Origin of the sequence: Lentzea sp. NPDC060358 (genome assembly GCF_042725365.1) — a bacterium.
Taxonomy (GTDB): domain Bacteria; phylum Actinomycetota; class Actinomycetes; order Mycobacteriales; family Pseudonocardiaceae; genus Lentzea.
In genome coordinates this window covers 1-46,397 of record NZ_JBHXCW010000039.1, presented here as the reverse complement: position 1 = coordinate 46,397, position 46,397 = coordinate 1, and the positions used below count along the sequence as shown (strand labels likewise).

The window sequence follows — 46,397 nt, the reverse complement described above, 5'->3', positions numbered from 1 at the left end:
CGTCACGGGGACGGCCGGGGGTGGCCAGGGCGTGCTGTCAGGACCGGGCGGACGCCTCCGCGAGCACGACGTCGAACCGGGTGCGGGCCCACGCCCGGCCGCCGAGCTCGCGCCCGTCCGGCGCCGGTGTCCCCGGCGGTTGCCCGGCGAACCGCTTCACCAGCGAGTCCTTCACGCCGAACACGGAGTCACCGACCGCCAGCTGCGGGTCGCCCTCCACGAAGATGTGCGTCACGAGGGTGCGGAACTGCGCCGCGGTCACCATGAAGTGCAGGTGCGCGGCGCGCATGGGGGAGCGCCGCACCGCCGCGAGGAGCGCGCCGACGGGTCCGTCGTGCGGGATCGGGTACGGCGTGGGCAGCACGCACCAGAACCGGAAGCCGCCGTCGTCCTCGGTGAACAGGTGACCACGGCCCGTCACGCGCGAGTCGGTGTACTGGACGTCGTAGAACCCGTCCTCGTCGGCCTCCCACACCTCGACGCGCGCACCGGGCACGGGGTTGCCGTCGGTGTCCCGGACCGTGCCCTCGACCCAGCACGGCGTGCCGGGGGCGCCGAAGGCGATGTCGCCGCCGTTGCCGACCTCGGGGGAGTCCTCGACGAAGAACGGCCCGAACACGGTGGCCTCGGTGGCGTCGCGGTAGGCCTCGTTGTTGACCGCCACGGTCTGCATGGACGCGCCGAGCACGTCGGAGAGCAGGATGAACTCCTGCCGGCGGTCGTCGGTGAGGTGGCCCGCCGCGGTGAGGAAGTCGATGGCGTGCCGCCACTCGCCCTCGGTCAGCCGCACCTCGCGGACGAACGCGTGCAGGTGCCGCGTGAGCGCGCCCATCAGTTCGCGCAGCCGCGGGTCGGGTGCCCCGGCGAACGACGCCACGACCTCGTCGGTGAGCTGCTGTTCGATGCGCTGCTGGGCGTCGGTCATGCGAGGCTCCACTCGGGACGGTCGCCGTTCCAGGCGGCGGTGAGCAACGTGAGCAGGTCGGACTCGCCGGCCGGGCGCGGGTTCGACGGCGGCACCGCCGGCAGCACCAGCCGCGCCGCCTCGGCGAGCGACTCCCGCGCGAGGCCGGTGTCGCGCAACGAGTGCGCCGCCCCGAGCTCGTCGTAGAGCGAGAACAGGTCGCCGCCGAGCGCGGCGGTGATCCGGCGAGCGGCCTCCGGTGCGGCGGGGGCGTTGAACGCCAGGACGTACGGCAGCACGGCCGTGTGCGTGGCTGCGTGCGGCAGCCCGTACGCCCCACCCAGGACGTGGCAGATCTTGTGGTGCAGCCCCGATCCGGCGGACGAGAACGCCACCGCGGCGAGGTAGGCGCCGTACAGCGTCCTCTCCCGCCCTTCGAGGCCACCCGGATCGGCGCGCACGAGCCGCAGACCCCCGCTCAACGCGCGAATCCCCTCCGCGGCAAGGGCCTGGTCGATCGGATCGGTCCGCGGCGCCCACATCGAGTCGACGCAGTGCGCCAGCGCGTTGCACCCGGAGGCGATCGCGAGCTCCGTCGGCAACGACAGCGTCAGCGCCGCGTCGTACACGACGGTCACCGGCAGCACCCGGTCGTCGGCCCCGGTGGTCTTGCGCGAGGCCTCGGTCAGCCCCCACACGTTCGTCGCCTCGGACCCGGCGAACGTCGTCGGCACGGCCACGACCGGCACCCCGGTGGTCAGCGCGACGGCCTTGGCGAGCCCGGTCGTGGACCCGCCGCCCACGCTCACCAGCAGGTCGGCACGCGACTCCGCCGCCATCGCACGGGCCCGTTCGGCGTCGGCCACCGGCACGTGCTGCCGCACGTCGGCCACCCGTGCCACCACGTCGAGCCCGGCGGTCACCTCGGGGAACGCCGCCCCGACCACCAGCACCCGGCGCGCACCGAGGCGGTCGACCTCGGCCGCCACGTGCGCGGCGGCCCTGCCGGTCCCGAACAGCACCCGCTGGCCCAGCGTGACGTGCTCCCAGCTCTCGCCGGTCACGTCGTCCTGACTCACGACGGTCATGGGCTCGACGTTAAGGCGGCGGGTTCATATCTGGGAAATACCCGTTTCGCCACCACTGAGACGCTGTGCATATCAACGTGCGGTCATCCGATCGCGTCCCGGACGGCTCGGGCCTCCTCGTCGAGCAACGCTCGCGAGCGTTGCGACGACTCGGCTTCGAGGGTCCAGCCGTCTCCCGGGTAGCGGGGGATCACGTGGAGGTGGAAGTGGAAGACGGTCTGGAACGCCGCCTCGCCGTCGCAGACGAGGACGTTGATCCCCGCCGCGCGCAGGCGTGAGCGGCGCAGGGCGCGCGCCATGTCCTGGCCCACCGACCAGATGTGCGCGCTCGTGACCCTGTCCAGGTCCTCCAGGCCTGCCGCGTGCCGGCGCGGCACGACCAGGAGATGTCCGGGCGTGACGGGGTTCAGGTCCATGAAGACCACCGCGGTCTCGTCCTCGTGCACCACGCTCGCCTCGGCCCGCCGGTCCGCGATGGCGCAGAAGACGCACTCCTGCGTCATGTCCTCGATGCTTCCCCCTGTGCCGGGCCGGGCGCAACCGTCAGCTCTCGATGATCACCGCGAGCGCCTCGGCGAACGGCCCCGGATCGACGTCGCCGCGCACGGCCAGTTGCTGCGCGTACCCCTGGCACAGCGCCACGAACGCCTCGGCGATCCGCTCCGCCGCGCCGGGCGGGCGGCCGGGCAGCAGTGCCGCGACCGCCTCGCGCAGGTCGTCGAGCTGGTGCTGGACGACGGCGGCGAGCGCGGGGGAGACGGCGGCCTCGGCGTAGATCTGGGCGACCAGCCGGGCGTGGCCGTGCTCGCGGGCCGCCGCGCGGACGTGCTCGAGGAACTCGCGGGCGGTCGCGGCCGTCAGTTCGGCGGGCAGCGTGTGGCTCGTCTGCTCGCAGATGGCGACCACGATCTGGTCCTTGCTCTTGAAGTACCGGTAGATCGCGCCCGTGGACAGGCCAGAGGCCTCGACGAGGTCGGGCATCGACGTCCGCGCGAACCCGTGGCTCGCGAAGCGCGCGCGGGCCGCGTCGATGATCTGCTGACGGCGGGCGTCGAGGTGGGCCTGGGTGACCTTCGGCATAAAGAACGACCATTCGTTTTTGTAGTAACGTCTCGAAGGTACCCCACTGCCGAGTCCCCAGGGAGACTTTCGTGCGCTATCAGATCTTCGGACGGCACACCGGGCTGCGGATCTCGGAGCTCGTGCTGGGCACGGCCAACTTCGGGTCCGCGCCGGCCGCCGCCGGGGTGGCCGGGGCGAAAGCGGTCTTCGACGCGTTCGTCGCCGCCGGCGGCACGACCTTCGACGTCTCGAACATCTACCAGGGCGGCGAGGCCGAGACGCTGCTCGGCGACTTCCTCGGCCGCGACCGCGACGACTTCGTCGTGATCACCAAGTACAGCGGCTCCCGCGGCGCCGCGGTCCGCCAGGGCACCACCGGCAACAGCCGCAAGACCATGGTCCGCTCGCTGGAGGAGAGCCTGCGGCGGCTCAAGACCGACCACGTCGACGTCCTCATGCCCCATTTCCCCGACGGTGTCACGCCGGTGGCGGAGATCCTGGCGGGCTTCGAGGAGCTGATCCGCGCGGGCAAGATCCGCTACGGGGGCCTGTCGAACTTCCCGGCCTGGCGGACCGCGGGCGCGGCGACCAGGGCGGAGCTCGGCGGCACCTCGCCGCTCGCGGGCATCCAGACCGAGTACAGCCTGGCCGAGCGCTCCGCCGAGCGGGAGCTGATCCCGATGGCGGACGCGCACGGCCTGGGCGTCGTCGTGTACTCGCCGCTGGCGGGAGGCCTGCTGACCGGGAAGTACCGCCGCGGCGAGGAGGGCAGGCTGACGGCCGGGGGCGTCCGGGACACCGGCCGGCGCACCGCCGTGCTCGACGCCGTCCTGGCCGTCGCCGACGAGCTGGGCACGGGACCGGTCCAGGTGTCCCTGGCGTGGCTGCGCGGGCGCGCCGCACGGGCGCGGACGTCGATGGCGCCCATCGTCGGTCCCCGCACCACGGCCCACCTGCGGGGCTACCTCGACGCGCTGACCGTCGAGCTCGGCGACGAGCACTACCGGATGCTGGACGAGGTCAGCGCGGTCCAGCTGGGCACGCCGCACGAGGACGTGGCCGGGGCGCTCGCGCACGGCGCCGACGGAGACCGGAGCCTGCTCGACGTCCCGCTCGTGCCCGTCGTCTGACCGCAGGCGAGATGCGTTGGGGCGCAGCGCATCAGGCCGGGGCGGCCGCCGGTTCAGCGTGATCGCTGGTCATCGGACGATCGCGGGCACGTGAAGGAAGTACGCCAGGTGTCAGGGACGGGCGAGCACGACAACGCCGAACCGGTGCTTCCCGAGCTGGACCCGACCACGCTGGCGGTCCAGCAGCTCGTCAACGCCTCGCGGGAGCTGACCAACCGCACGGCGCGCAAGATGAACGTCCACCCCACCGACATGAGCGCGCTGGCCCTGCTGGAGCAGTTCGGTCCGATGGGTGCTGCGGGTGATGTGCGCGGCACCGGGGGACGCGTCTCCGTCCGAAGAGGACCGAACGTGGGTCAGCCGAGGAACTCCGCCAGGACGCGGGCCGTCTCGGCGGGAGCCTCGGCCACCATCCCGTGCGAGGCGTCGATCCCGTGCAGCCGCAGGTGCGGCTGCACGGGGAACGCCCGAGCGCGCTCGGCCTGACCGGCGCCGCGATCGCCGCGTGCACGGTGTGGGACGCCCACTCGATCAACGTCATCGGGATGCCCCCGGTCCTGTACTTCGCGGCCGGGTGCGTGGTGCAGAGCGCGCTCCTCACGCCGTACGCGCTGGCCTACCTGCTGGTGCTGTTCACGATGCGCACCACCCCGGTCGGCGTGGTCGCGCCGGTCCGCGAGCTGAGCATCGTGCCCGGCGAGCCGCACCCGGTGCGCCGCCTGGTAGGCGCCACGATCGTCCTGTGCGGGATCGCGGCCATCGCACTGGGATGAGCCGCGTCAGGGGCGGACCGCCCCACGCTCGCGGTCGCGCCCGTGATCAGAACGGCCTCTTCGCCGCATTTCAGACCTGTGCCATTCCGCCGTCGACGCACAGTTCCGCGCCGGTCATGAAACTGCTGTCGTCCGAGGCCAGGAAAAGCGCCGCGCCGGCGAGTTCCTCCGGCCGGCCGAGGCGGCCCAGGGGGACGTGCGTCGCCATCTGGGCGCGCAGCGCCGCCGGGTCCTGCCCGAAGTACTCGGCCTGCCCGTCGATGATGGCCGTGTCGAACGGGCCCGGCGTCAGCACGTTGACCCGCGGGCCGCGCCCGCCGAACTCGGCCGCCCACACGCGGGCGTAGGAGCGCACGGCCGCCTTCGCCGCGCTGTAGGTCGTCGACCCGGTGAGTCCCTTGAATCCCTGGACCGAGCCGACCAGGATGATCGAGCCGGTGGCCGGCACCAGCGGCAACAGTGCCTGGACGGTGAACATCGTGCCGCGGGCGTTGATGCCGAACGTGCGGTCGAAGTGGTCCTCGGACACCTCGCCGAAGTCGGCCCGCTCGATCATGCCCGCGTTGGCGACGAGGACGTCGAGGCGCCCGCCGCCGGTCCGGATGGTCTCGGCCAGGGCGGCGAGCTCCTCCGTCGACGTCGAGTCCGCGACGACCGGCGTGACCCGTCCGGTGATCGAGGCCGCCGCGTCGTCGAGAACGTCCTTCCGGCGGCCCGTGATGTAGACGTGGGCACCCTCGGCCGCGAACCTCTCGGCAATCGCGAGACCGAGGCCCGCTCCGCCGCCCGTGACCAGGGCGACCTTGTCGGCGAGACGCATTGTTTCTCCGTTTTCCCGCAGTGACCGTCGCTTTCGCAGCCGAAGGTACACAGGACGCCGATATAGAAGCAAAGAGTTGATTGCTATGATTTGCATAGACGATTTCTATGTGGCGAGGCGGGCCCCGGATGAACCTGAGGCAGTACGAGTACGCGCTGACCGTCGCCGAGGAGGGCAGCATCACGGCGGCGGCCGAGCGGCTGGGCCTGGCGCAGCCGTCGCTGTCGCAGCAGATCGGCACCCTGGAGAAGCAGGTGGGCGTCCGCCTGTTCACGCGGACCCCGCAGGGCATGCTGCCGACGGCGGCGGGCCGGGCCTTCCTCGTGGAGGCGGAGATCGCCACCACCGCCTCCCGCCGCGCGCTCACCGCCGCCCGCTCCGCCGACGCCGACCTGACCGGCGAGCTCGTCATCGCCGTCTACCTGGGACTCGGCACCCGCGTGCTGCCCCGTGCGCTGGGGGAGCTGCGCCGCCGCCACCCCCACCTGGAGGTGACGCTGCACGAGGAGCCCGACCCCGCGGACATGGAACGGCTCTCCCGCCAGGGCACGCTCGACCTGGTCCTGGTGCACGAGGTCCCGCCCGGCTGCACCTTCGACGTCCACCCGCTGGGCAGGGAGTCCTACGTCGCCGTGCTGCCCGAGGGCCACCCGCTGCTGAGCCGCGACGAGCCGCTGCTCCTCGACCACCTCGCGTCCGACGGCTGGGTGCGCTACCGCCGCACCAGCAAGCTCGACGAGTACCTGGCGCGCGTGCTCGCCGAGCGCGGCCTCGCCCCGCGCACGGTGGGCCGGGCGTCCCAGATCTCCACCGCCGTCCGGCTGGTCGCGGAGGGCCTCGGCGTCACCATCGCGCCGTCGTCCGCGATCCCCGACCGTGCCGGGCACCTGACCCGGCCGCTGCGCCCCGGTCTCTCGGAGCCGGTGGTCGCGGGCGTGCGCCGCTCACCGGGCCGGGCCGAACTGGCCCTGCTGGAGGAGCTGGGCCGGCAGGACTGGTCGGACGGTCAGCCCTCGCCGTCCGCCAGGGGATCGGCGAGCAGTGCGACGAGCTCCTCGCCGCGTTCGGTGAGCCGGTAGACGACGGTGCGCCCCAGCTTCGCCCGCGCGACGACGCCCGACCGGCGCAGCACCGCCAGGTGCGCGCTCACGGTGCCCAGCGACACGCCCAGCACCCGGGCGAGCTGGCTGGAGGTGGCGGGCGTGCCGAGCTCGCGCACCACCGTCGCGCGTCCCGGACCGAGCAGAGTGGACAGTGCGTCGCCGGGCTGGTCCCCGGCCGAGGCGCCCGCCCCGCGCGCCGGGTAGACCAGCGCGCAGTGCGGACCGCGCTCGCACAGCCACCGCCCTCCTCCGGCCGTGTGGGGCACGAACACCAGGCCCTCGTCGCCCACCTCGCGGTCCGGCCAGTGCTGGTCGCTGAAGCGGATGGCGTTCTCCCCGACCCAGGTCGGCTTCCGGGTCATCGTCTCGACGGCGTGCTTCCAGCCGTACGCGGCCAGCAGACCCGCGCGGTACATGATGTCGCGTTCGAGCACGGCCCGGCGCCGGGGCCAGTCCGGCGCCACGAACAGCTCCCAGCCCTCCTCGAGCACGGCGGCCGCGCGCGCCGCGAGCCCGGTGAGCGCGAGCCAGCCCGTGTCCTGCGGCTTCCAGCTCGCGGCGACGGACTGGGTGATCGTGTCCCGCACCTGGTCGTCGGTGAACCGCTCCACCTCGCGGAGCTCGTCCGCCATCGTCGTCCGCATCCCGTCGGCGGGCGGCAGCGCCACCAGGTCGGGCAGCCACTTCGTCGCGGCCACCAGCGGGACGAGTCCCGCGGCGACCTCGTTGCGCCGCAACCACTTCCGGTAGGCGTCCTGGTGCCGGGCGTGCCAGCGGGCGAGCTGCGGACCGGGACCGGCGCGATCGAGGGCCATGAGCGAGCCGAGCGTCTCGGTGAGCGGCGAGACCGCGAACCGGCTCCGGGACAGCGCCGCCGGGCTGAGCCGGACGAGGGTCATGGCCGTTCTCCCCACGGCTGCTCGTCCGCCGGTGGCGGACGTTGCGAGAATCGGCGCAAGGTTAGCGCCGGGCCCGCACGGCCCACCACGCTCACCGCGTGCTCTTCACGCCCCCGTTCCGCGGGTTCTTCCTCGGCCGCACCGTGTCCCTGCTCGGCAGCTCCATGGCTCCGGTCGCCCTCGCCTTCGCGGTGCTGGACGCGTCCGGCCGCCTCACCGACCTCGGGGTGGTGCTGGCCGCGCAGATGGTGCCCCAGCTCGCGCTGCTGCTCGTGGGCGGCGCCGTCGCCGACCGGATGTCGCGCCGCGTGGTGCTGGTCGTGACCAACCTCGGCGCCGGCGTCGTGCAGGGGCTCGTCGCCGCGGTGCTGCTCACCGGGCAGTACCGGCCGGCGGTCGTCGCGGGTCTCGCGTTCGTGCTGGGCGCGATCGAGGCGTTCGCCTCGCCCGCGTTGCGCGGCATCGTCCCCGAACTCGTGCGCGAGGACGACCTGCAGAAGGCGACCGCGGTGCTGGCCTCCGCCCGCAACGCCGTGAAGATCGCCGGACCGGCCGCGGCGGGACTGCTGGTGGCCGGGGCCGGCCCCGGCTGGGCGATCGCCGCCGACGCGCTCAGCTTCCTCGTCGCCGCGGCGTTCCTCGCGCGGCTCCCGCCGAGGACGGTCGTGCCGGCCGCGCGGCGCCGGTTGCTCGCCGACGTGCGTGCCGGCTGGGTGGAGTTCCGCCGGATTCCCTGGGTGTGGCCGATGGCGCTCTCGTACTGCGCGATCAACCTCGTCAACACCGGGCCGTGGCTGGTGCTCGGCCCTTCGCTGACGAAGGAGCGCGACGGGGAGGCGGCCTGGGGACTCGTGCTCGGCGTGCGCGCGGTCGGGCTGCTGGTGATGAGCGTGGTCGTCGTGCGGCTGGTCGTGCGCCACCCGCTGCGCGTCGGCACCGTGGCGGGAGCCGCCGGTGCGGCGGGCCTGCTCGCCCTCGGCCTCGGGTTCGGCACGACCTGGTCGGCGGTGTGCGCCTTCGTGGCCGGCCTCGGGTTCGCCGTTTCGGGCATCTTGTGGGAGACGTCGCTGCAGCGGCACGTGCCGCGCGAGGCGTTGTCCAGGGTCGCCTCCCACGACGATCTCCTGTCCTACGCGGCCATCCCGCTCAGCCAGCTGCTGGTCGGGCCCGCCGCGGCGGTGTGGGGAGGCGCGACCGTGGCCCTGTGGGCCGGTGTGCTCTTCGTCGTGGCGGCGCTCGCACCGCTCGCGGTGAAGCCGGTGCGAAACCTGGGCGTGCACGCCGCCGGGGGCTCTCGTGAATCGAATTCACTCAATGGTGCGAACGATTGTCGGTGATCGCTTTCCGGATTGCCGACGGGCATCGGGCCGATGACACTGCGACCATGGAAGATTCCGGGGTTTTCCACGTCGAACCGGCCGGCGGGCAGGACAGGTTCGCCGTCGTCTTTCGCGGGTACGACCGCCAGCAGGTCGACGAGTACGTCCAAGCGCTCCAGGAACGCGCCGCGCGGCTGGAGAAGGCGGTGCGCGACGGGGTGGCAGACCTCCCCGAGCACGCCGACCTGGACGTCCCGGGCGCGGCCGCGGGCATCGGCTCCCGGATCGAGCGGGTGCTCAAGCTCGCCGAGGCCGAGGCCGCGGAACTGCGCGACGACGCCCTGCGCGAGTGCTCCGAACTGTGCGACGAGGCGAAGCGCTTCAAGGAGGACACGGAGCGGTCCGCGCGCACGGAGGCGTTGCGGATCGTCGCGAACGCGGAGGGGGAGGCGGCCGAGCTGCGCGCCGCCACGCGGGCGATCTTCACCGACCTGGCGCGGGTGGAGGCCACCATCCGGAGCCTGCGGGAGTCCGGGTCCCACCTGCGCGAGCAGAACGTCGTCTCGCTGGCGCCCCACCTGGACGCCGCCGCCGGGGCCGAGCCGGGCGAGTCTCCGGTCGACGACATCGCGCCGCCGAGCCCGCGCCGTGCCGGGGTGGCGGGCAAACCGCGCTCGCCCGGGCCCGCGTCGATGCCGCAGCGGCGCAAGAGCGAGTCCAAGGCCTAGTCCCTGTCCCGTGAGTCCTGCCGAACGGACTCACGGGACAGGTCTGTGCGGCGCACGGCACCGGTGAGCGGAGGGAATACGAGTGGGGCCTGTCGACTACCTTCGCGTTCTGCGCCGGCGGTGGAGGCTGATCGCGACGGGCCTGGCCCTCGGTCTCCTCGGCGCGGCCGTCTTCCTCGGCGTCACGACACCGCTGTACCAGGCGAACAGCCAGCTCTTCGTGTCCACGACACAGGGGCAGGGGACCGCGGAGCTGTTCTCCGGCAGCAGTTTCGGCCAGCAGCGGGTCAAGACCTACGCCCAGGTGGTCACGACGCCGAGCGTGCTCGACCCGGTGATCGAGAAGCTCGGGCTCGGCGAGAGCGCGGACCAGCTGGCGGCGCGCGTGGTCGTGTCGGCGCCGCTGGACACCGTGCTCCTCGACATCGCCGTGCGCGACGAGGACGCGGGCCGGGCGGCGGCGATCGCGACGGCCGTGGGCGACTCGCTCATCCAGGTCATCACCCGGCTGGAGACGGCGACCTCGGACACCTCACCGGTCGCGGTGAGCTTCGTGCGGCGGGCGACGGTCCCCGTGACCCCGGTGTTCCCGTCGGTGCCGCTCGCGCTGGGGGCGGGGGTGCTGGGCGGGCTCGTGCTCGGGGTCGCGGCCGCCCTCGTGCGCAACGCGGCCGACACCCGCGTGCGCGGTGAGGCAGACCTGCCGCGCAGCATCAACGGCGCGGTGCTGGGCGAGATCCCGTTCGACCGGCAGGCCTCGCAGAACCCGACGTTGTTGCGCAGCCAGCAGAGTTCGCGCGCGGAGGCGTTCCGCAAGCTGCGCACCAACCTGCAGTTCGTGTCGGCCGTCGGCGAGCTCCGCTCCGTCGTGGTCACCTCGTCGATGCCGGAGGAGGGCAAGAGCACGACCGCGGTGAACCTGGCGCTGACGCTCGTCGACAGCGGCATGAAGGTCGTCGTCGTGGACGCCGACCTCCGCCAGCCGCGCATCGCGCACTACCTCGGCCTGGTCGACACGGTCGGCCTCACGACGGTGCTGCTGGAGCGGATCGGGCTGGACGAGGCCCTGCAGTGCTGGGACGGCGGGCTGCACGTGCTCACCGCGGGCGAGCTGCCGCCCAACCCCAGCGAGCTGCTCGGGTCGCCCGCCACCGGCAAGCTGATCGGGGAGCTCGAGTCCCGGTTCGACCTCGTGATCATCGACTCGCCCCCGCTGCTGCCGGTGACCGACGCCGCGCTGCTCGCCCGGTGCGCCACCGGTGTCCTGCTCATCACGGCGATCGGCCGGACGACGCGCGACCAGCTGGAGCGGTCGGTGCGCGCCCTGGAGACCGTCTGCGCGCGGGTCGTCGGCACCGTGCTGAACCTGACGCCCGCGCCGTCCGGCCAGGAACCCGGCTACTACCGCTACGTCGGCACGACCGGCCGCGGCCGGTTCGCCGGGTGGCGGCGCGGCCGGCGCGTTCTTCCCCGTGCCTCCAGCCGTCAGTAGGCGCCGCGGCAGCTGAGCACCGCCCGCGCGGTCTTCCACAGCACGATGAGGTCCAGGGTGAACGACCAGTTCTCCACGTAGTACAGGTCGAGCTCCACGCCCGCGTGCCAGGTGAGGTCCGAGCGGCCGCTGATCTGCCACAGCCCGGTCATGCCCGGCTTCACCAGCAACCGCCGCCGCACGTCGCGGTCGTAGCGCCGCAGCTCGCTCGGCAGCGGCGGGCGCGGGCCGACGAGGCTCATCTGTCCCATCAGGACGTTGACGAGCTGCGGCAGCTCGTCGAGCGACCAGCGGCGCAGGTGCCGGCCCAGCCGGGTGACCCGCGGATCGGCGCGCATCTTGAACAGCGGGCCGCCGGCCTCGTTGGTCGCGGCCAGCTCGTGCTGGAGCCGGTCGGCTCCCGGCGTCATGGTCCGGAACTTCCACACCTGGAACTCCCTGCCGTGGCGGCCGGACCGGGTCTGGCGGTAGAGCACCGGTCCCGCACTGTCCACTTTGATCGCCACGGCGAGGGCCAGCACCACCGGGCTCAGCAGGACGAGCGCGGTCGCCGAGGCGCTCACGTCGACGACCCGTTTGACGAACCGGGCGATGCCGGTGAACCGCGGCGCCTCGATCACCAGCACCGGAAGTCCCGCGACGGGCCGGGCGTGGATGCGCGGCTCCGCCACCGCCATCGCCGCGGGCACCACGACGAGCTGGGTCCCCGTCCCCTCGAGCAGCCAGCTCAGGTGCCGCAGGAGATCGGTCCCGGCGGCCTGGTCGCCGGTCACCGCGATGGTGTCGGCGCCCAGCCGCCGCGCCGAGCGCAGGGCCGACCGCGCGGAGTCCGCCGCCGGTCCGCCGTCCTCACCGGACCACGTGCCCACCACGCGGAAACCCGCGCAGGGAACGGTGTCCAGCTGGTCCGCGAGCTGCGGGAAGCGGTCCGGGTCGCCCACCAGCAGCACCCGCGACGACATCCGGCCGGACCAGCGGTGGGCGTGCACCCACTGGCGCCACAACCACCTCGACAGGACCAGCGCGGCCAGGCCCGTGGGGAACGCGGCCAGCAGGTACCCGCGCACTTCCGCGTCGCGCAGCACGTACGCGGCGATCGCGGCGAGTCCCCAGAACGTCGTGGACGCCGCCAGCACCCGCCGGTACTCCTCGTGACCGTCGCCCAGCACGGCCGGTGCGCGGGAGCCGAACGCGGTGAGGGCCGCGAACCACGCCGACGCGAACACCGCCGCGGTCGTGGCCTCCCGCCAGGGCGCCTGACCCGACGTGGTGACCGGGACGAGCACCACCGCCCACAGCACCACGAACGCGTCCGAGCCGAGCAGGAGCTGCCGGTACGTTGTCCACCAAGGACGTTCGCTCATCGCCGGTTCCTCGTTCTCGCCGGGACGTCCGGCGTCACCTGATGGGGTGGTCCGGTTGACAGCCGCGCGGACCGCTGGTCAAGGTCAACTCATGAGTGGCTTCACCGGACGCCGTCGTCTTGTCCTGGCGGGAAGAGTGCTGGTCGTGGCGGCCACCGTCGCCACCTTCGTGACGAACGGGTACGGCTGGTTCCTGCGCCAGGAGGTGGCGGCGAGCGTCACGCACATCCCGGGCGACGTGTTCGCCGATCTGGGGCAGCGGCCCGAGGCCGTGCACATCACCGTGGCCGCCCCGCCCCCGAAAACGGTGCTGCTGCTGGGAAGCGACGTCCGGCTCGGCCCGGACGCCGGCGGCGGGGTGACCGGGCAGCGGGCGGACACGATCCTGATCGCCCACCTGCCGCAGGGCCGCGACCGGGCCGAGGTCCTGTCCGTTCCCCGCGACTCCTGGGTGGACGTCGCGGGGTTCGGCATGGCGAAGGTGAACGCCTCGCTGGCGTACGGCGGTGTGCCGCTCGCGATCCGGACCGTCGAGGAGGTGACCGGGATCCGGATCGACCACGTCGTCGTGGTCGACTTCGCCGCGGTGCGCGACCTCACGACCGCGCTCGGCGGCGTCGTCGTCGACAACCCCGCCGAGTCGACGGACCCGTTGACCCGCACCACCTTCGCGGCGGGCCGGCTGGTGCTGCAGGGCGACCGCGCGCTCACCTTCGTGCGGCAGCGGTACGGGCTGCCCGGCGGGGACATCGACCGGATCACCCGGCAGCACGTCCTGCTGTCCGCCGTGGTCAGGCAGATCGCCGCGCGGGCGCTGACGGACGGCGCCTTGCGGGAGAAGGTGCTCTCGGTGGTGCGCCGGGACGTGAGCACCGACTCCGGCCTCGACGACGACACGATTCTCGACCTGTTCTTCGACATCGCCACCCTGCCGTCCGGTTCGGTCTCGTTCCACACCGCGCCCGTCGCGGGTTCCGGCACCTCGGCCGACGGTCAGGCGTACCTCGAGCTCGACCGCGGCCGCCTCGCCGCGGTGGCCGAGGCGGTGCGCTCGGGCAAGCCGATGCCGTTGCCGCCGACCATCTCCCCGTCCTGATCACCGGCCGCCCTCGGCAGCGGCGTCGTCGGCAGGACGAGGTCGGCGACCCGGCCCGGCACGCTGCGCCGCGCCCGCACGACCGCGACGATCCCGCTGCCCAGCGCGAGGCCGCCGAGCCCCGACCACCACCACAGGGGGTGGTGCACCAGGCCGAGGGCCACGGCGAACAGCAGCGAGCAGGTGCCGGCCAGCAGCAGCACCGCGACCACCACGGCGGCGGGCTTCACGGCCGCTCCCCGACGAGTCCGGCCGCGGCACTGCTGCCGACGGACTCCGCGAGCTCGACGATCCGGGCGGCGACGTCCGCGGCGGCCTTCTGCCCGGCCGCGCTGGGGTCGAGCACGTCCTCGACCTGCGTCGTGCCGCGGCGTTCGATCGCCGTGGCCACCAGGACGCGCCACGGCGCAGGTCCCCGGTGCTGCGCCGCGGCCGCGAGCTCGCCCAGGGTGACCGCGTACGACAGGGCGCGCGGGCAGAGCCGCAACGCGTCGGACAGCTCGGCCCGCGTCATCGCGATCACCGTGCCCGCGCCGGCGAGCAGCTCGGCCGTCACCCGGCGGGACCGGAAGCCGGACACGTCGATCCCCTTCTCCGCCAGCAGGTCCCGCACCGCCTCGGCGGCCGGGTCGCCGTCGCGCGCCCGCAAGCCGGCGCTGGAGAACTCCAGTCCGCCGCCCGCGGCGGCGGCGAGCAGGTGGGAGGCGAGCGGCGAGCGGAACACGTTGGCGGTGCACAGGACCAGCACGGACTGCGACGCGCTCATCGGCCGCCCCGCCCGGCCAGCTCGGCGACCCAGGCGCGGTACCGGTCACCGGCCTGCTGCTTGCACAGCGCCGTCAGGGCGTAGTCGCGGCCGTTGCGCCCCAGGCGTTCGCACAGCGACGAGTCGTCGCCCAGCCGCAGCGCCGCGTCCAGGAGCGCGGCGGGATCGCCCGGTGGCACGCGGACCCCGGCGCCCGCGGCGGAGAGCTCCGCACTGGCGGGGCTGTCCTCCTCGGTCGCGGCGAGCACCGGCCGGCCCGCCGCGAAGTACGACGTCAGCTTGCTCGGCACGCAGACCGAGCGCAGGCCGGGCCGTTCGTTCACCAGGAGCACGTCGGCCGCGGCCAGCACCCCGGCGAACTCGGCGTCGGGCACCGGGGGCAGCACGCTGATCCGGCGCACGCCCTCGGCCTGGCGGCGCAGTTCCGCGCACCGGGCGCCGTCGCCCACCAGCACGAACCGCACGTCGTCACCGCGGCGGTCGGCGAGGCGGGCGGCGTCGACGACCGTGCCGAGCTCCTGCTTCGCGCCCATGTTCCCGGCGTGCAGCACGACGGTGCCCGTGCCGGACGGCCAGGGCGCCGGCACCGGGGCCCAGGACAACGGGATGTGCGTCCAGTTCCGGATGATCGTGATCCGGTCGGGGGAGACCCCGTGCCTGCGGCGCAGCACCTCCCCGAACCTCTCGTGGATCGTGACGACCCCGTCCGCCGACCGCAGCAGGCCGGCCTCCAGCCGGGCGATCTGGGAACCGCCGCGGCCGCCCAGCGCCCCCACCTCGTCGCTGGCCGAGGCGTAGAGGTCCTGCACGACCACGCCGAACGCGGCGCGCGTGCGGGTGGCGAGGGCGCGGGCGGCCACGAGCGAGAGCAGCGACGGGCTCACGCCGATCACCACGTCGGCGTCGCGGAACTCGCGGCCGCGGGTGCGCAGCCAGGCGTGCACGGCGAACGAGGCCTCGTGCGCGATCCGGCCGATCCCGGTCGAGCTGGACGGGACGTAGTGCCGCAACCGGGTGAGGCGGACGTCGCCGTCCCTGAGTCTGCGCGCCAGACCGGCCCTCACCCCGCGATAGTCGTCCGCGGTGCGCCACTGCGGGTAGTACGGGAACCCGGTGACCACGTGCACGTCGTGCCCGGCCTCGGCCAGCGCCCGCGCGGTGCCGGTGGTGTACGGGGCGATCCCGGCGTGTTCGGGTTCGTAGTTGAGTCCCACCACGACGACCTTCATCAGACCCGCACCTCCTGGGCCGTGCGGTACCAGTCGTAGGTGGTGCGCAGCCCCTCGGCGAGGGTGGTCCGGGGCGACCAGCCGAGCGAGCGGATCGTGCCGGTGTCGAGGACCTTGCGCGGCGTCCCGTCCGGCCTGCCCGGGTCGAACCGGATGCGGCCCTGGAAGCCGACGGTGGTGGCGACCAGCTCCGCGAGCTCGGCGATGGTCAGGTCCACGCCGGTGCCGATGTTGACCGGGGCGTCGCCGTCGTAGCGCTCGAGCAGGACCAGGCAGGCCTCGGCGAGGTCGTCGACGTGGAGGAACTCCCGGCGGGGCGTGCCGGTGCCCCAGACCGTCACGCTGCCCGCGCCCTCGCGCACGGCCTCGTCGAATCGGCGCAGCAGCGCGGCCAGCACGTGCGAGCGCTCCGGGTCGAAGCCGTCGCCGGGCCCGTAGAGGTTGGTGGGCATGGCCGAGATCCACGGCAGCCCGTCCTGCGTGCGGACAGAGCGCACCTGCGTGACGCCCGCGATCTTGGCGATCGCGTAGGCCTCGTTGGTCTTCTCGAGCGGGCCGGTCAGCAGCGCGGACTCGTGGATCGGTTGTGGACAGTCGCGCGGGTAGATGCACGAGGAACCCAGGAACAGCAGTCGTGGCACGCGCAGCGCGCGGGCCGCGTCCATGATGGACAGCTGGATCCGGAGGTTGTCGCTGAGGAAGTCGGCCGGCGCGGCGCTGTTGGCCGCGATGCCGCCGACCCTGGCGGCCGCGACGACCACCACCTCGGGCCGGTGCCGGCGCAGGAACCGCTCCGCGGCGTCGTGGTCGCGCAGGTCGAGCTCCGCCGACGAGGCCGTGACCAACCGGGTGAACCCCCTGCGCCGCAACAGACGCACGCAGGCCGACCCCACCAGTCCGGTGTGGCCGGCGACGTAGACGGGGGCGTCGGTGTTCAACGGTCCGTGCATTCGGCTTCCTCTCCGGCATTCGAAAAATAAGTCTTTGGTGTGAACTTGTCGGCGCCTGGTCGCCGGGTGTCGAGGAGTCTGTCGATGATGTCGGGGCGACTGAGCAAGTGATCACCACGCGTCCGCCGAACATTCCGGGAGACCGCGATGAAAACAGCCCTGATCACCGGAATCTCCGGGCAGGACGGAAGCTACCTCACCGAACTGCTGCTCGCCAAAGGATACGAAGTCCACGGAATCATCCGCAGGTCGAGCTCGTTCGGGACGCAGCGGATCGACCACCTCTACCGCGATCCGGTGGCCGAGCCCGGGCAGCTCACGCTGCACTACGGGGACCTCACGGACGGGTGCCGGCTCGCCAACCTGCTGTCGAGCATCGCGCCCGACGAGCTGTACCACCTGGCGGCGCAGAGCCACGTCCGGGTCAGCTTCGACGAACCGGTGTTCACCGGCGACACGACGGGCCTCGGCACGGTGCGGTTGCTGGAAACCATCCGAATGGTTGACTTGCCTTGCCGTTTCTACCAGGCGTCGAGTTCGGAAATGTTCGGCGGCACCCCGCCGCCGCAGAACGAGGAATCTCCGTTTCGCCCGCAGTCGCCCTATGCCGCGGCCAAGACGTATGCCTACTGGGTGACCCGCAACTACCGCGAGGGTTACGGGATGTTCGCGGTCAACGGAATCCTGTTCAACCACGAAAGCCCCCGGCGGGGTGAGACCTTCGTGACCCGCAAGATCACCAGGGCCGCCGCGCGGATCAGGGCGGGCGAGCAGCAGCACCTGTACCTCGGCAACCTCGACGCCGTGCGGGACTGGGGCTACGCCCCCGAGTACGTCGAGGCGATGTGGCTGATGATGCAGCAGGACGAACCCGAGGACTTCGTCGTGGCGACCGGAACCTCCTGCAGCGTCAGGGACTTCCTGGGTTACGCCTTCGAGGCGGTCGGGCTCGACTGGCGCGACCACGTGCGCTTCGACGACCGGTACCTGCGCCCGGTCGAGGTGAACGCGCTGATCGGCGACAGCCGCAAGGCGGCGGCGAAGCTCGGCTGGAAGGCGCGCACGCACGGCGAGGAGCTCGCCCGCATCATGATCGAGGCGGACCTGCGCGACGTCGGCCGGCACGGCCGCGCCGGCACCCGCACGCCCCAGCCGCGGTCGGGCGCGCAGGCCGACGCGCAGATCGTGCGGCACTGATGCTGCGGGTGCTGCACGCGGTCGCGAGCGTCGGCGACCGCTACGGAGGCGTGTCCGCCGCGGTCGGGGCTCTCGGCCACCTCGAGAGCAGGCTGGGCCACGACGCCACGCTGGTCAGCCTGCGCCGGCCGGAGGAGGGCGACCGGCTGCTGGGTGAGCTGTCGTCGTGCTTCGACGTCGAGCTGCTGCCGCCGGGCCGGTTCTCCGGGCGCTTCCACGGTTCTGGCCGGCTCCGGTCGACGCTGGCCCGTCTCGTGCCCCAGCACGACCTCGTCGTCGTGCACGGCGTCTTCGACCTCACAGCTCACCTGTGCGGCCGGACCGCGCGCCGCTACGCCGTGCCGTACGTGCTCTGGCCGCACGGCAGCCTCGACCCCTACGACCTCCGCGAGCACGGGTGGGCCAAGCGCCGGCTCGCTCCACTGTGGAGGGAGAGCATCGCCGGCGCCTCCGCGGTCGTGTGCACCACCCAGCGGGAGGCGGACCGCTTGGAGGACTTCGGCGCGGGCACCCGGCGGGAGGTGCTGCCGCTGCCCCTGCCGGCGCCGGTCCCGGCCGCGGGCAGCGGGTCGCGGGAGCGGGCGAGACGTGCGTGCGGCCTTCCCCAGGCGGGACGGGTGGTCCTGTTCGTGGGCCGCATCGACCGCAAGAAGGGGCTGCCGCTGCTGATGGAGGCGTTCGACCTCGCCGCGGGGCCGGACGACACGCTGGTCGTGGCGGGCGTCGGCGATCCCCGGCTGGACCGGGCGCTGCGCGCGGTGGCCTCGGCGCGCACGGGCCCGGGCCGGGTGGTCTTCACCGGCTGGGTCGAGCCGAGGCGGCGGCGGGACCTGCTCGCGGCGGCCGACGTGTTCGCCCTCCTGAGCGACAACGAGAACTTCAGCGTCGCCACCGCGGAGGCGCTCTCCGCCGGCTGCGCGGTGCTGCTGAGCGACGAGGTCTACCTCGGCGACGAGCTCGAGGCCGCGGGAGGCGCGGTGGTCACCCGCCGGCAACCGGCGGTCGCGGCCATGGCGCTGCGCGCGTTGCTCACCGACGAACGGCTGCGGGAGAAGATCGCGCAGGCGGGCCAGGACTGGGCGAGGCACGCGCTCGACGCCGAGCGCATCAGCAGCACCTACCAGCGGCTCGTCGAGGGGGTGTTCGCGCAGTGGTAGGGGTGAGCGTGCTGATGCCCTGCCTCGACGCGGGGCCGTACCTGCGTCCCTGCCTGGACAGCCTGGTGGGCCAGCTCGGGCCGCAGGACGAGCTGATCGTGCAGGACGCGTTGTCCACCGACGGCTCGGCCGAGGTCCTCGACTCCTACGCCGCGCGGACGCCGAACATGCTGGTGGTGCACGAGAAGGACGGCGGGCAGTCCGATGCGCTCAACCGCGCGCTGAAACGCGCTCGCGGCGACTACGTGTGGTGGGTCAACGCCGACGACCTCGTGCTGCCCGGCGCGTTCGACCTCGCGCGCGCGGAGATAGGACGCGGGCCGCGGCCACCCGACGTCGTCGTCGGAGGCTGGCGGCTGGTCGACGGCGGGGGAGAGGTCGTCCGCGAGAGCCCGGCCAGGGCACTGGACCGCGGCCGCCTGCTGGTGCAGGGCTGCTACGCGTTCTCCGGCGCGATGCTCGTGCGCCGCGACCTCATGCTGCTCCTGCGCGGCTACTCGCGGGACCTGCACTACGTGATGGACTTCGACCTGATGCTCAGGCTCGCGGACACGGCGCAGGCCGTCGTCCACCGCCCGCTCGGGGCGCTGCGCTACCACGACGCCAGCAAGTCCGGCGGTCTCGGCCGCCGGTTCTTCACCGAGGGCGCCGTCGTGCGGTGGCGCGGCCGCCGCACCGAGCTCGACGTCGTCCGCGCCGTCGCCGGGACCGCGTGGCACGCCGCCGGCGTCGCGACGGCCCGGCTGCGCTTCGGCGCCACGTACACCCGTTTTCGCGAAAGGTGGACCGCCCGTGCCGAACCGAGTGCGTGACCTGGTGCGGACCGCGTGCTGGCTGTTGCCGCCGGGACGCCTCAAGAACCGGGTGCTCCGGTTGCTGGGCCACGACATCGCGCCGACGGCCCGGATCGGCCTGTGCCTCGTCGTCGGCGGCACCGCCGTGCGCGTCGGTGCGGGTTCCGTGGTGGGGCACGGCAACGTGTTCCGGGGACTGCGGTCGCTGGAGATCGGCGCGGACGTCATCATCGGCCAGTTCAACTGGTTCTCCACCGCTCCCTCGCTGCGCGACGGCGGCGGTCTCGACGGCGTGGTGCGCCTGGACGACCACGCCGTGATGACCAGCAGGCACTACGTCGACGCGTCCGGCGGGCTCCGGCTGGGCCGCTTCGCCTCGATCGCCGGGGTGCGCTGCACGGTGCTGACGCACACCGTCGACCTCGAGACCGGCAAGCAGACGACGGCACCGGCGGTCCTGGCCGAGCACGCGTTCCTCAGCACCAACTGCCTGCTGATGGCGGGGTGCGTGCTCGAGCCGCGGGCCGTGCTCGCCGCCGGCAGCGTCACCGCGATCGGGCAGTCCTACCGCCGCAACACGTTGTTCGGCGGCGTCCCGGCGAAACCGATCCGGGAGATCGACGGGGCGTACTTCCACCGCACGAAGACGTGGATCGGCCGGTGAGCGATGCCCGGAGCGGGCTGCTCGGCGCTCTCGGGGCCGGTGCGGGGCTCTGGGTGTTCCTGCCGCTGGGCGGGCGCGTCTCGCTGACGGAGGCCGCCGCCGTGCTGCTGGCGCCGCCCTGCCTGCTCGCGCTGGCGCGCTGCCGCCGGGGGACGGCGCTGGCCGTCACGGCGGGGTGCTGGTTCGCGGGGCTGGCGGTCAGCCAGGTCCTGCACCCCGGCCCGCTCCCGTCGGCGGTGCGCGCCTTCGCCGCGGTGATCGCGCTGGTGGTCACCGCCGGGCTGCTCTGCTCGGTGCTCACGCGCGGCCAGGCGGACCGGGCCCGGCCGCGGCGCGCGGTGCTCGTGGGGTTCGCGTGGGGCCAGCTGGTGGGGCTGTTCGTCACGCCGCCGTCCGCGGCGGGGCTCGACCTGTGGAAGTTCGGCGGGGGACAGGCGGTCACGCTGCTGGTCCTGCTGGCGGCGGAGCGCTTCTCCCCGCACACGCGCCGCCACGCGCTTCCCCTGCTGCTGCTCGTGCTCACGGCCGGGCACCTCGCGGTCGGCTCGCGCGTCCTCGCCCTGGTCACGTTCGTCGCGTTGCTGGGCACCCTGTTCGCGCCGCTGTCGTGGCGGCGGCCCGGCCGGGTGCGGGCCGCGCTGCTGGCCGCGGCGGTGGTGGCCGGCGCGCTCGTGCTCCAGCACGCCTACACGTCCCTCGCGACCAGCGGGGCGCTCGGCGCGGACCAGCAGATCAAGATCGGGTTCCAGGACGGCGACCTCGGGCTGATCGTCGGCGGCCGCAAGGACTTCGTGTTCCTGCTCGCCGCCGTGGCCGAACGGCCCGTGGTCGGCTGGGGGCCCGGCGCCGTCGTCCCCGCGGAGACGAAGGCGGAGGCGGTGACCTGGCTGCGGGAGCACGACTACCCGCTGGAGGTGTACGACTTCCTCACGTTCGTCCGCCCCGCGACGCTGTACCTGCACTCGGTCGTGCTGGGCTCCTGGGCGACGGCCGGGCTGGCGGCGCTCCCGTTCTGGCTGCTGGCGATGGCGCTGCTCGGCGGCGGGATCGTCCGGGCGTGGCGCCGCGGCGGCATCGCGGAGCTGTTCGTGCTCGTGATGGCGGGGTGGCACGTGCTGTTCTCACCGCTGGGCGACACCACGCGCGGGCACATCGCGCTCGCCCTCGCGCTGGCGCTGACCGCGGTAGCGGGCGGCGATGGCCGCGGTGACGAGGACGCACGCGACCGCGTGGCCCTGGGCCGCGCCGACGGCGCCGCCGAGCCAGCCGCCGATCCCGAGTCCGCACAGGCCCAGCGCCGCCCCGGCGGGCAGCAGCACGCTCATCGCGGTCTCGTCACCGCGTGCCTGAGCGGCCAGCACCAGCAGCTGGGCCACCACGACGACGAGCGTCGCGACCAGGTACCACCGGAGGGCGGGGACCGCGCCGGTGAAGCGTGACCCGGCGACCAGCGGCACGAACCACGGCGCGCACACGGCCAGGAGCGCCACCAGTGCCGCGGAGACCGTGCCCGCCAGCACCAGCAACCGGGTCGCGCCCCGCGCGCCCGCCGCGAGCGCGGGCAGGACCGCCGTGCCCGCCGCGGAGACCAGGACCAGCAGCGGGCCGAGCAACCGCGCGCCGAGCGAGTACAGCCCGGCCTGCTCCACCCCCGCCACCACCGTCACGACCGCGGTGTCCAGCAGCACGAGGTTGCCCGCCACCGCGGCACCCGCGAACCGGATCCCGTACCCCAGCGGGGCGCGCGCCGGCGGCTGGCGGAGCTCGGCGTCGCCGAGGGTTCCGGAACAGGCCAGCGCCACCGCGCTCCCGCACACCAGCCCGCCCAGCAGGGCGGCGGCCGCGGGCAGCCCGGGAACGAGGAGCAGACCGGTTCCCGCGAGCAGGGCGGCGAGACGTTCGCACACCACCAGCACCGCCGCGAACCCCGCCCGGCCCCGCAGCTGCCAGCGGGCCTGCACGACCAGCAGGGCCGCGCGCAGCAGGCCGTACGCGCCGGCGAGCGCGAGCAGCAGCGGTGGCAGCCCGGCCAGCGCCAGCGCAGTCCCCGCCACGAGGAACACCCCGGCGAGCAGCGCGGTCTTGCGCAGCAACAACATCCGGACCACACCGGCCGGTGCGGCGCCCCGCCGGCCGCCGTCGCGCAGCAGGCGCGTGCAGGCGCCGAGGTCGACCAGCGGCACGAGCATCGAGGCCAACCCGTACCACAGGGCGGCGGCGCCGAAGCCGGCCGCGGAGGCGGTGCGGGCCAGCAGGACGAGCTGCACACCGGTGAGGGCCTGCGCGCAGAGCTGCCCGCCGCCCAGCCGTACCACAGCGCCGAGCAACCCCGCGTGGTTTCCACCTGAACGGGTCTGCGACGGGGCTCCGGAGTGCGGCACGCCGTCCATTGTGTCCACACTCGACACCGCAGTCCCTGCCGCAGAACGTTTTTCGCCGCATCGAAGGACGTGGAGCCGTAATGCCGATATCCACGGGCCAGCTCTTGCCCGGCTTCGTCCGCACCGCCGTCAAGAGGACCGCCGCACGGGCGGGCTTCGAGGTCACCCGCGACCCGTTCGCCCACCGGCTCGCCCGGCTGTGCGAGCGGGCGGGCGTGCAGACGGTGCTGGACGTCGGGGCGAACTCCGGCCAGTACGCGAGGCTGATCCGCTCCGGTGGCTACCGGGGCCGGATCATCTCGTGCGAACCGCTCGCCGAGCCGTGCGGGAGGTTGCGCGCGGCGGCCAGGACGGACCCGCGCTGGCACGTCGTGCGCGCGGCATTGGGCCGCCAGCGCGGCACGATCACCGTGCACGTCGCGGGGAACTCGTACTCGTCGTCGGTGCTGGACATGCTGCCCAGCCACGCCGAGGCGGCGCCCGAGTCCGTGTACGTCGGCGCGGAGGAGGCGCCGATGACGACCGTGGACGACCTGCTCGACGACGTGACGGCGCCCTCGACGCTGCTCAAGATCGACGTGCAGGGCTACGAGGGCGAGGTGCTGGCCGGCGCGAGCCGCTCGCTCGGCCGCATCGCCGCGGTGCAGCTCGAACTGTCGCTGATCCCGCTCTACACCGGCCAGCTGCTGATGGGCGAGCTGGTGGAGATGCTGTCCGGCAGGGGCTTCGACCTGTGGTCGATCGAACCCGGTTTCCGCGACGGGCGCACCGGCCAGATGCTGCAGTGCGACGGGATCTTCGTGCGGCGGGGCCGGGTGGAGCCGTGAGCGCACTGCCGAGGCCGCGCCTGCACCTCGGGGACGGCGCGCCCGCGCCGCGGTGGCGGTCGCGCGCCACGCTGGCGCTGGCCTCCCTGCACGTGTCGGTGACCCGCGGGAACCTGCGGATGCCCGTGCTGAAGGCGCTCGACGTGCTGCTGCCCGCCCGGTCGCTGCCCGCCGTCACGGCCGAGCTGGCGCCGGGGGTGGCGATCGAGCTCGACCCCGGCGGCGCGATGGCCAGGGCGTCGCTGATCGCGGCCGGGTACGAGCACCGCGAGGTCGAGGTCCTGGCCCGCGCCACCGGTCCCGGCGGGGTGTTCCTCGACGTCGGGGCCAACATCGGCTGGTTCACGCTGATGCTGGCCGTCCACCGGCCGCGCGCGCAGGTGTGGGCCTTCGAACCGCTGCCCGGCACCGCGGACCGCCTCGCGGACAACGTGCGCCGGGCCCGGTGCGCGAACGTGCGGGTCATCAGGGCGGCGGCCGGGCGGGCGACCGGCTCCGCCCGGTTCGTGCTCACCGGCGACGACGCGTTCGCCCACCGGCTGCACGGGCCGGAGAGCGCGCCGGGCCGCGCACCGGTGCACACCTGCGAGGTGACGACGGTCGACGAGCAGTGGCACCGGGCGGGAGCGCCCCGGGTCGACGCGATGAAGGTCGACGTGGAGGGCGCCGAGACCGACGTGCTCGCGGGCGCGGAGGAGGTGCTGCGGCGCGACCGCCCGCTGCTGATGGTGGAGACGCCGACCGCCGAGTCCGCGGCCGCCGTGCGGGAAGCCGTGGCGCCGCACGGGTACCGCGGTCTCGCCGTCCCGGGAGTGCTGCCCTACAACACGTTCTTCGCCGCCGCCGGGGGAGCCGCGTGATCGACCTGCGCGACCGGGGACGTCGTGCGCGCGGGGATGCCGACCGCCGTCGCACCGGCGGGGACGTCGCCCGTCACCACGGCTCCGGCACCGATCGTGGCGTGGTCGCCGATCGTCACTCCACCGAGGACGGTCGCCCCGGCGCCGATGAACACGCCGTCGCCGACCACCGGGTAGTCGTGGCCGTCCCGGCGGCCGAGGCGTTCGCCGAGCGTGACGCGCTGGCAGACGAACCCGTCCCGGCCGAGCACCGCGCCCGCCCCGAAGACGACCCCGCCGGGGTGCTCCAGCCGCAGGCCGGGACCGACCCGGCAACCGGGGACGAAGTCGGCCCCGGTCGCGAAGTGCGCGAACGAGCGCACCAGGTGGGCGGCGGGCCGCAGCGCGGGGCGCGCGTGCAGCACCTGCTGCAGCCGCAGCAGCAGCACGGCGAGCACCCCGGGACGGCTCAGCAGCAACCAGAGGACGCGGACGGGCGAGCGGGTGGGAGCGCCGTTCGCCGCGGTGACGTCGGCGGCCCACGTGGTGCGGAAGGTCGATGACATCTGTCCCTTTCGGACTTCACTCTCGGACGACCGCACAGGAGGAAGGAAACCCATGACGATCATCGCCGAACAGGTCGCACGTCACCAGAGTGTGGCCTACCGGAACGGATTCGACTACACGGCCGGATCGCCGCACCTGCGGCACCGCGCGCTGAACCACCGGGTCGTGGAGGTCTGCCGCGACGTCGTGCGCGAGGTGCTCGACCGCTGGGGGCACTGCCGCGTCCTGGAGGTCGGGGCCGGGCACGGCGCGTTCACCGACCACGTGGCCGCCCTCGGCGCGGAGGTGTGGATCACCGAGATGAGCCAGGACAGCGCCATCGAGCTCACCGACCGGTTCCGGCACAACGACTCCGTCCACGTGCGGCACGACCCGGACGGCGCGGTCGCGACCTCGCTCGGCACGTTCGACGTGGTGCTGTGCCTGTCGGTGCTGCACCACATCCCCGACTACCTGGGCACGGTGCGCCAGTACACGTCGCAGATCGCCCCCGGTGGCGCGTTCGTGAGCTACCAGGACCCGTTGTGGTACCCGCGCCGCACCCGCGCCTCCGTGCTGGTGGACCGCGGCGCGTACTTCACCTGGCGGCTGGGCCGGCCGGGGCTGGGTCGCGGGCTCGCGTCGTTCGTGCGCCGCGTCCGGGGCGCCTACGACGAGACGAAACCGGGGGACATGGTGGAGTACCACGTCGTGCGCGACGGCGTGGACGAACGGGCGCTGGAGGCGTTGCTGATCCCGCGGTTCTCCTCGGTGCGCGTCGACCGCTACTGGTCGACGCAGGCCGGTCCGCTGCAGTGGATCGGCGAACGGGTCGGGCCGAGCACGACCTTCGGCCTGGTGGCGACCAACGCGCTGCCGCGCCGGCACTGACCGGTCCGGTCACGCGTGGTCGATGCCCAGCCTGGCGAAGCCGTGGGACCGGAAGCGCGCCCTGTCGTCCGCGCCGAACGGGTTGCCGCAGTCGACGACCACTAGGTCTGTCAGGCTCGGGCAGTCGAGCAGCGCGCCGACGTTCGTGATCCGCTTCGAGTTGAGGACGGTCAGCTGGGCCAGGCCGGGCAGCGCCGTGAACACCGTGCAGTCGATCTCGGCGCGAATTCCGTTGAGGCGCAAGGAGTGCAGTGTGGGGATCGCGGCGATCCGGGCGAGGGGGAAGTCGCGCCCGGTGCCGCTGATCTCCAGCACCCGCAGCGGTGCCGCCAGGTGGTCCACGACGTCGGCGTTGCGCAGGTGTTCCAGTTCCAGGTGCCGCAGCGACGGCAGTTCCTCCAGCCGGCGCAGCACCGCCGCGTCCCCGGACACCGGGGTGCGGAGGAACTCGAGCGGCGGGAGCGGATCGACCACTTGGGACAGTCGCGGCGTGGTGTACGACGTGACCCACATCAGCGCCCGCAGGGCGGGAACCGCGGTGCCGGCGAGCGGGGCGGCCGGGACCTCCCCGCCGGCGTTGCCGATCACGAGCGACCGCAGCGCCGGCGACGTCAGGTGCGTGACGAGCGGCGCGGGCAGCGTCAGCGACTCCAGGTTCACGAGGTCCGGCAGGTAGGCGGGCAGCACCGCCTTGCGCAACTGGGCCTCCGTCGGGCACAGGGCGAGGCTGCGCACGCGCGCCAGGTCCTCGGGCCGCGGCTTGCGCCCCCACGGGACGCGGACGGCGCCGTCCTCGGTGTAGTGGTCGCACTCGGCGGCGTTGCCGACGCAGAGGACCCCGTCCCCGTCCAGCGGCCCGAGGTACCGCGCGCGGCTCGTGCCGAAGAGGTCGGCGTGCGTCATGCCGGGCATCATCCCGCCACCGCCCGCCGGGGCCGCGTCCGGGCCGTCAGGCGAGGAGCTTGCGGATGATGTCGGTGGCGGCGTCGATGTCCGGCGGGGCGCCGGTGATGACGTCGGAGTAGCAGAACGACTCGGCGAGCCGCACGACGGCGTAGGCCAGCTTGGCCGCCGGGATGTCGTCCGGGCCACCGGCTTTCGCGGCGCCGATGAGGTCCGCCAGCCCGGAGACGAGGCGGTGCTGCACGACGCCCTGCCGGGAGGTCAGCACCCGCAGCGCGGTCTCGGGGTCGCGTTCGAGCAGGGCGCGCAGGGCCGGTGAGGCGACGGTGTCGCGCATCGCCTGGTCCAGCACCGCGACCACGCGGTCCACGCCGCGGCGCCGGCTGGCCCGCCACAGGCGCGCCCACGCCCGGTGCGTGATGGCCCACAGCACCTCGCCGAGCACGCGGTCGCGGTCGCCGAAGCGCCGGTAGAGGGTGGCCCGGCCGATCCCGGCCGCGGCGGCGAGCTCGCCCATGTCGACGCGGCTCTCGCGCAGGAACTGGCGCAGGGCGTGGGCGACGACCGGGTCCACCTCGGGCTCGGTGGTCAGGTCCACCTTCGTCGCGGCGTGAGACAACATGTATAAAGTGTCTCACTGAGACATCTTGATGGAATGTCTCACCCTGGTGTGAGGAGAGAGCATGCGGCGGGTGTGGACGTTGCTGCCGTTCGTCGTGGTCGCGGTCGCGTTGCTGGCCGACCCGGCCACGGCGGGGGCCGCCCGGTGGAACCTGGCGGTGCAGGCCGTGGTGTTCGCGCTGGCGGCGGCGGTGCCGGGGTACCTGACGCGGCACGTGTCGTACGTCGACGTGGCGTGGCCGTGGGGGCTGGTCGGCATCGGCGTGGTCACCGTGTGCACGGCCGCCGAGCTGACCGCCGTCACGGTCGCGGTGGCCGTGGCCTACGTGGTCATGGGCGCGCGGATGGGGCTGTGGAGCCTGGTGCTGACGGCGAGGCACGGCTGGTGGAAGCCCGGCGCGCCCAAGGTCGAGCTGCCCCGGTACCAGTACCAGCGGCGGCGCTGGGAGCGGCAGGGGTTCCGCAGCGAGACGTGGTCGGTGCAGTACGAGATCTGGACGCAGGGCTTCGCGAACATGTCGGTGCTCGCTGTTCCCGCGTTCCTCGTCGCCGCCGACCCGGGACGGTCGCTGTCGGCCTGGTCGGTCGCCGCGCTCGTGCTCTGGGCCGCGTCGTACGTGCTGGAGTCCGTGGCGGACGGCCAGAAGCAGCGGTTCGCGGCCAGGGGCGGCCGCGGCACGTGCGACCGGGGGCTGTGGCGCTACAGCAGGCACCCCAACTACTTCTTCCAGTGGATGCAGTGGAACGCGCTGCTGCTGGTCGCCCTGCCGTCGCTGCCCGCCCGGTTCCACGGCACGACGCCCGTGGTGTGGGTGCCGCTGACCGCGGGACTGCTCCTGGTCTCGTGGACGCTGTACGTCACGCTGACCAAGCACACCGGCGCGCGCCCGGCCGAGTACTACAGCCTGCGCAAGCGACCGGACTACGCGGATTACCAGGCCAGGACGAACATGTTCTTCCCCGGTCCCGTGAAGGCCGTGCGCGAGACGGAGGCCCGCCCTCAGGCGGCGCCGTGACGGGCCAGCGCCTCCCGGCGCAGGGGCGGGACCCGGAGCTTCGGCGGTAGCGCGACGCGGACCACCAGCCTGGTGGTCCGCACGGACAGGCCCGCGACCGCGTCCACGGCCGGATGGGCGCTGCGCCCGTACAGCTCGCGCGCCCACGGCGGCAGCAGCCCGAACGCGGTCACGGCGAGACCGCGGTAGACCAGCCGCGCCGGTGCCGTGCCGACGGCGAACCGGAGCGTCCGGCTGCCCCAGTCCTGCGGCAACGCGGGCAGCTTCGTCAGGAACGCCGCGGTCTCGGCCGCGTCCGGCGTGAGGCGGAGCTGCGGGCGGATCGCGTCGTAGTAGGCCTCCACCTCCGCGCACGTGCCGGGAACCGCGTCCGGGTCGAGGCCGATGAGGGCGGCGCCGCGGCGTTGCTCGGCGTGGAAGCGGTCGGCCTCGGCGGCGGTGAGGCGCAGCCCGGCGCGCCGGACCGTCGTCAGGAACGACTCCACCTCGGCCACGTGCACCCAGCGCAGCAGGTCCGGTTCGTCGAGGCGGAACGTCTCCCCGGTGCGGGGATCGGTCGCGCGCATCCGTGCGTGCATCCGGCGCAGCCGGCCGGCCGCCTCCTGGGCGTCGGCGGTGGTGCCGTAGAGGACGGTGCGCAGGTAGCCCCAGGTGTGGACCAACCGGCGCCAGGGCTCCGTGCGGAACGACGAGTTCTGCGCGACTCCCGCCATCGCGAGGGGGTGCAACGCCTGGAGGTACAGGCTGCGCAGGCCGCCCAGCGCGACGGTGTGCTCGCCGAACACCCGCCAGCTCACCGAGTCCGGGGCGAACATCCCCGCTTCCGCGTCCATATGGGCAATTGTCGCCGATGCGGCCGATCTTGCCGATGGATCATCATCGACGTGGTGAACACGTGTGAGGCCACCAAGGTGAGCGCCTACGCCCGACTCGTCCGGCTGGACCGCCCGATCGGCATCTGGCTGCTCCTGTGGCCCGTCCTGTGGGCGCTCTGGTTGTCCTCGGACGGCCGGCCCGACCCGCACGTCGTCCTCGTCTTCGTGGCCGGGACGGTGCTGACCCGGTCGGCGGGCTGCGCGGTCAACGACTACGCGGACCGCGGGTTCGACGGGCACGTCCGGCGCACCCGGGACCGTCCGCTGGTGACCGGCGAGGTCCGGCCGGCCGAAGCGCTGGCGGTGGCCGGTGTGCTCGCCGCTGCCGCGTTGGCACTGGTGTCCACATTGGATGGACGAACCGTGGTGCTGGCGCTGGTGGGCGGCCTGCTGTTGCTCACCTACCCGCTGATGAAGCGGTTCTTCCCTTTGCCGCAGCTGTACCTGGGCGTCGCGTTCACGTGGTCGGTGCCGATGGCGTTCTCCGCGCACGGGGCGGGGATGCCGCGGGCGGCCTGGCTGCTGTTCACCGCGGGCCTGCTGTGGACCACGGCCTACGACACGATGTACGCGATGGCCGACCGCGACGACGACCTGCGGATCGGGCTGCGGTCCACGGCGATCCTGTTCGGCTCGGCGGACCGCGCCGTGATCGGGGTGGTGCAAGCCGCGATGGCAGGCGTGCTGGCGTTGGTGGGACTCGAGCTCGGCCTCGGGCCGTGGTACGCGGCGGGCCTGGTGGGCGCGGTGGCCTGCGCCGTGCACCAGCAGCGCCTCATCCGCCACCGCGAGCCGGCGCAGTGCCTGCGGGCGTTCCGGAACAACACCTTCTCGGGACTGGCGGTGTTCGCGGGCATCGCGCTCGACGCGGGCCTGCCCTGGTAGTCCGCGCCGATCCACCGGGACCCGGGCCGGGCTCAGCGGTTGCACGGTCACCCGGATCGCCGTGCCCACCGTCGAGCCCGGTCGCCGGCGACAGCTCCGGCCACCCGCGCCGCAGCTCGGACGCTACGCGCGCGGGTGCAGCAGGCCGCGCGCGGCGAGGTTCTCCATCAGCGCGCTGATGCCGAACGTCCAGTCCGGCGCGTCCTCGGCTGTGTTCACGACGTTCGTCAGCGCGCCCAGCCGCGGCGAGGAGATGCGGACCACGTCCCCGGTCTTGTGCGTGAAACCCTCGCCGGGCTGGTCCCGGTCCTCGGTCGGGGCGAACATCGTGCCGGTGAACAACGCGAAGCCGTCGGGGTAGCGGTGGTGGGAGCCGAAGGCGTGGGACACGAGGTCCTCGAGCTCCCGGCTGATCTCGGACACCGGGTTCACGCCGTGCAGCTCGAACCCGTCCGGCCCGGTGATGTCGAGGGCGATCTCGGCGGCCTTGGCGTCGGCGAGGGTGAACCCCTCGTCGAAGAGCCGCAGGAACGGCCCGATGGCGCAGGAGGCGTTGTTGTCCTTGGCCTCGGTGAGCAGCAGGGCGCTGCGGCCCTCGAAGTCGCGCAGGTTGACGTCGTTGCCGAGCGTCGCGCCGACCGGGGTGCCGCGCGAGTCGACCACCAGGACGAGCTCGGGTTCGGGGTTGTTCCAGGCGGAGCGGGCGAGGACGCCGATGTCGGCGCCCAGCCCCACCGCCGAGAGCACCGGTGCCTTGGTGAAGATCTCCGGGTCCGGCCCGATGCCGACCTCGAGGTACTGCGACCACAGGCCTTCCGCCTGCAGCACCCGCTTCACCTCGGCGGCCTCGGGAGACCCCGGCCTCAGGTTCGAGATGTGGCCCTGGACGATCGCGCCGACCTTGGCGCGCACCTCCTCGGCCCGTGCGGGATCACCGTCGGCCCGTTCCTCGATGACCCGCTCCAGCATGCTGCGCACGAACGTCACGCCGGCGGCTTTGAGCACCTGCAGGTCGACCGGTGCCAGGAACCCGGGGACGGCGCTGCCCGGGTTCGCCGTGGCGGCCAGCACGTCCGCGAGCGGCCACACCGCGCCGCCGGGGTGGTTCCGCACGACCTCGGCCGCGTCCGGCCGCTCCAGCAGGGACGACGTGGTCGGGGTCAGCGGTGACAGGTCGACCACCTCCTCGCCGCGGATCGCCACGACCGAGGGGCCGCCCGCGGAGGGGTCGAAGACCCTCGCGACCAGGGTGGCGTCCGCCGCGTCCCGCGGGAGGACGTCGGCTGCACCGAGTGAGATCCCCATGGATGTCCTTCCTGCTCCTGCCTGCGCTGGAGGACGACGTTGCTGCATGAGCCGGCGCGGGGCAAGGGTGCGTCCTTCGACGACCGGCCGGTGCACGCCGGTTCCGCGCGCCCGGTCTCCGGCGGGGGAGGATTCCTCTAAGCTCCGGGAATGAGTCAGCCGATTTCGTTCACCGACGCCAATTTCAAGCTCGCCGTCGTCCAGGAGCTGATGTACAACCAGGACCTCCTGCCGAGGTTCGAGCTGAGCGCGTACGCCGAAGAGCAGGGCTTCACCTACGACCGCTGGACATTCGAGGCGGTGCCCGAGGCGCTGGCGTACTTCGCGGCGCTCGAGGTCCCCGCCGAGCTCGCGGAGAAGGTCACCGAGATCTACATGGACGGCGGGAACCAGATCTACCTGGAGATCGCGCCGGGCTGGGACGGCGAGGACGGGCTGTTCGACGTGCACGAGTTCGCCGACGTCCGGCACTTCCCCCACCTGAAGTCGATGACGCTGCTCTACACGGGCGACGAGACGGCGCTCGAGGGACTGCGGGCTCGGGGAATCGACGCGAACTGGCTCTGACCGGGCGGACGCGCGTGCTCCCGTCAAGGCGCTAATACTATTTCCCGCCTTCGCGTGTTGACGCCTCGCGTCGATCTGTTGATATCGCGTGGAAAAATAAAAATTATCGTCTGGACGCACTTCTCGGTGACGAGCACTCTGTTCTTCCGCAGTCAGGCGCGCCGCCCCGCCTCGCGCCACGGAACAGCCGAGGAGAACCAATGCGTCGCACCGCCACTCTCGTGGCCGCCGCGCCGGCGGCCGGTCTCGCGCTGAGCGCGCCGGCCGCCCACGCCGAGCCGGGGCGGCTCGCCGAGGTGCTGCGAGCACGGCTCGGTGCCGCGAGTGCCGGGTCCTACGTCGACGAGAGCGGGCGGCTCGTCGTCACGGTGACCGGTGCGGCCGCCGCGAAGACCATCACCGCGGCCGGGGCGCGCGCGAAGGTCGTCCGGCACAGCGCCGCGACCCTCGCCGCCGGCGACGTCAGCCGGCCCGGCGAGGTCGACCCCCACGACGGCACGCGCCGCGACATCGCCCGCGCCGGCACGCCGGTGGCCGGGCAGATCGTCGGCCGCGGCGGCAGCACCACCGGGTTCCACCGGGGCGAGGTCACCGGCCTGGACGTCACCGTGAACCACGTCGACGGCACCACCGCGACCGGCATGATCGGCACGACGGCACGCGTGCAGGGCGGCGACAGCGGCGGGCCGCTCTTCGCCGGCGACACCGCGCTCGGCCTGACCTGCGGCGGCAGCGGTGACCGCACCAGCGGCGGCCGGTCCTTCCACCAGCCCGTCACCGAGGCCCTGCGGGCCTGCGGCATGACGATCCACTGACCGTCCACAGAGGAATTCCCCAGCGCTGAGGAGCATTCCCATGACAGTGAACCGTCGCCGGCTGCTGCTCGGCGGTGCCGCCCTGCTGGCCGGAACGTCCGCGACGGCGGGAGCGGCCGGCACCGCCACCGCCGCTCCGGCCGGGTTCCCGGACTACCGGTACACGAGGCTCGCCCTGGTGAAGAGCAAGCTGCGCTACAACCCGACCGGTGAGCTGATCTTCCCGACCATCCGCGGCACCAGGGACCGGATCGCGGGTGCGCGGGCCGCCTACTACCTCTACTACGCGCCGCACGACGCGCCCGGCGGGATCTGCCTGGCGTACGCGAACTCGCTCGACGAGGAGTTCACGGAGTACCCGGGCAACCCGATCATCTCGCGGAGCTGGCCCGGCGAGTACAGCGTCTCGCACGTGTCCTCGCCGCACGCGATGTGGAACGACGACGTGAAGCGCATGTACCTGTACTTCCACGGCGAGAACACGGTGACCCGGCTGGCGAGCTCCGCCAACGGCATCGACTTCACCTACGAGAAGGAGGTCCTGTCCACCCGGCTGCAACCGGCGGGGACCACGGAGACCTCGTACGCCAGGGTGTTCCGGCACGACCTGACCTCGCGCGGCGCCCGGTACGTGATGGTGTTCATGCTCAACAACCAGAGCAACCGGCGCGACATCGGCTGGGGCTGGTCGGCGAACGCCCGCGACTGGACGTTCTCGCAGACGCCGCTGATCCGGCACCAGGACGTCGGCGCGGTCAACGTCGGCGGGCCGCACCTGTTGTTCCGCAATGACAGCGTCTACGTCGTCTACAACACCGACATCGGCAGCGGTGGCAACATCCTCGTCACCGAGGTGGGGCGTGACTTCTCACTGCGCCGGCACCTGGGCGTCTTCCACGACTCGCTGTCCGGCTCACCGGACAACGGCAGGTCGGCGGCCCCGTCGTTCGGCACCTACCAGGGCCGCGAGTACATGATCTACGAGGCGGGGGACCGGCTGGCGGGCAACATCGCCATCGCCCGAGCGGTCTGACCGCCCGCGGTGCCCCGCCGTCCGATGTGGACGGCGGAGCACCCGCGCGTCAGGACTGAACGGGTCCGACGGAGAGAAGCGACCTGTCGGCGGCCGAGCAGGCCTGCTGCTCCTTCGGCAGGAACATGGCCGCGGTCTCACCCGGCGGGTAGATCCGCAGGCCGCGGACGTCGGCCGGGGCGCACTGGGCCGGGTCGTAGACGCCCGCGTTCGTGATCGTCAGGTGGCTCGAGGCGCTCGCACCAGGCGCCAGCGTCACCGAGGCCGGGGTGCCGTCCTCCTTGGTCGCGGGCGCGCCGACCTGCGTGCCGCTGTCGCCGGTCACGAAGGAGACGCCGGGGAACCCGAACAGCGTGCACGGCGCCGCGCCCTTGTTCGTGAACGCGAGCAGGTACCGGGACTTGTTCATGCCGCCCCCGCCCTCCTCCGGGGTGAGGCCGAGGCCGAGGTCGGCCGACTTGCAGGCGGCGGGACCACTCGCGGTGTTCTGCGGTGTCTGCTGCGCGGCCTGGGTGTCCGGCGCGACCGGGGAGGGGGCGGTCGAGGCGGACGACGAGGCGGAGGGGGCGGGCGAGGCGGTGCCCCCGCTCTGGCCCGCGCAGCCGCCGAGCAGGGCGGCGGCGGCCACGGCGGCGGCGACTGCGGTGGTGCGGGTGGTCTGCATGGGTGAGCTCCTTGCCTGTTCTCCTCGGCCGGGACCGGCACCGCGCTCACCGGGGTGACGGCCGCGGCACCTGCTCCTCGCGTCTCGCGCCACCGATCCCGCTCCACCAGGAGGTGCCCCGGCTGCCATTCGCCGCACACCTTTCTTGAAAATCGTCACAACCGGCCAACTCCCGCCCGCAAAAGTGGCCGGAAACCGTCGCGGGTCATCTCATTTGGCGCGCATTGCGGTCAGCAACCGTTGAACATCGCGGTGCTCGCCCCGGACCTGCACGACGAGAACGGGGGCGTCCGGGCCCGTGCCGGTCAGGACGGCCTCGCCGAGACCGGGACCGGAGCACCGCTGCCAGTACCGGAGCTCCCCGGAGAAGTCCGGCGAGGTGAAGCGGGTCTGCTCGGGACTCCCGCAGCCGGTCGGAGGGGACTGCCACCGCCACTGTCCGGCCTGGTCCCGGCCGATGCGGCCGACGAACACCCCTGGCGCGGCCACGGCGAGGTCGTGGAAGCGGCCGAGGTCCGGCGCCGCCTCGACCGCGGGCTCCCGGTCCGCGCCCCCGGGGTCCCAGCCGCCGAGCCGGACCTGCCTGCTCCAGGACGCGGGCACGGTGACGCTCAGCGCGCCGTCGGCCGACGTGACGGTCTTCTCGGCGGCGCCCGGCACGCCGTCGGCGGCCGCGAGGGCCAGCACGAGGGCCACCGGCGGCAGCACCAGTGCCGCTCGGGCCCTGCGGGACCGGCCGCGGCCTGCCGCGGACCGGTCGACGGCCGCCCCGAACGCCTCGGCGCTCGGCCACCGGTCCGCCGCCAGGGGTGCCATCGCGCGGCCGACCACCGCACCCAGCCCGGCGGGCAGGGACCGCAGGCTCCGCGGGCCGGGTGGCTGCTCCGGCGGGTTCGCGCCGGTCAGCAGCCGGTAGGCGAGGGCGCCGAGGGCGTAGACGTCGGACCGGGGGCCGATGCCGCCCCCGAGGCGGCGCTGCTCGGGGGCGGCGTACCCGGACGATCCGGCCGCCACGGTGAAACCGGAGCCGTCGGCCAGCGACTTCCCGAGGCCCAGGTCGGCGACCACCGCGACCTCGCGCCGCGCCTCGGTGTCCCAGCGCAGCAGCACGTTCGACGGCTTGAGGTCGCGATGGACGACCCCGGTCCGGTGCAGCGCCGCCACACCGGCGGTGACCTGGCGCAGCACGTCGAGTGCCTCGGCGAGGGGCATCGGCGTGCCCGCGGCGCGGTCCTCCAGGGTGCCGCGGTCGGCCAGCTCCATGGCGAAGTACGGGCGTCCGGCGTCCGAGACCGCCAGGTCGTAGACGCGCACGACGTGCGGGGACGAGACCCGGCGCAGCATCCGGACCTCGTCGAGGAACCGCGCGCGGATCTCGGGGACCGCGGTCCAGTTGTCGGCGAGCACCTTGACCGCGACCGCGGTGTCCAGCACGGTGTCGCGAGCCGTCCACACCGAGGCGAACCCGCCGACGCCCAGCAGCCCCTCCAGGTGGAAGCGGTCGTGCACGGAAGGCCGGGCGGTGCTCATGCCGCCAGCATCGCAGCACCGCGCACGCCGTGCTTTTCCGCGTGCGCCGCGCAATTCCGATGCGGCGGAAACAGGCTGGTACGGTCGAAGTGCGGAGTGCGGCCGACAATCGCGAGGACGGGAAATGCGCGTGTCCGGAATGCGGTTCTGGGCGCCGCTCGCCGGAGTCGCCGCGGTGGTCGTCGCGGTGGTCGCTCTGGCGCTGGTGGCGGTGCCGCCCGCGCAACCCTCCACCGTGCTGGCCGGCGACCCGTCACCGCTGGCCCTGGCGCCCGCCCCGGCCTCGCCGACGCCGGCCTCGCCGGTCCCGGCGCCCTCGTCGTCCACTGTCGCGCCGTCCTCCTCGCCGGTGCCGCCGACCTCCGGTGCGGTCCCGCCGAGTTCCCCCTCGGCCACCGCGCCGCCGGTCGCCTCTGTGTTGCCGTGCCGCACGCGGGAGCTCAGCGGGCGGCTCGAGTTCCCGCCGGGGCGGTTCAACGCCGCGGGCCACCACGGCTTCCTCGTCCTGCTCACCAACTCCGGCACGGCACCGTGCTCGGTGCTCGGGTTCGGCACCTACGCGCTGCTCGACGGCACCGGCCGGACGATGAGCGCGGTGCAGCACAACACCGTCTGGTCCACCATGGACACCGCGGTGCTGGCGCCGGGGAAACCGGCCTACGCCAGGGTGTCCTACACCTCCGTCGCGACCGGGGACGAACCGGAGACCGGACCGTGCCGGCCTCCGTCGGGCGGGCTGCGCGTCAGTCCGCCGGGCGACGTGGACCACCTCGACCTGCCCCTGCAACTGACCGTGTGCGACCACGGCCGCCTCGACGTCACGCAGTTCGCGGCGTCCGACGTCTTCTGAACGGGGAGCACGTGCTCGCACCGGAGAAGGACCTCGACGCGCTCGCCGCCGCGGCGGGCCGGGGTGACGCGGCCGCGCTGAACGACCTGCTGACACGGGTGCGCCCCGGGGTGCTGCGGACCTGCGGGCGGTTCCTCGACCGGCCGGAGGACGTGGAGGACGCCGCGCAGGAGGCGCTGCTGCGCGTGGCCGCGACGCTGGAAGCGAAGCCCGCCGGGGACACCTTCCGCGGCTGGAGCTACGGCGTGGTCGTGACCGTGGCGCGGCAGCGGTTCCGGCAGGTGCGCAGGGACGAGGCCGCGGTACCGCCGCGGGAGCCCGGCGACCTCGTGGACCCCCGGCGCACCAGCGTGATCGCCGGGTCGCGCCTGGACCTGCTGGACGCGCTGGAACGGCTGCACCTGCGCCACCCGCACCTGGCGGAGGCCCTGGTCCACCGGGACGTCTGCAAGCTCGCCCACGCCGAGATCGCCGAGGTGCTGGGCGTGCCGGTGAGCACGGTGAAGTCGCGCATCCACGACGCGCGCAGGCTGATGAGGGCGGAACTGGGCGACGCGCCGCTCGCGTGAGCCGCCACCGCGGAAATCATCGATCGGCTATGAGTTTGACCAGGGCGGCCGGACGGGTAGCCGGGTGGGTCACGACTCGCAACCGAGGTCGTGCACGCGGCGAAGGGGAACGTTGTGCGGATCCGGGATCGGAAGCAGACGGTCGTGTCCCTGCGAGCCGGCGAGCAGGAAGGCCTCGACGACCTGCTGCTGCGGGTCGCCGGCCGCGACGAGGAGGCCTTCGGGCGCCTGTACGACTCCGTCGGGGCCTCGGTGTTCGGCCTGGTCCGCCGGGTGGTGTCCGACCAGGCGCGCACGGAGGCGGTGTTCCAGGAGGTCATGCTCGAGGTCTGGCGGACCGCCGGCGGGTTCGACCCCAGGCGCGCGCGGGCCGCGACCTGGATCCTCGCGACGACCCACCGGTACGCGGTCGAGAGGGCACGGCCCCTGCCGCTGGGCGGCGCGCTCGCCTCCTGAGGCTGGTCCCGCCGCGCAGCGCTGCTGTCCCAGCGCGCAACGCCGATGTCGCGGCGACCGGCGACCGGTCAGGCTGACCTCATGAGCAGGTTGAGCCCCGAGCAGATCGCCCAGCACGCCCGCGCCGCCGGGTTCGAAGGCCAGGGCCTCACGATCGCGGTCGCCGTCGCCCTCGCCGAGTCCGGCGGGGACCCGCGAGCGCACAACGCCAGGCCGCCGGACGACTCCTACGGCCTCTGGCAGATCAACATGCTCGGCGCGATGGGTCCCGAGCGGCGCCGGCAGCACGGACTCGACTCCAACCGCGAGCTGTTCGACTCGCGCGTCAACGCCGAGGTTGCCAACGCGCTGTCGCAGGACGGCAAGTCGTGGACTCCCTGGTCCACCTACACCAACGGCGCCTACCGCAAGTACCTCGATGTCGCGCGCCGGGCCGCCCAGGGCACCAAGGCCGCACCTGCGTCCCCGCCGGGTGGCGGGCGGGGGAGCGGCGGGTTCGCCGTGGACCCGGCGGCGCTCGACCGGTACGTCAAGCAGGGCCGGGACATCGCGGACGACCTCACGGCCATCGGCACCCGGCACGTGCGGGAGGTCCGGGAGATCGCCGGCAGCGGCTTCGGGCGGATCGGCGAGCACACCGGGTTCGCCTCGGCGCTCGAGACCTTCGGGGCCGCGCTGCACCGGCAGGTCACCGGCGTCGGCCGCAACGCGGACCGGCTGGCGCGCTCCGCCGGGCGCATGGCGCACACCTACCGCGCGCAGGACGACGCGACCGCCGACGACTTCAAGCGAGGATGACGTGGACCCACGAGCGATCGCCCGCCAGTTCGCCGAACGGATGATCGGGCACCGCAACGCGCTGGCGGGGAAGGCCGACGACGCGATGCGCGTCCAGTTCGCGCTGCACCAGGCGGGCGGCGCGCTGCAGGACCAGCGCGACGCCGTGCGCAAAGCCGCCGGCACCGCGCTCGACCAGTGGCGGGGCGCGAACTCCGAGCAGTTCGAACGGCGCTCCGACCGGCTCGCGAAGCAGATCGGGACGACCGCGACGATCAGCACCGAGGCCGAGAAGGTGGTGGCCGGGGCGACCAGTGCGCTGGTCACCGGGCACGCGGCCGCGCAACGCCTGGTCGACGAGTACGTCACCAGGGCCGCCGCACTGCTGCAGGCGGGCGTGGCGAGCGGGTCGCAGGCCGCGCTGATGAAGGCGGTCGCCGCCGCGGCCGACCTCGAACCCCGCTACACCCGCGAGTCGGTGCGCACCGTGCGGCAGGTCAAGGCCGAGCTGGAGGAGGCCAAGCGCAAGCTGCGGGCGCTGGAGAAGGAGATCGAGGGCGACAGGATCGCCGACCCCCGCACCGCCCGTGGCGGCGCGACCAAGCCGTCCGGCGCGAAGGCGAGCAAGATCGTGTCCGCCGCGCGCGGCGAGATCGGCACGCGCGAGAGTCCACCCGGGAGCAACCGGAACCCCTACGGGCCCAGGACGTTCTGGTGTTCGTCGTTCGCCACGGCGATGTGGCGCAAGGCCGGGGTGGACATCCCGGTCCTGCCCTTCACCGGCGACGTCTACCGCTGGGGGCAGCGGCACGGCAAGGCCTACGGCAACGGCGACCTGAGGAAGAACGTGCGGCCCGGCGACGTGCTGCTGTTCGGCACCGGCCCGCAGAGCCCGGCCACCAGCAAGCACATCGGCATCGTCGAGAAGGTCGACGGCGACACCGTCACGCTGATCGAGGGCAACTCCGGCGACCAGGTGCGCCGCAACACCCACCAGCTCAGCGGCACGAAGTTCTACGGAGGGGTGCACCCGTGACCACCGGAAAAGCCCAGCACGCCACGGGAATCGCGATCGAGGTCGGCGTGGGCGGCGGCCTGCGCGCCCTGACCCTCACCGAGCGGTCGATGCGCCTCGGCCGCGCCGCGCTGGCCGACGAGATCCTCACCCTGGTGCGGATCGCCACCGCGCGGGCCAACGAACGGGCCCGGCACCTGCTCGGCGACGAGCACCTGGAGACGCTCGGCCTGCCCGTCGCCGCCGAGCTCACCGAGGAGATCGAGTCCACCACACCCGAGAGCTGGATGGTCCGATGACACCCGAACCCCGGTCCCTCGACGACGAACTGGCCGAGGACGAGGACCGCGCACCCCTCGGCCTGCGCGCCGCGCTGGACGCGATCACCCGCACCGCGCGCGAGGACGACGTCGCGGTGACGGTCGACCTGCACGGCAAGCTCGTCGGCCTCGAACTCGGCCCGCGCGCGATGGAGCTGAGGCCCGTCGCGCTGGCCGAGTGCCTGAGCCGGCTCACCGCCTACGCCGCCGAGGACGCGCTGGCGGCGGGCGCCGAGGTGCTGGCGGTCGTGCTGGAGGAGCCGGTCGCGCTGCCGGTGGCCTGAGCTGGCGGCCGCGGTGTTGGCCGGGTTGGGTGCTGCGGCGACCGGGGCGCTCGGCGGTGGTGCTTGGCGTGGGTGCGGCTGGCCGGGCCGCTTGCTGGGGCGGGTGGTGCCCGCCGTGGGCGCCGCTGGGCGGGTCGGGCCGGTGGCCCCGCTGGGCCGCTGGTCGGTGGCGTTGGCCGGGTCGCACGCGCCACCGGCGGCCCGACCTGCTGCGCCGCCCGACCTGCCGCGCCGACCCGCCGCCACCCAGCCCCTTCACCCCTCGCGGGCGGCCTACTGCGCCGCCGCCACCAGGTCGGTGAGGCGGCGCGCGAACCAGACCTGGTCCGCGGGGACCACCCGGACCCACTGCTCGTCGCGGACCTGCTCGGTCGTGACGGCGTACCGGCCCGCGGTCGTGTCGGACCAGGTGAGCACCGGCGACCGGCCGCGGGCCCCGGTCACGGCCAGCTGGCCCGCGCCCAGCCTGCCCGCCTCCGCGATGGTCACCAGCGGGCGCGTCGCGCTGCCCCGCACGCCGGCGTCGGCCAGCGCTCGTTCCAGACCGCTGTAGCCGCTGTCCGCGTAGCCCCGCAGCGCCGCCGAGTACGCCGCGCGCGGCAGCAGCACCTGCTCGCCGGGACCGGCGGGACTGTCGCCGAGCAGCCGCACCACCGCGCGCACCAGGCCGTCCGCCGGGAAGGGTTCGAGGGCCAGTTCGTCGGAGTTCAGCACGGCCAGCACACCCCGGCTGCCGCGCACCGCGGCGAGCACGCGCCACGGCTGGTCACCGAACACCAGCGCGTCGACGGACACCGTGTGGTGGTGCAGCATCCCGAGCAGTTCCTCCAGCTCGGGGTCGACGTCGGAGTCCAGGACCAGGCCGGCGCGCGCCAGCGACGCGAACACCTCCGTGCCCAGCTCGTCGCGCTCGTCCTCGGTCGCGCCGTGCGACGGCACGTCGAGCGCCAGGGGCAGGTCGCCGAAGCCGAGGTCCTCCCACACCAGGTCGAACTCGACGTGGGACAGGACGACCGCCCCGGTCTCCGGTGAACGCCGTGCCATCGATACTCCCGTGGTTAATCTTGTCCGCGTGCAGCGGGACGCGGAGGTCGTGAGCGGGGTGCTGGTCGTGCGCGCGTCCGGTGCGGCCGCGGCCAGGGCCGCCCTCACCGGGGCGCCGGCCACGCCCGAGTCGGTCCAGGTGCTGATGCGGTGCCCGGTCCACCGGTCGGTGCCCGAGAACACCCACGTGTTCGGCGACTGCTCGCTGCACGTGCTGCCCGTCGGCACGATCATGCTGACCGTGCCGGAGTCGAGGCTGTCGACGGGGTTCACCGACCTGCGCCGGCTCATGTTCCAGCCCGTGCAGGTCGGCGACGGCCTGCGCGCCGCGTTCTCGAGCGCGGTCGGGCACGTCCTCGCCGCGCGGGACGTGCTGGACCCGGTCGGCGTGGCGCACCACCTGGTCGGGCTGGCGGAGATGGTGCTGCGCAGCGCGTTGCGCGAGGAGCTGGAACGCGCCGACATCACCACCGGGCACCGGCGCGCCGCGCTCGAGCACATCCGCGCGCACCTCGGCGAGGCGTCCCTCACCCCCGGCGAGGTCGCCAAGGCGCTGAACATCTCGCTGCGCCGGCTCTACCAGGTGTTCGAGGGCGAGCCGAACGTCGCCGAGCGCATCAAGATGCTGCGCATCGACCGCGCGAAGGCGCTGCTGGCCGACCCGGCGCGGGCCGACCGCGGCGTCGGCGAGATCTCCCGCGACTGCGGGTTCGTCAGTGCGACGCACTTCTCCCGGGCCTTCCGCGCGCTGGTGGGGCAGCCGCCGACCGAGTACCGGCGGCAAGCCCTGCCCCGGTGAGGTGCGGGCCGGTGAACTCCACGCCGTTGACGAACCGGCCGGCGATCCCGGCCAGTTCCAGCCACCCGCGTCCGGTGGGGGAGTGCAGGGTGAACACGGCGATCCGCGGGCGGGCGGGATCGGGCACGACGATCTGCAGCTGCGCCCCGACCCCGGTCGCCGGCACCCGCTCGACGATCACCGCCGGGTAACCCCGCGCCGTCTGGCCGCTGGTCAGCTCCGTGATGCCGGGGCCACCGGCGTCGGCGAGGTGGAAGCACAGCTCCCGCGCGGCCTCGGGCGTCAGCACGCGTTCGACCGCGACCAGACCCGCCACCAGCACGGCCGGGTCGGCGTCGGGGTGCTCGACGACCGCCACGACCCCGGCGTCGTGGCGTTGCGCCAGCTCGGCGGCCTGAGCGGCCGCGATCTCGAGGCCGGGGTCGCGCGCCCGGTCCGGGCCGCGCAGCCGCCGCAGCACCGACAGCAGCTCGGCGGAGGTCGCTTCGGCGGAGCCGACGGACACCGGGAGGACGCCCCGTACCGGAGTGAGTCTCACCGATCACCGAGTGCCGAGACGAAGGCGGCCGCTGCACCGGGGGGTGCGCTGGAGGCGCGCGCGGGGGTGAGCAGCACCCCGGAGAGCTGGCTGCCCAGCGCGGAGTACGAGGTCAGCGCCTGCACGACGCCGCCGAACAGCTCGTCGCGGCTCGGGACGGCCTCGGTCCCGCCGGAGAGGAGGTGGCGCAGCCGGTCCGCCACCCGCCGGGCCGCGCTGCGGTGGTCGGCCTCCAGGTCCCGCGCCGCCGCCAGCACGCCGTCGAGCTCGCGGCGCAGCTCCTCCAGCCGCGCCGTCGCGGCCACGTGGTCCGGACCGCCGCGGAACGACGCCTGCACCACGTCGTTGTCCGCGTCCTCGGCCGCGCCGCGCAACGACCGCGCACGCCGGTCCAGTTCCTCTGCCCTGCGCTGGTTCGCCAGCACCGTCCCCGCCCAGTCGTCCAAGGTGCCGGCGGCCGTGCCCAGCGTGCGCCGCGCCGTCTCCAGGTCGTCGCGCAGACCGGCCAGCCGTGCCGCGAACGCGTCGGCCGCGGCCCCCTCCCAGCCCGCCGGCGGGGCCGGGAGCTCGACCAGGTGCCGGCACCGCGCGCTCGCCGCGGCGACGGCTCCCGCGTCGCCCGGCGCCGGGTCGAAGCCGAGACCGCGGTAGTCAGCCATGGCGCAGCTCGTCGGCGTCGCGGTAGGCGGTTCCGGCCGACCGGAGCTCGCCGGCGGCGTCTCCGACGGCGGTGCGGAGCGCGGCCAGCCGCTCCTCCCACGAGCGCAGCAGCTCGTCCGCGGCCTCCGTGACGCCCGGCCCCAGGTCTGCGCCGGAGCCCGTGCCGAGCGCCGCGACCACCTCGGCGAGCGCGTCGCCCGCGTCGTCCAGCCGTGCCGCCGTCACCTCGACGGCGGCCAGGTCGACGACGTAGCCGTCCCTCATTCGCCCAGCACCGGCGGCACCCCCGGCGGGATGTCGTCCAGGAAGTCCGTCCGCCCCGCGTACCGGTTGGTGTGCCGGCCGTCCTCCTCGCCCTTGGCGCCGGCTGCGGGCGGCGCCATGCCGTACCCGCCCGCCGCGGAACCGCCCGCGGGACCACGCCCGCCCTGACCCGCCGCGGTGCCGCCGGCCTGCTGGCCGAGCACCCCCGCGGCACCGCCCGGTACTCCGGGGCCGGTCGCGCCCAGCACGCCCGGAGAGGTCCCGCCCGGCGTCACCGCGGTGGTGCCGTGGAATCCGCCGCCCGTCCCGCCGCCGCCCACTGCGCCGAACGCCGTCGCGCCGGCCCCCACGCCCGAGGGGCCGAACGAGGCCACCGACGTGCGGTCGTCGATCTCGGCGGCCGGCGGGCGCACCTCCGGCACCGGCACCGGCTGCGGTGGCCGCGGCGTCTGCTCCGGTGTGCGCTCGGGCGGCAGCGGAACGGGCGGCGGCGGTGGCGGGGGAGGGGACACGGGCGCCGGCGGCTGCGTGACCTCCGGTGCCGTGTCGAACGTTGGGAGGGTGCTGCGGGTGTTGCGGCTCTCGCTCTCGTAGACCTGCATGACCGCCACGGCCTCCGCCTTGGCGTTGCGGGCCTCGGCCTTGGTCGGCATGTGGTCGTCGGTCAGCTGTTCCAGCAGGTTCAAGCCCTGCGGGCCGTCGAGCACCGCGACGTCGTAGCCGTCCCGGAAGTGCTTCTCGGCCCAGTAGTGCACGGGTTCGGGCAGTCGCCGCTTCGTCTCCTGCAGCACCGACGTGTAGTTCTCGAGGCCGCGTGCGACCCGTTCGGAGGAGTCGCCGACGGTCTCACCCCACGAGGTCAGCACCGCGGCCGCCTGCGTGGCGAGCTCCGCCGACGGCCCGCGCCAGGACGAGGTGAGCCGGTTGACGACGTCCTGCACGGAGCGGGACGTGCCGCGCAGCCGGGGCGCGAGCTGCTGCCACTCGCTGCTGCGCACGGACATCCCCGGCACGTCCGCCGCGTGGACCATGTCCCACATCTGCTGGTGGGTGTAGGCGTCCCAGCGGATGGTGCCGGAGTCGAACGCGTCCTCGTGCCGGTTGCGGCGGCGTTGCGCGCGCAGCCGCCGCTCCCGCCGGGCCTGCCGCCTGGACTGCTTGTGCTCCTCGGAGTAGTAGCCCCTGTCGCGCCCGCTCATGCCCGCCCCTCGAACGTCGCCGCCGTGCTCTCGTCCACGTCCACGTGCGTCTTCTTCACCGTCTCCAGCGCCTGGATCACCAGGTCGAGCTGCTGCACGTAGGAGGTCAGCGAGGCCCGGACACCGCCCTCGGTGTCGCGGGCGCGCAACCCGAACGCCTTGCGCATGTGCAGCGCCACCGGCCCCGTGCCGTCGGTGAGCGGCGTCGCGAGGACGGCGCTGTCGGCCAGGTGGCCCGCCAGCTCGTCGCGCCGGCGGCGCAGCAGCCCGATCGCCTGGTCGAAGTCGCCGGGATCGATCGCGATGCTGTCCGCGCTCGTCGTCGGGATGCCCACCAGGCCGGTGCCGGTCACCGGACCCACGACCTCGAGGACGCCCTCGTCCCGGAAGGACTTCTTCAAGCGCTCGGCCTCGTCCACGTTGTCCACCCTGACCACGGGCGCACTCCCCTTGTTCGTGTTTCGACGGCTCAGCGCACATAGTGACCGGATACGGCCATTAGATCCAGTACCCGCTGCGTGGATCGGCACGAACGGTGCGTCCGCGGGCAAGCCGCGTTTTCGGGAACGGTTGTTCTTGACTGATCGTTCCCGAAAACGCTAGGGTTGTCGCATGGGACGACGGAGGTCATTCGACGTGGACGAGGCCGTGGAGGCGGCGGCGGAGCTGTTCGCCCGCCGCGCCTACGACGGCGTCTCGATCGACGACCTGGTCACGCACCTCGGAGTGCACCGCAACAGCCTCTACGGCGTGTTCGGCAGCAAGCGCGGTCTCTACCTGGCGGCGCTGCGCCACCACGTCGACCGCGACGTCCGGCCGTGGCTGGCGGAGCCGGCCGGGGAGCCCGCCTGGGACCTGCTGCTGGTCGCCGCGGTGGACCGGGCGCCGGACGACCCCGAGGTCGCGGACCTCGTGGCGGCGGTGCTCGCCGAGGTCGACGCGGCGACGGGGGACCCCCGCGCCACCGAGGCGCTGGTGGGGCAGTGGCTGCGGCGGCGGGCGGCGACCTCGCGCGAGCAGACCGGCGTCCCTCCACTCGACGACGCGCCGGAACCGGCGCAGGGCAGGGAGAACTGACATGGCCGTGATCAGCGTGCAGGGACAGGACCTCGTGGTGGAGATGGAGGGGATGGACAAGCTGTGGGCGTTGAAGAGCCGGCTGACGATCCCGCTGGCGCACGTGCGGGGCGCCACGGTGGACCCCGGCATCCTCGGTGAGCCGAAGGGGCTCCGGGCGCCCGGCACGCACGTGCCCGGCGTGATCACCGCGGGCACGTTCCACCAGGACGGCGAGAAGGTCTTCTGGGCCGTGCGCGACGCGCGGAAGGCCGTGGTCGTGGAGCTGAGCGACGAGCGGTACACGCGGCTCGTCGTCGAGGTCGACGAGCC

55 protein-coding genes are annotated in these 46,397 nt (G+C 73.8%); 31 read left to right on the top strand and 24 right to left on the bottom strand.

Annotated elements, in window-relative coordinates:
• Positions 1-37: 37 nt before the first annotated feature.
• The 4 genes from ACFWGZ_RS11760 to ACFWGZ_RS11745 all read right to left on the bottom strand — a co-directional run bounded on the left by ACFWGZ_RS11760 (position 38) and on the right by ACFWGZ_RS11745 (position 3,072).
• Positions 38-925, bottom strand: a complete 888-nt coding sequence (locus ACFWGZ_RS11760; RefSeq protein WP_382451436.1) for a dioxygenase — start codon at positions 923-925, stop codon at positions 38-40.
• Positions 922-1,992: a maleylacetate reductase gene (locus tag ACFWGZ_RS11755; protein ID WP_382451435.1), complete on the bottom strand. Its 1,071-nt coding sequence runs from the start codon at positions 1,990-1,992 to the stop codon at positions 922-924. The genes ACFWGZ_RS11760 and ACFWGZ_RS11755 overlap by 4 nt, the downstream gene beginning before the upstream one ends.
• 83 nt (positions 1,993-2,075) lie before the next feature.
• Positions 2,076-2,495: an HIT family protein gene (locus ACFWGZ_RS11750; protein ID WP_382451434.1), complete on the bottom strand. Its 420-nt coding sequence runs from the start codon at positions 2,493-2,495 to the stop codon at positions 2,076-2,078.
• Between the two features lie 40 nt (positions 2,496-2,535).
• Positions 2,536-3,072, bottom strand: coding sequence for a TetR/AcrR family transcriptional regulator (locus tag ACFWGZ_RS11745; protein WP_382451433.1), 537 nt, complete (start codon positions 3,070-3,072; stop codon positions 2,536-2,538).
• Positions 3,073-3,143: 71 nt separating this feature from the next.
• On the opposite strand from ACFWGZ_RS11745, the gene ACFWGZ_RS11740 reads away from it, so the two are divergent.
• From ACFWGZ_RS11740 to ACFWGZ_RS11730, 3 genes are all read left to right on the top strand, one after another.
• On the top strand, positions 3,144-4,184 hold the full coding sequence (locus tag ACFWGZ_RS11740) for an aldo/keto reductase (RefSeq protein ID WP_382451432.1): 1,041 nt from the start codon (positions 3,144-3,146) through the stop codon (positions 4,182-4,184).
• A 90-nt stretch (positions 4,185-4,274) separates the two neighbouring features.
• Positions 4,275-4,670 carry a hypothetical protein gene (locus tag ACFWGZ_RS11735; RefSeq protein ID WP_382451431.1) on the top strand — a complete coding sequence of 132 codons (396 nt, stop codon included), beginning with the start codon at positions 4,275-4,277 and terminating at the stop codon, positions 4,668-4,670.
• Positions 4,631-4,957 carry a hypothetical protein gene (locus ACFWGZ_RS11730; RefSeq protein ID WP_382451430.1) on the top strand — a complete coding sequence of 109 codons (327 nt, stop codon included), beginning with the start codon at positions 4,631-4,633 and terminating at the stop codon, positions 4,955-4,957. Before ACFWGZ_RS11735 ends, ACFWGZ_RS11730 begins: the two co-directional genes overlap by 40 nt.
• A 70-nt stretch (positions 4,958-5,027) precedes the next feature.
• Here ACFWGZ_RS11730 and ACFWGZ_RS11725 read toward each other — a convergent pair whose 3' ends face one another.
• Positions 5,028-5,777 (bottom strand): SDR family NAD(P)-dependent oxidoreductase, encoded by a 750-nt coding sequence (locus ACFWGZ_RS11725; protein WP_382451429.1) that lies wholly within the window; start codon positions 5,775-5,777, stop codon positions 5,028-5,030.
• Positions 5,778-5,905: 128 nt separating this feature from the next.
• Between ACFWGZ_RS11725 and ACFWGZ_RS11720 the strand changes: the two genes are divergently transcribed.
• Positions 5,906-6,856: a LysR family transcriptional regulator gene (locus ACFWGZ_RS11720; RefSeq protein WP_382451428.1), complete on the top strand. Its 951-nt coding sequence runs from the start codon at positions 5,906-5,908 to the stop codon at positions 6,854-6,856.
• Here the strand turns inward: ACFWGZ_RS11720 and ACFWGZ_RS11715 are convergent.
• Positions 6,784-7,779 (bottom strand): ArsR/SmtB family transcription factor, encoded by a 996-nt coding sequence (locus tag ACFWGZ_RS11715; RefSeq protein ID WP_382451427.1) that lies wholly within the window; start codon positions 7,777-7,779, stop codon positions 6,784-6,786. The two genes, ACFWGZ_RS11720 and ACFWGZ_RS11715, sit on opposite strands and share 73 nt — an antisense overlap.
• A 98-nt stretch (positions 7,780-7,877) precedes the next feature.
• Here ACFWGZ_RS11715 and ACFWGZ_RS11710 point away from each other — a divergent pair, with 98 nt between their 5' ends.
• From ACFWGZ_RS11710 to ACFWGZ_RS11700, 3 genes are all read left to right on the top strand, one after another.
• Positions 7,878-9,116, top strand: coding sequence for an MFS transporter (locus ACFWGZ_RS11710; RefSeq protein WP_382451426.1), 1,239 nt, complete (start codon positions 7,878-7,880; stop codon positions 9,114-9,116).
• A 47-nt stretch (positions 9,117-9,163) separates the two neighbouring features.
• Complete coding sequence (locus tag ACFWGZ_RS11705) at positions 9,164-9,826, top strand: DivIVA domain-containing protein (RefSeq protein WP_382451425.1); 663 nt, start codon at positions 9,164-9,166, stop codon at positions 9,824-9,826.
• An 82-nt stretch (positions 9,827-9,908) separates the two neighbouring features.
• The gene (locus tag ACFWGZ_RS11700) at positions 9,909-11,318 is read left to right on the top strand and encodes a polysaccharide biosynthesis tyrosine autokinase (protein WP_382451424.1); all 1,410 of its coding nucleotides are present in this window, start codon (positions 9,909-9,911) and stop codon (positions 11,316-11,318) included.
• Here the strand turns inward: ACFWGZ_RS11700 and ACFWGZ_RS11695 are convergent.
• Complete coding sequence (locus ACFWGZ_RS11695; protein ID WP_382451423.1) at positions 11,312-12,682, bottom strand: sugar transferase; 1,371 nt, start codon at positions 12,680-12,682, stop codon at positions 11,312-11,314. The genes ACFWGZ_RS11700 and ACFWGZ_RS11695 overlap by 7 nt on opposite strands.
• A 91-nt stretch (positions 12,683-12,773) precedes the next feature.
• Between ACFWGZ_RS11695 and ACFWGZ_RS11690 the strand changes: the two genes are divergently transcribed.
• Positions 12,774-13,778 carry an LCP family protein gene (locus ACFWGZ_RS11690; protein ID WP_382451422.1) on the top strand — a complete coding sequence of 335 codons (1,005 nt, stop codon included), beginning with the start codon at positions 12,774-12,776 and terminating at the stop codon, positions 13,776-13,778.
• On the opposite strand, the gene ACFWGZ_RS11685 is transcribed toward ACFWGZ_RS11690, so the two are convergent.
• From ACFWGZ_RS11685 to ACFWGZ_RS11670, 4 genes are read right to left on the bottom strand one after another with little or no spacing between them, the layout of a single operon-like run.
• The gene (locus ACFWGZ_RS11685) at positions 13,676-14,008 is read right to left on the bottom strand and encodes a hypothetical protein (RefSeq protein WP_382451421.1); all 333 of its coding nucleotides are present in this window, start codon (positions 14,006-14,008) and stop codon (positions 13,676-13,678) included. The genes ACFWGZ_RS11690 and ACFWGZ_RS11685 overlap by 103 nt on opposite strands.
• Entirely contained in the window at positions 14,005-14,544 is a 540-nt protein-coding gene (locus ACFWGZ_RS11680) for a low molecular weight phosphatase family protein (protein WP_382451420.1), read from the bottom strand. Before ACFWGZ_RS11680 ends, ACFWGZ_RS11685 begins: the two co-directional genes overlap by 4 nt.
• Positions 14,541-15,773, bottom strand: coding sequence for a glycosyltransferase family 4 protein (locus tag ACFWGZ_RS11675; RefSeq protein WP_382451419.1), 1,233 nt, complete (start codon positions 15,771-15,773; stop codon positions 14,541-14,543). Before ACFWGZ_RS11675 ends, ACFWGZ_RS11680 begins: the two co-directional genes overlap by 4 nt.
• Positions 15,773-16,723: a GDP-L-fucose synthase family protein gene (locus tag ACFWGZ_RS11670; protein WP_382451418.1), complete on the bottom strand. Its 951-nt coding sequence runs from the start codon at positions 16,721-16,723 to the stop codon at positions 15,773-15,775. Before ACFWGZ_RS11670 ends, ACFWGZ_RS11675 begins: the two co-directional genes overlap by 1 nt.
• Before the next feature lie 147 nt (positions 16,724-16,870).
• Between ACFWGZ_RS11670 and gmd the strand changes: the two genes are divergently transcribed.
• From gmd to ACFWGZ_RS11635, 7 genes are all read left to right on the top strand, one after another.
• Positions 16,871-17,920 carry a GDP-mannose 4,6-dehydratase gene (gmd, locus tag ACFWGZ_RS11665; RefSeq protein WP_382451417.1) on the top strand — a complete coding sequence of 350 codons (1,050 nt, stop codon included), beginning with the start codon at positions 16,871-16,873 and terminating at the stop codon, positions 17,918-17,920.
• Entirely contained in the window at positions 17,920-19,077 is a 1,158-nt protein-coding gene (locus ACFWGZ_RS11660; protein ID WP_382451416.1) for a glycosyltransferase, read from the top strand. Before gmd ends, ACFWGZ_RS11660 begins: the two co-directional genes overlap by 1 nt.
• A gap of 14 nt (positions 19,078-19,091) precedes the next feature.
• Entirely contained in the window at positions 19,092-19,889 is a 798-nt protein-coding gene (locus ACFWGZ_RS11655) for a glycosyltransferase (protein ID WP_382451437.1), read from the top strand.
• Complete coding sequence (locus ACFWGZ_RS11650; protein WP_382451415.1) at positions 19,870-20,535, top strand: acyltransferase; 666 nt, start codon at positions 19,870-19,872, stop codon at positions 20,533-20,535. Before ACFWGZ_RS11655 ends, ACFWGZ_RS11650 begins: the two co-directional genes overlap by 20 nt.
• Complete coding sequence (locus tag ACFWGZ_RS11645) at positions 20,532-21,974, top strand: hypothetical protein (RefSeq protein WP_382451414.1); 1,443 nt, start codon at positions 20,532-20,534, stop codon at positions 21,972-21,974. The genes ACFWGZ_RS11650 and ACFWGZ_RS11645 overlap by 4 nt, the downstream gene beginning before the upstream one ends.
• Before the next feature lie 1,022 nt (positions 21,975-22,996).
• Entirely contained in the window at positions 22,997-23,743 is a 747-nt protein-coding gene (locus ACFWGZ_RS11640; protein ID WP_382451413.1) for an FkbM family methyltransferase, read from the top strand.
• On the top strand, positions 23,740-24,603 hold the full coding sequence (locus ACFWGZ_RS11635; RefSeq protein ID WP_382451412.1) for an FkbM family methyltransferase: 864 nt from the start codon (positions 23,740-23,742) through the stop codon (positions 24,601-24,603). Before ACFWGZ_RS11640 ends, ACFWGZ_RS11635 begins: the two co-directional genes overlap by 4 nt.
• Here ACFWGZ_RS11635 and ACFWGZ_RS11630 read toward each other — a convergent pair.
• A complete protein-coding gene (locus ACFWGZ_RS11630; protein WP_382451411.1) occupies positions 24,564-25,148 on the bottom strand; it encodes a serine O-acetyltransferase in 585 nt (194 codons plus the stop codon). The genes ACFWGZ_RS11635 and ACFWGZ_RS11630 overlap by 40 nt on opposite strands.
• Positions 25,149-25,200: 52 nt before the next feature.
• Between ACFWGZ_RS11630 and ACFWGZ_RS11625 the strand changes: the two genes are divergently transcribed.
• The gene (locus tag ACFWGZ_RS11625; protein ID WP_382451410.1) at positions 25,201-26,019 is read left to right on the top strand and encodes a class I SAM-dependent methyltransferase; all 819 of its coding nucleotides are present in this window, start codon (positions 25,201-25,203) and stop codon (positions 26,017-26,019) included.
• 9 nt (positions 26,020-26,028) lie between these two features.
• On the opposite strand, the gene ACFWGZ_RS11620 is transcribed toward ACFWGZ_RS11625, so the two are convergent.
• Positions 26,029-26,922, bottom strand: coding sequence for a hypothetical protein (locus ACFWGZ_RS11620; protein WP_382451409.1), 894 nt, complete (start codon positions 26,920-26,922; stop codon positions 26,029-26,031).
• A 46-nt stretch (positions 26,923-26,968) separates the two neighbouring features.
• Positions 26,969-27,544: a QsdR family transcriptional regulator gene (locus tag ACFWGZ_RS11615; RefSeq protein WP_382451408.1), complete on the bottom strand. Its 576-nt coding sequence runs from the start codon at positions 27,542-27,544 to the stop codon at positions 26,969-26,971.
• Positions 27,545-27,605: 61 nt separating this feature from the next.
• On the opposite strand from ACFWGZ_RS11615, the gene ACFWGZ_RS11610 reads away from it, so the two are divergent.
• Entirely contained in the window at positions 27,606-28,559 is a 954-nt protein-coding gene (locus ACFWGZ_RS11610; protein ID WP_382451407.1) for a DUF1295 domain-containing protein, read from the top strand.
• Here ACFWGZ_RS11610 and ACFWGZ_RS11605 read toward each other — a convergent pair.
• On the bottom strand, positions 28,544-29,392 hold the full coding sequence (locus tag ACFWGZ_RS11605; RefSeq protein ID WP_382451406.1) for an oxygenase MpaB family protein: 849 nt from the start codon (positions 29,390-29,392) through the stop codon (positions 28,544-28,546). The two genes, ACFWGZ_RS11610 and ACFWGZ_RS11605, sit on opposite strands and share 16 nt — an antisense overlap.
• Positions 29,393-29,446: 54 nt before the next feature.
• On the opposite strand from ACFWGZ_RS11605, the gene ubiA reads away from it, so the two are divergent.
• Positions 29,447-30,319, top strand: coding sequence for a 4-hydroxybenzoate octaprenyltransferase (gene ubiA, locus ACFWGZ_RS11600; protein WP_382451405.1), 873 nt, complete (start codon positions 29,447-29,449; stop codon positions 30,317-30,319).
• Positions 30,320-30,442: 123 nt separating this feature from the next.
• Here the strand turns inward: ubiA and ACFWGZ_RS11595 are convergent, their stop codons facing one another.
• Entirely contained in the window at positions 30,443-31,624 is a 1,182-nt protein-coding gene (locus ACFWGZ_RS11595; RefSeq protein ID WP_382451404.1) for a fumarylacetoacetate hydrolase family protein, read from the bottom strand.
• A 150-nt stretch (positions 31,625-31,774) separates the two neighbouring features.
• Between ACFWGZ_RS11595 and ACFWGZ_RS11590 the strand changes: the two genes are divergently transcribed.
• The 3 genes from ACFWGZ_RS11590 (at position 31,775) to ACFWGZ_RS11580 (ending at position 34,039) form a co-directional block, all read left to right on the top strand.
• Positions 31,775-32,191 (top strand): DUF6892 domain-containing protein, encoded by a 417-nt coding sequence (locus ACFWGZ_RS11590; RefSeq protein ID WP_382451403.1) that lies wholly within the window; start codon positions 31,775-31,777, stop codon positions 32,189-32,191.
• 200 nt (positions 32,192-32,391) lie between these two features.
• Complete coding sequence (locus tag ACFWGZ_RS11585) at positions 32,392-33,006, top strand: S1 family peptidase (protein WP_382451402.1); 615 nt, start codon at positions 32,392-32,394, stop codon at positions 33,004-33,006.
• Positions 33,007-33,046: 40 nt separating this feature from the next.
• Positions 33,047-34,039, top strand: a complete 993-nt coding sequence (locus ACFWGZ_RS11580; RefSeq protein ID WP_382451401.1) for a hypothetical protein — start codon at positions 33,047-33,049, stop codon at positions 34,037-34,039.
• Between the two features lie 49 nt (positions 34,040-34,088).
• Here the strand turns inward: ACFWGZ_RS11580 and ACFWGZ_RS11575 are convergent, their stop codons facing one another.
• Positions 34,089-34,703, bottom strand: a complete 615-nt coding sequence (locus ACFWGZ_RS11575; RefSeq protein WP_382451400.1) for a DUF4232 domain-containing protein — start codon at positions 34,701-34,703, stop codon at positions 34,089-34,091.
• 210 nt (positions 34,704-34,913) lie between these two features.
• Positions 34,914-36,233: a serine/threonine-protein kinase gene (locus ACFWGZ_RS11570; protein WP_382451399.1), complete on the bottom strand. Its 1,320-nt coding sequence runs from the start codon at positions 36,231-36,233 to the stop codon at positions 34,914-34,916.
• Positions 36,234-36,357: 124 nt separating this feature from the next.
• On the opposite strand from ACFWGZ_RS11570, the gene ACFWGZ_RS11565 reads away from it, so the two are divergent.
• From ACFWGZ_RS11565 to ACFWGZ_RS11535, 7 genes are all read left to right on the top strand, one after another.
• Complete coding sequence (locus ACFWGZ_RS11565; RefSeq protein WP_382451398.1) at positions 36,358-37,083, top strand: DUF4232 domain-containing protein; 726 nt, start codon at positions 36,358-36,360, stop codon at positions 37,081-37,083.
• An 11-nt stretch (positions 37,084-37,094) separates the two neighbouring features.
• The gene (locus ACFWGZ_RS11560) at positions 37,095-37,652 is read left to right on the top strand and encodes an RNA polymerase sigma factor (protein WP_382451397.1); all 558 of its coding nucleotides are present in this window, start codon (positions 37,095-37,097) and stop codon (positions 37,650-37,652) included.
• A gap of 144 nt (positions 37,653-37,796) precedes the next feature.
• Positions 37,797-38,108 (top strand): sigma factor, encoded by a 312-nt coding sequence (locus ACFWGZ_RS11555; protein ID WP_382451396.1) that lies wholly within the window; start codon positions 37,797-37,799, stop codon positions 38,106-38,108.
• A gap of 81 nt (positions 38,109-38,189) precedes the next feature.
• Positions 38,190-38,906, top strand: a complete 717-nt coding sequence (locus ACFWGZ_RS11550; RefSeq protein WP_382451395.1) for a type VII secretion target — start codon at positions 38,190-38,192, stop codon at positions 38,904-38,906.
• A gap of 1 nt (position 38,907) precedes the next feature.
• Positions 38,908-39,921: a CHAP domain-containing protein gene (locus ACFWGZ_RS11545; protein ID WP_382451394.1), complete on the top strand. Its 1,014-nt coding sequence runs from the start codon at positions 38,908-38,910 to the stop codon at positions 39,919-39,921.
• Positions 39,918-40,199, top strand: a complete 282-nt coding sequence (locus ACFWGZ_RS11540; protein WP_382451393.1) for a YbaB/EbfC family DNA-binding protein — start codon at positions 39,918-39,920, stop codon at positions 40,197-40,199. The genes ACFWGZ_RS11545 and ACFWGZ_RS11540 overlap by 4 nt, the downstream gene beginning before the upstream one ends.
• Complete coding sequence (locus ACFWGZ_RS11535; protein WP_382451392.1) at positions 40,196-40,504, top strand: hypothetical protein; 309 nt, start codon at positions 40,196-40,198, stop codon at positions 40,502-40,504. Before ACFWGZ_RS11540 ends, ACFWGZ_RS11535 begins: the two co-directional genes overlap by 4 nt.
• Positions 40,505-40,777: 273 nt before the next feature.
• Here the strand turns inward: ACFWGZ_RS11535 and ACFWGZ_RS11530 are convergent, their stop codons facing one another.
• Positions 40,778-41,548 (bottom strand): ESX secretion-associated protein EspG, encoded by a 771-nt coding sequence (locus tag ACFWGZ_RS11530; protein WP_382451391.1) that lies wholly within the window; start codon positions 41,546-41,548, stop codon positions 40,778-40,780.
• A gap of 28 nt (positions 41,549-41,576) precedes the next feature.
• Between ACFWGZ_RS11530 and ACFWGZ_RS11525 the strand changes: the two genes are divergently transcribed.
• On the top strand, positions 41,577-42,347 hold the full coding sequence (locus ACFWGZ_RS11525) for a helix-turn-helix domain-containing protein (RefSeq protein ID WP_382451390.1): 771 nt from the start codon (positions 41,577-41,579) through the stop codon (positions 42,345-42,347).
• On the opposite strand, the gene ACFWGZ_RS11520 is transcribed toward ACFWGZ_RS11525, so the two are convergent.
• Genes ACFWGZ_RS11520 through ACFWGZ_RS11500 form a run of 5 tightly spaced genes read right to left on the bottom strand, consistent with a single transcriptional unit; the run spans position 42,262 to position 45,445 of the window.
• Positions 42,262-42,885 carry a hypothetical protein gene (locus ACFWGZ_RS11520; protein ID WP_382451389.1) on the bottom strand — a complete coding sequence of 208 codons (624 nt, stop codon included), beginning with the start codon at positions 42,883-42,885 and terminating at the stop codon, positions 42,262-42,264. The genes ACFWGZ_RS11525 and ACFWGZ_RS11520 overlap by 86 nt on opposite strands.
• Complete coding sequence (locus tag ACFWGZ_RS11515; RefSeq protein WP_382451388.1) at positions 42,882-43,544, bottom strand: hypothetical protein; 663 nt, start codon at positions 43,542-43,544, stop codon at positions 42,882-42,884. Before ACFWGZ_RS11515 ends, ACFWGZ_RS11520 begins: the two co-directional genes overlap by 4 nt.
• On the bottom strand, positions 43,537-43,809 hold the full coding sequence (locus tag ACFWGZ_RS11510) for a hypothetical protein (RefSeq protein ID WP_382451387.1): 273 nt from the start codon (positions 43,807-43,809) through the stop codon (positions 43,537-43,539). The genes ACFWGZ_RS11515 and ACFWGZ_RS11510 overlap by 8 nt, the downstream gene beginning before the upstream one ends.
• On the bottom strand, positions 43,806-45,008 hold the full coding sequence (locus ACFWGZ_RS11505; protein ID WP_382451386.1) for a PPE domain-containing protein: 1,203 nt from the start codon (positions 45,006-45,008) through the stop codon (positions 43,806-43,808). Before ACFWGZ_RS11505 ends, ACFWGZ_RS11510 begins: the two co-directional genes overlap by 4 nt.
• Entirely contained in the window at positions 45,005-45,445 is a 441-nt protein-coding gene (locus ACFWGZ_RS11500) for a hypothetical protein (RefSeq protein ID WP_382451385.1), read from the bottom strand. Before ACFWGZ_RS11500 ends, ACFWGZ_RS11505 begins: the two co-directional genes overlap by 4 nt.
• A 175-nt stretch (positions 45,446-45,620) precedes the next feature.
• On the opposite strand from ACFWGZ_RS11500, the gene ACFWGZ_RS11495 reads away from it, so the two are divergent.
• Positions 45,621-46,085 carry a TetR/AcrR family transcriptional regulator gene (locus ACFWGZ_RS11495; protein WP_382451384.1) on the top strand — a complete coding sequence of 155 codons (465 nt, stop codon included), beginning with the start codon at positions 45,621-45,623 and terminating at the stop codon, positions 46,083-46,085.
• A 1-nt stretch (position 46,086) separates the two neighbouring features.
• On the top strand, positions 46,087-46,397 hold a 311-nt coding region (locus ACFWGZ_RS11490; RefSeq protein WP_382451383.1), incomplete at its 3' end, for a hypothetical protein.

What these genes read in the sequence shown, in the direction of transcription:
- ACFWGZ_RS11760 (WP_382451436.1), bottom strand. Translation starts at nt 925, where the DNA reads ATGACCGACGCCCAGCAGCGCATCGAACAGCAGCTCACCGACGAGGTC.
- ACFWGZ_RS11755 (WP_382451435.1), bottom strand. Translation starts at nt 1,992, where the DNA reads ATGACCGTCGTGAGTCAGGACGACGTGACCGGCGAGAGCTGGGAGCAC.
- ACFWGZ_RS11750 (WP_382451434.1), bottom strand. Translation starts at nt 2,495, where the DNA reads ATGACGCAGGAGTGCGTCTTCTGCGCCATCGCGGACCGGCGGGCCGAG.
- ACFWGZ_RS11745 (WP_382451433.1), bottom strand. Translation starts at nt 3,072, where the DNA reads ATGCCGAAGGTCACCCAGGCCCACCTCGACGCCCGCCGTCAGCAGATC.
- ACFWGZ_RS11725 (WP_382451429.1), bottom strand. Translation starts at nt 5,777, where the DNA reads ATGCGTCTCGCCGACAAGGTCGCCCTGGTCACGGGCGGCGGAGCGGGC.
- ACFWGZ_RS11720 (WP_382451428.1), top strand. Translation starts at nt 5,906, where the DNA reads ATGAACCTGAGGCAGTACGAGTACGCGCTGACCGTCGCCGAGGAGGGC.
- ACFWGZ_RS11715 (WP_382451427.1), bottom strand. Translation starts at nt 7,779, where the DNA reads ATGACCCTCGTCCGGCTCAGCCCGGCGGCGCTGTCCCGGAGCCGGTTC.
- ACFWGZ_RS11705 (WP_382451425.1), top strand. Translation starts at nt 9,164, where the DNA reads ATGGAAGATTCCGGGGTTTTCCACGTCGAACCGGCCGGCGGGCAGGAC.
- ACFWGZ_RS11695 (WP_382451423.1), bottom strand. Translation starts at nt 12,682, where the DNA reads ATGAGCGAACGTCCTTGGTGGACAACGTACCGGCAGCTCCTGCTCGGC.
- ACFWGZ_RS11690 (WP_382451422.1), top strand. Translation starts at nt 12,774, where the DNA reads ATGAGTGGCTTCACCGGACGCCGTCGTCTTGTCCTGGCGGGAAGAGTG.
- ACFWGZ_RS11680 (WP_382451420.1), bottom strand. Translation starts at nt 14,544, where the DNA reads ATGAGCGCGTCGCAGTCCGTGCTGGTCCTGTGCACCGCCAACGTGTTC.
- ACFWGZ_RS11675 (WP_382451419.1), bottom strand. Translation starts at nt 15,773, where the DNA reads ATGAAGGTCGTCGTGGTGGGACTCAACTACGAACCCGAACACGCCGGG.
- ACFWGZ_RS11670 (WP_382451418.1), bottom strand. Translation starts at nt 16,723, where the DNA reads ATGCACGGACCGTTGAACACCGACGCCCCCGTCTACGTCGCCGGCCAC.
- gmd (WP_382451417.1), top strand. Translation starts at nt 16,871, where the DNA reads ATGAAAACAGCCCTGATCACCGGAATCTCCGGGCAGGACGGAAGCTAC.
- ACFWGZ_RS11660 (WP_382451416.1), top strand. Translation starts at nt 17,920, where the DNA reads ATGCTGCGGGTGCTGCACGCGGTCGCGAGCGTCGGCGACCGCTACGGA.
- ACFWGZ_RS11655 (WP_382451437.1), top strand. Translation starts at nt 19,092, where the DNA reads ATGCCCTGCCTCGACGCGGGGCCGTACCTGCGTCCCTGCCTGGACAGC.
- ACFWGZ_RS11640 (WP_382451413.1), top strand. Translation starts at nt 22,997, where the DNA reads ATGCCGATATCCACGGGCCAGCTCTTGCCCGGCTTCGTCCGCACCGCC.
- ACFWGZ_RS11630 (WP_382451411.1), bottom strand. Translation starts at nt 25,148, where the DNA reads ATGTCATCGACCTTCCGCACCACGTGGGCCGCCGACGTCACCGCGGCG.
- ACFWGZ_RS11625 (WP_382451410.1), top strand. Translation starts at nt 25,201, where the DNA reads ATGACGATCATCGCCGAACAGGTCGCACGTCACCAGAGTGTGGCCTAC.
- ACFWGZ_RS11620 (WP_382451409.1), bottom strand. Translation starts at nt 26,922, where the DNA reads ATGACGCACGCCGACCTCTTCGGCACGAGCCGCGCGCGGTACCTCGGG.
- ACFWGZ_RS11615 (WP_382451408.1), bottom strand. Translation starts at nt 27,544, where the DNA reads ATGTTGTCTCACGCCGCGACGAAGGTGGACCTGACCACCGAGCCCGAG.
- ACFWGZ_RS11610 (WP_382451407.1), top strand. Translation starts at nt 27,606, where the DNA reads ATGCGGCGGGTGTGGACGTTGCTGCCGTTCGTCGTGGTCGCGGTCGCG.
- ACFWGZ_RS11605 (WP_382451406.1), bottom strand. Translation starts at nt 29,392, where the DNA reads ATGGACGCGGAAGCGGGGATGTTCGCCCCGGACTCGGTGAGCTGGCGG.
- ACFWGZ_RS11595 (WP_382451404.1), bottom strand. Translation starts at nt 31,624, where the DNA reads ATGGGGATCTCACTCGGTGCAGCCGACGTCCTCCCGCGGGACGCGGCG.
- ACFWGZ_RS11590 (WP_382451403.1), top strand. Translation starts at nt 31,775, where the DNA reads ATGAGTCAGCCGATTTCGTTCACCGACGCCAATTTCAAGCTCGCCGTC.
- ACFWGZ_RS11585 (WP_382451402.1), top strand. Translation starts at nt 32,392, where the DNA reads ATGCGTCGCACCGCCACTCTCGTGGCCGCCGCGCCGGCGGCCGGTCTC.
- ACFWGZ_RS11580 (WP_382451401.1), top strand. Translation starts at nt 33,047, where the DNA reads ATGACAGTGAACCGTCGCCGGCTGCTGCTCGGCGGTGCCGCCCTGCTG.
- ACFWGZ_RS11575 (WP_382451400.1), bottom strand. Translation starts at nt 34,703, where the DNA reads ATGCAGACCACCCGCACCACCGCAGTCGCCGCCGCCGTGGCCGCCGCC.
- ACFWGZ_RS11570 (WP_382451399.1), bottom strand. Translation starts at nt 36,233, where the DNA reads ATGAGCACCGCCCGGCCTTCCGTGCACGACCGCTTCCACCTGGAGGGG.
- ACFWGZ_RS11565 (WP_382451398.1), top strand. Translation starts at nt 36,358, where the DNA reads ATGCGCGTGTCCGGAATGCGGTTCTGGGCGCCGCTCGCCGGAGTCGCC.
- ACFWGZ_RS11550 (WP_382451395.1), top strand. Translation starts at nt 38,190, where the DNA reads ATGAGCAGGTTGAGCCCCGAGCAGATCGCCCAGCACGCCCGCGCCGCC.
- ACFWGZ_RS11535 (WP_382451392.1), top strand. Translation starts at nt 40,196, where the DNA reads ATGACACCCGAACCCCGGTCCCTCGACGACGAACTGGCCGAGGACGAG.
- ACFWGZ_RS11530 (WP_382451391.1), bottom strand. Translation starts at nt 41,548, where the DNA reads ATGGCACGGCGTTCACCGGAGACCGGGGCGGTCGTCCTGTCCCACGTC.
- ACFWGZ_RS11515 (WP_382451388.1), bottom strand. Translation starts at nt 43,544, where the DNA reads ATGGCTGACTACCGCGGTCTCGGCTTCGACCCGGCGCCGGGCGACGCG.
- ACFWGZ_RS11510 (WP_382451387.1), bottom strand. Translation starts at nt 43,809, where the DNA reads ATGAGGGACGGCTACGTCGTCGACCTGGCCGCCGTCGAGGTGACGGCG.
- ACFWGZ_RS11505 (WP_382451386.1), bottom strand. Translation starts at nt 45,008, where the DNA reads ATGAGCGGGCGCGACAGGGGCTACTACTCCGAGGAGCACAAGCAGTCC.
- ACFWGZ_RS11495 (WP_382451384.1), top strand. Translation starts at nt 45,621, where the DNA reads ATGGGACGACGGAGGTCATTCGACGTGGACGAGGCCGTGGAGGCGGCG.